Raw genomic sequence first — 57,671 nt, forward strand, 5'->3', positions numbered from 1 at the left:
GCTCCCCCCGTTTGGGATCACAAAGATGACCCGTTTTTTTGAGCTGGCAATGGATAAAACAAATAAAAGTCAAAGAAAAGTTCAATGTACCTGACAATCAGCTAAAAAAAATTAGCAAAAGTTTTCACCCTCATCGAGGACTCAGTATTTGAAGCCCGGAATGGCCCTATCATGCCTTTTACCTAGTTTATAATTGCGAAACGTGTACCGCACCGATACCTCGTGCGCCCCACCGGAATTTCTCCACCCAAGTCTCGATACGGTAAAATCATAGCTGTATCCTACCTGCAAATCATTGGGTAGGGAAAACCCCATCAGCGCAATCAAGGCTTCATTATTTGGAAGGGCATGCTTGGTGGGTAGACCTCTGTACCACAACCCGACGATCACCGGTGCATAAAACAATTCCGCCCCTAAATCCAATTGATCAAATTCTCCCTGTCTTTTGTAATTAAAGGCCAGAGAAAGGGTCCTTTCCTGTAAAATATTGTTAATAACATCTCCAATTGCCGGGCTAAATAAATCAAACGTAACCCCGCCATGAACCGAATACCGGATCGGTAACCTATTCTCCTCCATTTGAAGAAATGAGGTGTAGGGCTGAGTCAAATGGTGCGCGGCAATACCCAACCAAAACTTATCATCGTAATAGTACAGGCCCGCATTGATATCCTCATGCGATCTTTGGCTGACATCCGTGACCCAATTAACCCCCTCTCCGACGACTATTCCCCGGTCTATATCCAATTGAGTTCCCAGTATAATACCTTCTACGTTGACATTCCGATTTACAAAGCTGGCCTGTACACCCGCGTGTAAATAGCGTTCTTCCCCCAACCGGACCCGATACGAATAGGTAAGCCCCAAGTCGATGTTTTGCATCTGTGCGAAGGTATCCCGGGTTCCATTTACAATCACCCCTACACCACTATTCCTGTGGGCAATGAAATGGTCGAAGTAAGCAGAAAATGTATTGAAGCTATGATCCAAACCCGGCCATTGGTTTCGGTAATTCATCCCCACCCGGGTCCATTCCGTACTTCCGGTAAAGGCCGGATTTAAATAGATAGGAGCAGCGTAAAATTGAGAAAATTGCATGTCCTGTGCCCCAAGCTGTTGACCAGACAGGGTTACAACGAAATAAACCGTTAGCTGAAGTAGTTTCTTCATCTGATTAACAAGAATTTTCCAGACCGGGAAACTATTTCTCCCCTGGTGGTTTCAAAATCGGCCCGGTAGGCATAGGTTCCCGGAGGCAGGGGGCTGCCGTCTAAGGTACCATCCCAACCGTCTCCATTCATGTCTGTAGTTTGAAACAAAAATTCCCCCCAACTACTAAATATTTTGAGGTCCATCGAAGCGATTCCCTTCATTTTAGGCATGAAATGCTGATCCTCAGAACGCGTGGGAGTAAATCCGGTAGGAAACATAACCCGGTACGTTCTTCTGATGATTATCGGCATCTGATAAGTGGACTCACACTCATTACCGGTCATGACCGTAAGCGTCACTATAAATTCCCCCTTCTCTCCGAATACATGGGAAGGCGATCGTTGATTGCTTTCCGTGCCGTCCCCAAAATCCCAGGACCAGCTCTGTGGAAGCCCGGCCGATTGATCCAAAAAACGAATCCGGTCATCGGCAAGGATTCCATCCGCTGATTCCTCCTTAAGCCCAGTAGCATTGAGGACGTAATCAAAGTAAGCCTCCAATGGTTCATCAGGTACGCTAACCCTGAACGTAACCGGGTCCGACCAGCAGTCGATTTCCCTGGGTTTTACCCTTAAATAATAAAGCCCCTCCTCTGCAATACCTGTAATGCCTTGGTTTTCGAAAGTTGCTCCTCCCTCTGCTTCCACCTGATAGTCATAGAGCTCCCCATCGAAGTCTACGATGTAATCCCTTACATCGGAAAATTCATCTGGCTGACAGGCAAAAATCGATTCCGCTATTTCGAGATCCGGAAACTCAGGGTAATTTATTTGACTGTTATCCGTCAACAATCGGCAGCCCTGGAAGGACTGTACCTTAGCAAAATAATCTCCAGACTCGGTTACCACTAATTCGGGTTCGGTCTCTGCTTCCATGAGGTTACCATCTTTATACCATTCATAAGAAAGAATGGGATCCAGAGAATACACGCTCAAAACCAATTCTTCTTCCGGGCAAGCTTCTACAGATTCAAGGGGGAGGTCATTAATCATAAGGGTAATGGGTTCGGGGGCTTCGTATACCTGCAGGTTTATGGCAGATCCGGATGATGTCTTCCCATAATTATCCGTGACCGTAAAATAGGCCCTGACCTCTGATCCGCTAAATCCTTCATTGGGTGTGAAAGAAAACTGCCCTCCTTGCCCCAGGTATTTAAAGGTTCCCTCCTGAAGCTCCAGAATTCCGCCGGATCCTTCACAATCTCCTTCCAAACAAGGATCTGCAGTTTGTCCGGGAATGGCTTCCTGAGACTCAAAAAACCGCAAACAGGATATCCGCGAATTTTCATTCGGCAAACTGACTTTTTCTGGCGACAATTCGAGAAAATTTTCTTGCCCCAGGCACACCGTTAAATCCTCTACCGGCTCGGTGGCTGGAAAGGCAAGTTCATCATCATCCGCCACTTCTATCAGAAGATTTCGTATTTCATGAATATTTGTCTGCCCACCGGTAGCGGCTGCAAACCCAATTTTGAGTGTTTCGGGGGCGGGATACGGATAGCTCACATTCTCCAACAACGATATTTGCCTGGGATTTCCCTCAACGGTAGTAAAGATCATTTCCACATCCAATTGGTACCCTATTCCCAAATCATCAGGTATTAATTTTACCAGCACTTTCCGGTAACCGGGAGTGTTGGGGTCCGCTATCCTGCCCGTGCCTATACCTCCCGAACTGATTGGAAAACGTTGATCGGCGGGCAAACCAAAAACGCCCCCTTCATTGGTTTTGACACCTGCGATAAATTCGTAGCCGTTCATCCCCTGACCAGGGCCGCGAACAACGATGCTATTTGGGTGCAACACGGACGGTTGGCCTGGGAAACTTCCCCTTTTCCCTTCCGATGTATTACCGAAGTTTCCAAAACTATCAAACCCGATTCCCATGTAAGCCCGGGTCAGACCATTTCCTCCCAACCGGGGAGCGTAGCCCAGAGAGCCGCCAAACCCACCCGGAGAAAATCCATTGCTGGCTCCATCAAACAAAAAAACCGTCAGACCGTCTGCCCCATCTCCTCCATAACTAAAATATTCAAAGGAAGCCTTCACCCCAAAACTGGAGGAAAAAGGAATATCGATGTACACGTATCCATTTTGATCCATTACCGCTTCTGTTAGACGCAAAGTACCATCAAAAAGCTTGGCATCTCCCCCCAGGACGGTGTATTGTCGTTGTATTTGCCCCTGAAACGATTCGCAATAGGGAAATCCCTGCTGCCCATGCAGCCTAAAGGAGGCATGAAGCAAACAAATCAGGATTAGGAGAGCGACTGGTTTGGGCATAATAAATCGAAAGAAAATAAAGAAGATCCTTTTATTTCAACCAAAATTATCCTTTGCAGTCAGATAAGCATTTCGGCTACCAAAAGGTTTTACACCCGATACCCCCAATGACCCTATCCACTCAACAAGAAAACCCGGGTACTTCTAGATCCGGTATTAAGATAGGTAAATAAAAATCAAATCAAAAAAGGCTTCTTTTTTATGGTAAAAAGAAGCCTTTTTTTGCGTATAAGATTTGGGAAGAATTATTTCAAAATGGTTTTTTTTCTGTCGGGTCCTACCGAAACCATTTTTATGGGTACTTCTAATAAGCCCTCCAGGTACTCCACGTAATCCTTCAAAGGTTTGGGGAAATCATCGTATTTCTGAACGCTGTCCAGGCTGCAATTCCAGCCCTTTAGTTCCTGAAAAACCGGCCGCAATTCCTGGCTGGTACCGCTCAATGCCAGCTGATCGGTGACAGCGCCGTCGGGGAGCTCGTATCCGGTACACACCTTAATTACCTCAAAGTTATTTAACACGTCCGCTTTCATCATAAAGAGCTGCGTCACGCCATTGATCATGATGGAATATTTCAGTGCTGGAATATCAAGCCATCCGCATCGCCTGGCCCTGCCGGTGGTGGAACCAAATTCATTGCCTTCCCTTCTCATTTTCTCTCCGTCAGCATCAAAAAGCTCCGTTGGGAATGGTCCGCTACCGACGCGGGTGCAATAGGCTTTAAAAATTCCAAAAACCTCTCCAATGGAAGAAGGGGGGACACCAAGCCCGGTGCAGGCTCCTGCCGTCATGGTACTGCTACTGGTAACGAAGGGGTAACTCCCAAAATCAATATCCAACAGGGCTCCCTGTGCTCCTTCCGCCAATACGCGTTTTCCTGATTTTATGGCCGCATTTACTTCAAATTCCGTTTCAACCAATTGAAGGGACTTGAAAAAGGCCACTGCTTCGAAAAAATCCTCCTCAAGTGCAGGAAGGTTTTTCAGACTATATTGATAGTAATCTAAAATAGACTGGTGCCGCTTCACCAGTTCTTTATATTTTTCCTCAAAATCAGGAGCGAGCATGTCTCCTACCCGTAGCGCCATTCTGCCAATTTTATCCTGATAGGTTGGGCCGATTCCTTTTAAAGTAGACCCAATTTTTTTATCCCCTTTTGATTTTTCGTACGCTGCATCCAGTAATTTATGCGTCGGAAGAATAATGGTTGCTTTCTTGGAAATCGCCAGGTTCTGCCTAAAATTAATGTTAAATTTTTTCAGGGCTTCTATTTCCTTTCGAAGTACCACCGGATCCAATACAACCCCATTTCCTATAATATTCTTAATGTTAGATCTGAAAATACCACTAGGGATTTGGTGCAATACGTGTTTAATACCGTCAAACTCCAAGGTATGACCAGCATTTGGGCCTCCCTGAAATCTAGCGACCATTTCATAATCCGGTGCCAGGTAGTCCACTACTTTTCCCTTGCCTTCGTCACCCCATTGGAGACCTAAAAGAACGTCCATTTTCATTGTATGTATCAAATAATATAAAGTCGTTATTCAAAATTTGCCGTGAAGATTGCCAGTATTGTAAAATTTTACAACTTACAACTCGGTTTTATTCAAAATAAAAATTAACCCGGGACTTACCTGGATTGATTTAAGGCGTCTTCCAGCGTGTCAAAAACGGTAAAAATGTTGTTTAATTTTGTGATGATTAGTAACTTTTTCACATGTTCGGAAGGAGATGTCAGGTAAACCTCTCCGTCAGCATTTCTCATCTTGGTGAGAATCGTGATTAACACACCGATTCCGCTAGAACTGATATACCTGACCTGGCTCAGATCAACAATACACTTTTTAATATTCTCTTGTAGCCCATCGGAAACCATCCCCACCAGTTGGGGTCCTGACTCATCGCCAATCAAATCCCCTTTGATCTTCAATATCAGGATTCCGCCCTGCACATTTGATTCAAATGCTGCTTTCATCGATTACATGTTATTATTTTGCGTTTTTTCTGATTTTGCTTCTTGCTTGTATTCGCAATTATCATCCGTGCAATTACCGTACAACAATAAAGAATGATGAATAATATTAAAGTTCAAGACTTCGCCCACCGTGTTTTGGATATTCTGTATGCGGGGATCGCAAAACTCTTTTACCTGATGGCATTCGGTGCAGATAAGGTGATCGTGCTGTTTGTATCCATAGGACTTTTCGTACTGGGCCAGATTTTGTCCAAACTGATGTTTGGTAACCAGATCACATTCCACCAATAAATCCAGGGTATTGTAAACGGTAGCACGACTCACCCGGTAATTTTTATTTTTCATGCTGATATACAGTCCTTCCACATCAAAATGTCCGCCCCGGCTATAGATCTCCTCCAATATGGCATACCTCTCGGGTGTTTTCCTAAGCTTCTTGTTTTCCAAGTAGGCAGTAAATATTTTCTTTACCTTCTCGTAAAGACTTTCAGTTGAAGCCATACGTTACTTTTTTTTTACAAATATACAGTTCTTAATTTAAAAAGGAGGTTTTCCTAAGGCTAATCGAATCGCGCCACTTTCAGAACGCCAGATACCCTGGAAAGGTTGTCGATGAGTTTTTCGAGGTGGTGAGTGCTGTGGACATACAATTTAATACTTCCTTCAAAAATCCCACTGTCAGAATCTACCGTGATGGAGCGCATGTTTACTTTCAGTTCATTGGAGATTACTTTGGTAAGGTCGCTGATCAATCCTACCCTATCTGTTCCCACGATCTTGAGCCCCGCTAAAAAGGCAATTTGCTGTTGACTGGTCCAGCGGGCCTTAATTACCCGGTTGCCATGATTGGATAAAAGCTCCAATGCATTAGGGCAGGCCGTTCTGTGGATCTTAATTCCTTCATTGACGGTTACAAAACCGAAAACATCATCCCCTGGAATGGGATTGCAGCATTTGGCCAGGATATAATCCACCACATCCATGTCTTCCCCAATCAGTAGCTGATCGTGATCGGGTCCTTTCAGATTTTTGATCTCTTTCGTAAAGGATTTCTCATCCGTAACGTGAAGCAAGGGATTTTTCCTGGACTTTTTCTTCTGTTTAAAGTCCCTGAAACTTTTTATGGAGGTAGGGTCAATGATTCCACGGCCAACTTTATAATAAAATTCCGAGGTGGTCTTGGTTTCAAAAAAAGCTCGTAGTTGCTCTACGATTTCAGAAGAAAAATCAATCTTCATCTGCTTTAGCTTTCTCTGAACGATTTCTTTTCCGTCCAACATGTAACCCTTTTTCTCCTCTTTGAGGGCATCTTTGATTTTTGCCTTTGCCCTGGAGGTCACCACGGATTTCAGCCAATCTTCGGTGGGTTTTTGCTTATTAGAGGTAAGTATTTCTACCTGATCTCCATTTTTTAACTTATGCCCAATAGACACCAGTCTCTGATTCACTTTTGCTCCAATACATTTGGCTCCCACTTCCGAGTGAATCTCAAACGCAAAATCAAGTGCTGTGGCCCCAAAGGGCATTACCTTCAAGTCGCCTTTAGGCGTAAAAACGAATACCTCATCCTGGAATAAATTCCCCCTGAAATCATCCATGAATTCGATGGCCGAACCATCGTTATTTTCCAGCAATGTCCGCACCTGGGTGATCCATTCATCCAGACTTCCCGCTGCTTTCTCGGGAGCATTTTCCTTTTCTTTGTATTTCCAATGGGCGGCATACCCTCGTTCGGCAATATCATCCATGCGCTGAGTGCGTATCTGCACCTCTACCCACTGCCCGGTCTGGCTCATCACCGTCGTGTGCAAGGACTCGTATCCGTTGGCCCTGGGGGTACTTATCCAGTCCCTCAGCCGGTCCGGGTTGGGTCGGTAGAAATCCGTAACAATCGAGTATGCCTGCCAACAATCCGCTTTTTCATTGTCGTAAGGAGTATCGATAATGATGCGGATCGCAAACAAATCAAACACCTCCTCAAAAGGAATGTTCTGGGATTTCATTTTATTGTAGATGGAGTACACCGATTTAGGCCTCCCTTTGATGATAAAATGAAAACCCTGATCGAGTAGCTCTTTCTCAATGGGCGCAATAAAGGTTTTAATGAATTTGTTCCTGGATACCCTGCTGTCGTTTATTCGCTTTATTATAAATTCATAGGCATCTCTGTCCACGAATTTTAAATGTAAATCCTCTAATTCAGATTTGATCGAATACAGCCCCAACCGGTGAGCTAAGGGGGCGTAGAGAAACTTTGTCTCCGAAGCGATTTTTAGCTGCTTGTGCCTGGGCATGGATTCCAGGGTCCGCATGTTATTCAGTCTATCAGCCAGTTTTATAAGAATCACCCGCACATCATCGGAGAGGGTAATCAGCATTTTTCGGAAATTTTCGGCCTGCTGGGAGGTGCCATAATCGAAGACTCCTGCTATCTTAGTCAAACCATCGATGATTTGAACGACCTTAACGCCAAATTCACGCTCAATATCTTCGAGCTCGAGGTCGGTATCCTCTACCACATCGTGAAGCAGGGCGGAGACGATACTGGTCGTTCCCAAACCAATTTCTTCCACGCAGATCAAAGCTACTTCCAGCGGATGGTAGATATACGGCTCTCCGGATTTTCGCCTCATCTCTTTGTGCGCCTCACTCGCCACATTGAACGCTTTTTTGATCAATTTGGCATCGCCGGATTTTAACAAGGGCTTGGCGACTTTCAGCAGCTTACGATACCGTTTGAGTATTTCCTTCCTTTCTTCGTCTACATCAACTTTGATCATACGATACAAGTTATAAAATTAATCCCTTCGAAGAAATCAAATCTTAAAGTAATATTTTTATTTTTTTTAGACTAAGATATTGAAACTTTAAAATTGATGATTACCTTTGCATCCACATTAAAAAAACACCGGTATACCATCAAAAAATTATCTGCCGGAAGATAAGACCGGGGTTATAAGCAAGCCGGTTTTACAATTTAAGGTGAAATAAGTAAGATACTTATTATTTACTCATTGCGGATGTGGCGAAATTGGTAGACGCACTAGACTTAGGATCTAGCGCCGCGAGGCATGGGGGTTCGAGTCCCTCCATCCGCACAACCTTTAAAATCCCTCGATCTTGATTTTTTGGTGAATCAGGATGGAGGGTTTTTGTTATTGGTAAACACTAAATACAGATCCCTTGGAAATTACATTAGACAAACATGCGGCCAACGAAGCCTCCGTCAAAATAAAATTGGAGGAAGCTGACTATCAACCAAAAGTTGATGCCAAAATAAAAGATTACGCCAAAAAGGCGACCATCAAGGGCTTTCGCCCGGGGAAAGCCCCTTTTGGGATGGTTAAAAACCTCTACGGTACTTCTGTTTTGTTGGAGGAAATCAATGGCATTTTGTCCAAGTCTTTGAATGATTACCTGAAAGAACAAGAATTTGAGGTGTTGGGAGACCCCCTCCCTCTTGAAGAAGATTCCCAATCGATCGATTGGAAAAAGCAAAAAGAATTTGAATTCGAATATAAAATTGGCTTTGTTGACAAAATCAACGTAAACTTTGACCAGAAGTTTGAAGCCAAAAATTATACGGTTGAGCTTTCCGATAAAGAGGTTGACGAGGCATTGGACAATATCAAAAAACAATATGGGAAAATGACCAACCCGGAAGAGAGCGCGGAAAATGATTTCCTATATGGCGACCTGAAAGCAGATGAGGGAAGTTACGAAGAGACCCTTTCGCTCCCTCTGAAGGATATGGACGGTCGCTCTGTCAAGAAATTCCTGGGTGTTAAAAAAGGAGACAGTATTGCTTTCGATCCCTCCAAAGCAATCAAGGGGGATTTGGCGGAAGTCCTGAACATCCCTAAAGAAGATGCCGAAAAACTACAGGGAGACTTCACCTTTACAGTCCAGAATATCAACCGCACAGAAGAAGCCACCTTGGATCAGGAGCTTTTTGACAAGGTATTTGGACCTGATCAGGTAAGTAGTGAAGCCGAGTTTTTGGAAAAGATTAAATCCATCCTTACAGAAAATTACCAAAAAGAGGTGAGCGTTTTTAATGAGGAGCAACTCAAGGAAAGCCTGATCAAAAACCATCCCCTTGACCTTCCCGAAGCATTCTTAAAAGAATGGTTGGTTCGCGCTAATGAGGGAAAATTCAGCAGAGAAGAGGTGGAAAAGGAATTTCCGGCTTATGCCAAGCAACTGACCTGGTCCTTGCTGTCCAACCAGATTGCCAAAGAAAATGAAATCAAGGCGGAGCACGAGGATGTACTCGAAAAAACAAGAGCTATGATTCGGGAACAACTTGCCTCTTCTGGAATGGGCTCTCAGATGGAAGAAAACATGGACATGTTTTTGGAAAACTACCTGCAGGGCAATGAAGGCAAAAATTACATGCAAATGATGACGGCGGTTCAAAATGAAAAGGTCCTGGGTTTTGTCCGGGATCAGGTCAAGCCGAAGGAAGAAAAGATCGGCGTAGAAAAGTTTAAAGAGCTACTCGAAAACTAATTGTAAAAATTATTTGTTCATAAAAAGTCCTTTTGTAAGGGCTTTTTTTATTTTTGTATCCGTGCAATAAAAAATGAGACGATGAATAAAGAAGAATTCAGAAAATTTGCAGTTAAAGATCAAGGCATAAGCGGAAACACGTTTGACCAATATACGCAGTCTGTCGAAAATATGACGCGAGCGGTTATCGAAGAAAGACCCACCAATTTCCGGGAAATTGATGTGTTTTCCAGACTGATCATGGACCGGATCATCTTTTTGGGAACGGGCGTAGATGATCATATTGCGAATATCATCACCGCACAGCTCTTATTTTTGGAGTCAGTCGACTCCAAAAAGGATATATTGCTGTACATCAACAGTCCCGGAGGCTCTGTATATGCCGGCTTAGGCATCTATGACACCATGCATTATATTAATCCGGAAGTTGGCACCATTTGCACCGGCTTGGCCGCTTCTATGGGAGCTGTCTTGTTAGCGGGTGGAGCTGCTGGCAAGCGGGCAGCCTTGCCGCATTCAAGAATCATGATCCACCAGCCATCCGGTGGGATGCAAGGACAGTCGAAGGATATGGAAATTACCGTCAAGCAAATCCTTGAGCTAAGGACTGAATTGTATGAAATCCTTGCCAAACACAGCGGTAAAACCATTGAGGACATTGAGAGGGACTCAGACAGGGATTACTGGTTGAGGGCTTCTGCTGCCAAAGAATATGGTTTGATTGACGAAGTATTGACGCGAAAAGAAAAAGAATAACTGAATGGCTCAAGTAACGTGTTCCTTTTGCGGTAGAAATAAAAAAGACGTGGACCTAATGGTCTCCGGTATCTCTGCGCATATTTGTAATTATTGCATCGAACAAGCTTTCCAGATTTTGGGAGAAGAGGACAAAACCAAGAAACAGTCCAAAAAACCAAAATTCAAGCTAAAAAAGCCAAAAGAACTAACTGCCTATCTGGGTGAGTACGTGATAGGACAGCAAGAGGCTAAAAAAGTGCTAACGGTGGCCGTTTACAATCATTACAAACGACTGGGACAAAAAGAGGAAAAAGAGGATGATGTGAAGATCGAAAAATCCAACATCATCATGGTGGGAGATACCGGTACCGGAAAAACCTACCTGGCAAAAACACTCGCAAAAACACTGGAAGTGCCGTTCTGTATCGCCGATGCCACCGTGCTTACCGAAGCAGGCTATGTAGGAGAAGATGTGGAAAGCATCCTTACCCGCCTGCTTCAAGCTGCCGACTACAATGTGGAAGCAGCGGAAAGAGGCATTGTCTACATCGATGAACTGGATAAAATTGCGCGGAAATCGGACAATCCGTCCATTACGCGTGATGTAAGTGGTGAAGGTGTTCAGCAGGCGATGCTAAAATTACTGGAAGGCACAGTGGTCAACGTGCCCCCACAGGGCGGTAGAAAGCATCCGGACCAAAAAATGATCTCAGTTAACACCGAAAACATTCTATTCATTTGTGGGGGTGCATTTGATGGAATCGGAAGGCACATTGCCGGAAGGTTAAATACCCAACCCATGGGATTTAGCAAGAAATCTACGGGAACTGAAGTTATTGACAGGACGAATCTGCTGCAGTACGTAACTGCCCAGGACCTCAAAGCCTATGGGTTAATCCCCGAACTGATCGGCAGACTCCCCGTCATTACCCATCTGGATCCCTTGGATAAAGCCACCCTCAAAAGGATTTTAACGGAACCTAAAAATGCATTGACCAAACAGTATGTGAAATTGCTGGCCATGGAAAATGTCACCCTTACCTTCGAGGAATCGGGAATCGATTTTATTGTGGAAAAAGCGGTGGAATTTAATTTGGGAGCCCGGGGGCTTCGTTCCATTTGCGAGGCCATCATTACCGATGCCATGTACGAATTGCCTTCCGAAGAAGGAGAGCAAACCCTGGTCATCGATCTTGAATACGCCAGTTCCCAATTTGAAAAATCAAAATTTAAGAAGCTTCAGGTAGCCTGATACCTGGAAAATTCTTCCATAATTTATTCAAGCCTCTCGTCTACACGGGGGGCTTTTTTTTTTCGAATAACAAGAATCGACTTTCTATATATAAACCTGATCCGCGGGGACATGATGCTAGCATCGGACCAGCCGAGGCAGAACCTGCCGGGCCGGGTAAAATAGCGTTCATGATTCTAAACCTTTAGCTGCAAGGAAGCTCAAAAGATAAACCCTCTTTTGGCAAATGCAAGTTGCGACGATCCTTAAAATCTGTCTCCGGTTGGCTAGGTTTGAGCAGCAGAAACGGTGGGAATCTAAAACTTAGAAAGGCTGCCAACCCTTCCAGCCGCAAAGGCCGGACAAAAGGGTTGGCAGTGACGAAATAGACAGATTTTCGGATTAATCAGGTTATAACTACTCTTTATTGCAACTAATCTTAGTTATTTTTTCACGCCCCGGTCAGGGATCGATAAATTAATTCGGCCGTTTCTCTGGAGGCTTGTTGGGTCCCAATCCTTTCCAATAAGGACTCGTAGCCCTCCAATTGAGCCTCTCTTTTAGGTCCACCGGTAAGCAAAACCTCCAATTCCCTCTTTACGGTTCCTGGCGAATAATCTGTTTGAATCAGCTCTTTGACCACTTCCTTTTCGGCAATTAAATTAACCAGGGAAATAAATGGCACCCGGATTAATCGTTTTGCAATGGCGTAGGAGATGCCGCTGGTCTTGTAGACCACCACTTGAGGTGCCTTAAACAAAGCCGTTTCCAAGGTCGCCGTTCCGGAAGTAACCACCGCTGCCCGTGCATGATACAGGATATCGTAGGTTTGATCAAAAATCACCTTTATTCCGGCGGAAATTGCTTCATTGTACACTTCGGCGGGCAGATTTTTTACCCCAGCCACCACCCAATCCACTTCTTTGAGTTCAGATTTTAAGGTAATCATGGTTTGCAGCATTTGCCTGATTTCCTGCTTCCTGCTTCCAGGAAGCAGTGCTACGAGCTTTTCAGCCTGCATTTGGTGCTTCTGCAAAAAATCAGGGTCGGGCTGGAATTTCTTTTTTTCGTCCAACAGCGGGTTGCCCACGTAGGCCACCTGCCAGTCAAATTTTTTGAAAAACTCCGGTTCAAATGGTAAAATGCAGTAAAGGTGATCGACGTACTTTTTTAGCTTCAACGCCCGGTTTTGGTTCCAGGCCCAGACCTTAGGAGCAATGTAATAATGAACAGGTATCCCTTTTTGGCTGGCAAAAGCCGCCATCTTCATATTAAATCCGCCAAAATCAACCAGTATCAAGGCGTCTGGCCGGTGTTCCAGCAGGTCTGCCTTTATTTTATTCAGATACTTCACTACCCTCCGGAAATGAAGCACCACTTCCAGAAAGCCCATTAGAGCCATTTCACGGTAATGGGCCGTCAGCAGGCAGCCCGCTGCCTGCATGTAATCCCCACCCATGCCTCTGAATTCGGCATCGGAATCTTCTTTCTTCAACTCGTATAGCAAGTTGGAGGCATGCAGGTCTCCTGACCGTTCTCCGGCGATGATGTAGTATTTCACCCGACTGGAGTTTGTTGATTTCGATAGGGACTATTCGCCATAGTATTCCACAAAATTACGAGGCGTTTCGTAAAGGGTAAGCTTGTACAGTCCCCCTTCTTTGACCAGCTCATCCACCAGGGGCTGGAGTATTTTCCAAAATTCCATGACCAGGTTTTCGCAACTTGCCATTTTACCCGTCATAAACGGTACGTCCACATTGAGGTTCTTGTGGTCGACCTTATCGATGACCTCCCGGCGGATCAGCGTGCTCAACTGTTTTAAATCCACCACAAAGCCGGTTTCTTCGTCCGGTCTTCCTTTGATGGTGACAATCAGATCAAAATTATGACCGTGCCAGTTTTCATTGGCGCAGGGCCCAAAAACGGCTTTATTTTTCTCTTCGGACCATTTCGGATTCCATAATTTATGGGCTGCGTTAAAATGTTCCTTCCGACAAACGTGTACCATTGCTTCTATTCAATTGAAGCCACAAAGTTACATAAAAATGAAGCAAAAGCAGCCGCCCGCCCGGGGAAACTACCGAAGCACCTCCATTCCGATGGAACGGCCATGCTACTCTTTAGTCACCTTGAAGGTATGAACCTCCTTTGCTGCCTGTACCTGAATCAGGTACAAGCCTGGCGAATGGTTAAAATCCAAGATAAATTCCGTACCGGGTGCCGTCTTGGGAAAATCATTTCGCTGCATTTCCCTTCCGATGGCATCGTAAATCCTTACGGACACTTCCCCACGGTAATCGTTATTGATAAACAGGGAAAGGCGGTCCTCAACCGGATTGGGACCTATGGAATAGCCGGCTCTGCCAGCAAAAGTCTCCTCATCCGCGCTGGAAACCACGACGATATCGGAGATACGATTGCATTGATCATCGATCACTGCGACCTGATAGGCTCCTCCATCCAACACCTGAATGGACCTTCCGGTAGCTCCTTGAATTAGTTCGCCGTCATTGTACCATTGGTAAGAAGAAGCGGGCAAGACTGAGGTGAGCTGGGATCCGTTGGCTACAATTTCCGGTTTTCTCAGGGAATTGGAATTAATGGTAACCTGTTGGTTAAAATCTGCTGTACCCCCTGGCCCGGATATTTCCAGGTTCACGTTATAGATCCTGGCATTGGCAAAAACAAAGGAAGGTTGGCTATCCGTGGAGCTGCCCACGTTGCCGAAATCCCAGCGATAATTGGTAATGGTTCCTTCCGATAAGTTGATAAACTCGGTAAGACCACCGGCACAGTTAAACTGAACTTCAAAATTGGCAAACAGCACGTTATCACAGTCGATATTACTCCAATTGACAGCATTAATGACAGAGGATTGGGGATCAAGATTAATAACGGATGATCCCGTCAAATCCACATTCTCCACGCTGAGCCCTTCAAAGCAGTATTTTCTATAGGGTTCATGGACAAAGGTCGCTTTTCCAGAAGATCGAATCACCGTTTGATCGTTAATTCCACCCGAATGGGCTACTGATTCGCGAACCAGGAACGACTGACCCTCAGTAAGGACTAATTCAGCTCCCCCTTCCAGTTCTAGCCTATCTACTTCCGTATTATTCTGACTGATCAGGGTTTCTCCACCAAGTTCCAACCTTCGGATGATTCCGGAAGCCACTATTTCCAATTGCCCCCCCAGGTTTTTTAAACTAGCTACGGTATTGGCCGCCAAATCTTCATAAACACCAGCTTCTCCCGTAAATACGATCGCCATATCCGATTCCAGCGCAGCGTTATTTGAAATGCGAAGGCTTTCAGCGAATTCAAGGACCCTCAGGTTACCCGTTAGTGTGGCATTTCCGGACATATCAAACTGATTGGCAGCAAGCGAATCCATCGCAAATTCAACCGCTGCTTCCGCTATTTGTAAGCGGTTCACTTTGGGCACGGAAAGCACTCTCCATCTGCCTTCGTCAAATACCATGTCAATATCGGCGAAATTTAATCGGCCAAAATCCAATATGTTTTCGTTTTGATCTGCTCCCTCAAAGAGAATTCTTCCATCCCGAACTTCCGTAAGGTTATTACTGGAGCGGAATCCATTTCTGATTAACAGTTCATTTTGATTCAAATCCAAAACCCAGGAATTTTCGCCAAAAATATTGAGGCTGAACACATCGGTATTTTGGGTTAAGGAAATGGTTTCCTGAGAAATCGTTCGGTCTATAACCACCCGTGTGCCTTCATCAGGAATTCGGTTGGCTGCCAGCCCATCGCTGGCTAAGGACCAATTTTGGGGATTATCCCAATTGCCGTCCTCCCCTATCCAATACAGCGTGCTTGTCTGTCCATCAGAAACCCCTGCTGAAAATACCAGACTGAAAGGTTGTTGCCCGTTGGTCAAGGTACCCTTATGACTTACCCGCAGGGTGTACCGCTGGGGGGAAGGGTTGTTGATTAGAATTTGCTCTACATTATCTCTGAAATTGTCGTTTTGGTTATTGGCTATGGCCGTAGAACCGTCCAGTGGATTCAGAGACCAGGGGAAATAGGTGGTGCCATTTTCATCAATGATACGCAGATCGAGGTCATTTACAAGCATTAAATCCGTCGGGTTGAGCCTGGGTGATGGCGGCGTACCGGCCGGATCTGTCCAGGCGATCGTCGCTTTGATGGGTTCGATACCGTTGGATATAAACTCAAATTCATACACGTCATCTTGCCGAAGGTCCTGTTCACGGATTATTCTGGAACTGCCATCCTCATCAATGATCATCCTGGCAGCTTGCTCCGCATCCAATAACCCCCACCCGAACATATAGTCAGGCCCGGGGTTCATTCCCGCTTCTTTCGCCGTTTGAATGGCTAGTGCTTTTACCGTGGCTGAGTGCATGTACCTGCCTGCATTCCGATCGTTGTAGAGCTCCTGCAACAGTAGCAGGGAACCGGATACATTGGGAGTAGCCATGGAAGTACCGCTAAGATTGGCGTAACTGTCTGCTCCATTGGACTCCAAAATGGCAGCGCTAAACACATTCACACCCTTTCCTACCAGATCAGGCTTTATTCTTCCATCGTCCACCGGACCCCAACTAGAAAAAGAACTCATGATTACATCGGAAGGCTCGGCATAATCATCCAACATATTGACGGCTCCAATGGTCAGGCTGTTTTTTGACACCCCTTCCGGGCCAATGGAATCATCCGGGCCGTCCGCATCGCGGGACCCGTCACCCACATCCGAACGGTCATTGCCTGCGGCCCACACAATGGTATAATAGGGCTTGCTATAGGCAAGTTGATCTATTTGTCTGGATTTATTGGTATAGAACCCAAAGCGGTAATCCTCGTTGGGGCTTACACTTTCATTTCCCGCCCAGGACCAGTTGTTGTTGCTATCTCTGAACCATCCCATTAAAAATCCATAGGAATGATTCGATACCAGATGTCCCTCAGGATTGAGGTCGGGATCGTAACTGTTCTGACTCATTTTGGAAATATCCGCATCCCAGTTAAACGCCCAGCCGGTGGCCTGATTGGCCATTCCACGGGCATTGCTATTATTTCCAGATGCCAGTATGGTACCCGTTACATGGGTAGCGTGGTTACTTATCTCTTCGGTGGATCCATCAATTTGAGTAACCCGATTTCCAAATTCATTGTGGGTTACTTTGGGACGGGTTTGGTCGTAGATACCGATGACCATGCCAGCCCCTGCCAGATCCAGATTTAAACTTCCTCCCTGCTGTAATGCCCTCGTACCAGTAGTCTCGGCCGCCCCTACATTATAGGTTGTATAATAAATAGGGTGGTTTTCATCATCCAGATACTGAAAAACAGCCATCCGTTCATCGGCGAGCCTCATCCGAACCGGTATGCCTAATTGCGCAGCAATGCTTGCTTTTTCAGCCGGCTGTAGTTGGTAGCGTTGCAGGTTGTTCTGCAGGTGTTGGAACAGTTCCGTCCTGACTTTTCGCAGTCCACTGTCAGAGTCACCCGAAATTTGAGCATAACCCATTCCTCCGGTTAGCAAAAAGGCAATCAATATGAGTAATTTTTTCATCTGAATTTTTCCCTAAGTCTCTGATAATTTACCAGGCTTTTTCCTTTTCTTCTTTTTTGGCTAAGGCTGGGTTAATCCACCCGGGTCAAGGTGGTCACTCCGCTTTCCTCCGATTCTTCCGTTCTCCAGCTAATCCGTATGGTACCATCCTCATTGACGCTTCCCGTACCGTTGAAGGTATCTTCCCCAAAAACAAGGTCGGGTTGGTCGGTGATGGTAATTTCCCCGCATAGCTCAGTGAATACCGCTGGATTGTCCTCGGCACCAAATACCTGCGAATAAACTCCTCCCGTAATATCGGATATCCGGTACGTAAAGGGTTCCAGCTCGGTGATCGTAACTTCGTAATTTACGGTACCACCGGTACCTACGGTTACTGTATTGTAAATGCCCGCCAAATCGGAAGGGCAAGAAAGGCGGATCTCAATGGTTAATTGAAAGTAATTGGTGCTTATTTTGGTTTCGCCGGCATCCAGAATAGTCAAGGTTAAATCAGGCATTTCGTCAGTAGCCAGATTGCCAGTCAAAATTTCCAACGGTACGTCTACGAAGCTACTATTGGCCGGAATGACCACCTCCCTATCTTCCAGGCGGTAATGCACTCCTTCTACGGCAGTTGATGTGGGGTCTACTCCCAATAAAACGGGGACTGGCTGATCCACCTGAATTCCTACCAGGTTTACCCGAACAAACTCCTGGTCTACCTGATTGTCGTCTACCTTGGTCATGATTTTCTGAATGGTATTATTAGGCCTGGAAGCCTCATCAAATTCCACCTCCATGCCTTCCCAAACGATATTAAACCCGGATTCATCCATACAAGATGAGATCCAGAAAGCCATGCCCAGAAATAGGAAAAATCCAACTGTTTTTAGTTTAGTAGCCATATATCAATATCCTGGGTTTTGCTCAAGGTCTTCATTTAATTGAATTTGTTCAAGTGGAATATTTGCCAGTACACGGTAATCGGTATAGGGAACCTCTAGAAAGTCTCCGTGCTTGCTGATATCCCTTCCATTACGTTTCAGATCGAAAAACCGGTGCCCTTCCAGCGCAAATTCCACCCTTCTTTCCTGCAATATACGGTTAAGTAGCGCTTCGCCTGACAGCAGATTATCCACTGGACCCAGCCCACGTTTGGATCGCAGCGCATTGACATCTTCTCTTGCTCCCCGTGGATTGTTTTGATACCTGGCCTCCGCCCGGATCAGGTAAAGCTCTGCTGCCCGAATGACGGGGAGGTTTTCCAGAAAATCTCCCTTGTATCCCGTCCATTTTCTACTGGCATATACCGGCCCTTCGATACCTTCTCGGGTGGTTTCCCTCCAGCAATCTCTTCGCACATCCTCCTCTTCGTAAGCCGCCATGAGCTCGTTAGAGGCTCCAATGATAAATTGTGCGGCCGGTTCGTTGTCTGAAACCAGGGAATTCAGACTATTATTTACGCCATCCACACTGCTCCAGTCCACTTGTCGGAGTTCGAGTTCAAATAGGGATTCCGGATGCGGTGCACGGGAGAAGCCCTGTACGTATTGACCGGGTTCGGATAACCCATCCCCATTGGTGCGCAATCCAAGCAAGTTCATGGCTGAAGTGGCTGCCCCCTCTGCATCTTCCATGCGTCCCCAGTAGAGGTAAAGCCGCGCCAGTAAGGTTAGTGCTGCACCGGTATTGGCATAATAAACTCCTTCTGATCCAATGGATACCGCTCCCACCAATGGAATGGCTGCCAATAGGTCACTCTCAATTTGCGCATAAACCTCCTCCACAGTGGATCTGGTTCTGAAATTCGCATCAGAAGCTACTAAGGTCGGCGTTAACCGTAATATTGGTCCTAAATTAAATCCATCCACTTCTCTTCCCGGTTCGTACCCATACACCCTGCACAGGTCAAAATAAAACAAGGCCCTCATAAAATAGGCATCACCTTTAATGAAGGATTTTTGATCCTCTTCCCCGGCTACACTTTCGTCATCTATGGTTTCGATGATCAGGTTGGCATCGTTTATTCCACCGTAGACCACTCCATTCCAAATAGCAATGTGGTCCCTATCCCCGTTCGTTTCTTCCCCCTGATACCTACCAGTATTCGCTACCAATCGTAAATTGTCTGCTAAAATCTCCGGAGCAATCATCATGGTTTGACCATAATAACTGAAGCTATTCGCCCTGCTGTACATCGAGTTCGCAACCGATTGATACCCTGCTACGTCATTAAAGGCCACCTCTGGTGTCAGACTTTGCCTGGGTGTTGTGTTCAGGTCGGTACAAGCCATCATGGGAAACAGGGCCAAAATGGAATAATAGAAACTATTTTTGATCTCTTTTATCATCACTATTAAAAGGTAAGGTTGATGCCTGCGGTAATCTGCCTGGCGGTAGGATACGTTCCGTAGGTATCCCCAAGGGAGTTTACCTCCGGATCCAGTCCGTTATATTTGGTCAGAGTCCAAAGATTAAGTCCCTGAACAAACACATTCATTTCTTCAATTCGTGCTTTGGACAACAGGCTTTGGGGCAAATTATAGTTAAGCGTTACCTGCTTGAGCCGTATATAGCTGCCATCGGAAAGCTGCTTAGTAGAAAATTGCTGGTAACCTGAATGACCGGGGATGCGCCCCCCTTCATAAGGCCGGGGTACATTGGTGATTTGTCCGGGTGTTCTCCAAAAATACAATTGGTCCACGGTCTGGTTATCCTGTCCGATAGAACCCGCCTGCGCCAGGTTGTACAGGTCCTGATTAAATGCCAGGTTTCCGTATTGGTATTGGAAGAAGATTTCCAAGGTTACCGGTCCGTAAGCCAGGGTATTAGACAGCCCGCCGTAGGTCCAGGGGAGTGCACTTCCGATGTATTTCTGGTCGTCATTGGCAACCAGGTAGGTATATTCTCCATTCTCATCGAAATACATGGGCGATCCATTGGCCGGATTCACACCTGCGTAATCGTAGCCGTAGAAAAAATCAATTGGTTTTCCTACGATCAATTCATTCCCAATGCGGTCAAGCCCATCGTAAAGCTCGAGTAACTCGTTGGAATAAATGGTAGTATTAAATGCCGTTGACCAGCGGAACTTACCCCAGACCACATTGGTGGTTTGTAAATCAAAGTCTATACCCTGATTTCGAACCTTCCCGGCATTACGGGTGATGGATCCAAAACCCGAATCGATGGGAAACGGAGTTTCGAACAGCAATTTTCTGGAGTCCTTTCTCCAAACATCCACCGTAGCAATGATGCGGCCGTTAAAAAAGGTAGCGTCCACCCCAAAATTGGTAGATGCCGATTCCTCCCAGGTTAGCTGATCGTTGCCCAATTGCACAAAACGAAGGGCACCGCCTCCCAAATATTGCCCGGCTGACCCTACCAGCGTTCTGGATTCAAAATTGCCAATATTGGAATTTCCGGTAACGCCATAGGAGGCCCTGACTCGCAAATTATCCACCCAAAGGGCATTTTCCATAAACCTTTCCGAAGAGATTCTCCAGCCCGCAGAAACGGCTCCAAAATTCCCCCAACGGGTATTCGTCCCAAAACGGGACGAGCCATCCCGCCGAATGGTCAGGTCAAACGTATATTTATCGTCATAGTCATACTTCGCCTGTCCAAAAAAGCCCGATCGTACATACTCGGTATAAAAGCCGCCAACGTTAAACGGCTGCGCCGCATTTTGAAGGTACCTCAACACTGGGTTCGGAAAGCCCCGACCCGTTGCGGAAGTGTTTTCCTGGGTTTCCATTTTGTATTCGTAGCCCAAAATACCGGAAAGGGTATGCACCTCATCAAATTTCTTATTGACATTGAAATTGGCATTTCCATTAGAGTTGACAATTCTTCGGTCAACAAAGGTGGAGGAACCACCGTAACTGGCGAAGGCAGGAATGGTGGAGGGCCGGTTGTTTTCGTCCCTATTGTCGGAAAAATCAATCCCCCCGAAAGCGGTAAAGCCTAGCCAGGGAAGTATTTTATAATTAAACTGCAGGTTGGAAACGGACTGATAACTGGTTCCGGTTCTCAACTCCTGCCGCACTCCCTGGACGATATTGTAGCCAAAAAGGTGTTCGGAAGGGTATTCCGCAAAACTCCCGTCCTCATTGTAAATAGGAACGTTGGGTCTGGAAACATAGCCCGCTACAAAGGGACTGTTGACAAAATTTCCGCGGTCGATGGTACCGTTGGTAATCTGCCTGGATAAAGAAATATTGGCATTTATACTGAATTTCTCATTTATATTATGGGAAAGATTCATCCTTCCTGTCGTACGCGAATAGTCCGATTCGATCACCTGTCCCTGATGATAGGTGTGGGATCCGGAGATAAAAAACTGGGAGCGTTCATCCCCTCCTGACAAGGAAACATCGTAAACACTTAACCTGCCATCCCTGAAAAGCGCATTTACCCAATCGGAATTCTGAATATCCGTATCGCTGGGACTTCCAAAGATGTTTTCTGCATCTGCGGGGTTGAGCCCGGCATTTAAGTAGGCCTGTCTTTTGATAGAAGCCAGTTGATTGGCATTCATCACATCGTAAAACCCAAGTGGTTGAACAAGCCCTTCCTGGGCAGAAACCCGAACTTTCGTTTTACCCCTTTCTCCTCTTTTTGTAGTTATTAACACCACCCCGTTGGCCGCTTGGGCGCCATAGATAGAAGCTGCCGCCGCATCCTTGAATACTTCAATGGATTCGATATCGTTGGGATTGATGGAGGCAAGGGCATTTTGAGGTCCCTGGCCTGAAAGCCCACCGGAGGCCACCTGCACCCCATCGACAATGTACAGGGGTTGCGTGCCTGCATTGATGGAGCCAACTCCCCGAATTTGAACATTCAACGTTCCTCCGGGCTGGCCTGAACCGGCCGTTACCTGCACACCCGCTACCCTGCCCTGCATGGCCCTGTCGAATGACTGCATCGGCAAATCCTGGAATATTTCTCCTTTGACGGAGGCAATGGAACCAGTCACTTCTCGCCGCGTCTGGTCTCCATAGGCCGTTACCACTACCTCATCCAGGGAAGTCACTTCAGGGACCATGACCACGTCTACCCGATCCCTGTTTCCAACGGCAACCGTCCGGGGCTGCATTCCCACAAAACGGAATACCAGTTCATTTTCCCCATCAAACATTTCAATCTGGTAAGTGCCGTCGATGTCGGTAACGGTACCCGTGTCCGTGCCTCTTACCATCACCGTCACTCCAGGAATCGGTAATTGTTCCTCCGCATCCGTCACCGTTCCGCGAACGGTTCGACGTTGCGCTTGTGCCAGAGAAGCCAGAAAAAGGAATAATAATAGGAGTGGTAAAGCTTTCTTCATGATATCAATTGAAGTGAACAATCAATTTTATACAAATTACACGGATATTCCAATCAATGAGGGCAAAGTAAACGGATGATCAGCTTGTTTTATGAAAATATAAACGCTGAAAGCACCGTTCGGTTTATGAAATCATGCTTTTTATCTACCAACTTATTGGATTATCACTTCAATTCTTCGGTTTAGGGCCCGGTTTTCCTCCGTATCATTGGGCCTGATGGGCTCTGAAGCCCCTTTTCCTATTGTGCCCAGTCGTGACTCCACAATACCGGAAGCCAGCAGAAATTCCTTCACCGTTTCAGCCCTTTTGGTACTGAGGGTTCGATTATAGGATTCCGAACCTACATTATCCGTGTGTCCTGCGATGGTAATGGCAAGAGAAGGATGGGCCTTCAAGAATTTGACCAGCCGATTTAGCGAGCTTACCGAGGCTGGCTTTAAATCCGTATCATCAAAGTCAAAAAATACGTTTTCAAACACAAAATGGCTTCCTGAGGCAATGGGCTCCAGAAATACCTTCAGGTTTTTCTTATTTTTCAAACTGTCCCTTTCCACATTGTAAATCTTGGGCATAAAGCCTTGCTTTTCCACATATAGTCCTGAAAAGGCACTATCCGGGTAAATCATGGTAAAGGTACCTTCCTCTCCCTCGGCACGGAAACGATACAAGGTGCTGTCATTATCAAGATTGACCAGGGAGAGCATGGCTTCAACCGGCTCTCCGGTCTGTTCATTGACCACCTTTCCTTCCGTCACAATCAGCTTTTCTCCCAGGTCAATGCTTTCCGGGAAGTCAAAGCGGTACAAAAAAGAGCTATCGACCCTGCCTTGATGAAAGCTGTTTTCGGTATAGTAGGCATAGTCTTTTTGAGCGGCAATGAAAAGGGCCAACTGATCCTTCTGATCATTTATGGGATAGCCCAGATTTTCCGGACTGCCGAAACCTTCCCTTCCGAGCTTACTCATATAAATATCTTTTCCTCCAAAGCCCACATGCCCGTCGGATGCAAAAAAAAGAACGGTGTTATTAAAAAAAACAAACGGTGAAACCTCATCTCCAGGGGTATTTACCTCCTTCCCCAGGTTAGCGGCCGCAGCCCATTGCCCCTCTTCCGATCTCCTGGAATACCAAATATCATTTCCTCCTTCTCCTTCGGGCCTGTTGGAAGCAAAGAACAAGGTACTCCCATCCGCTGACAGGGAGGGTTGGGAATCCCAAAATCGGGAATTGACACTTCTCCCCATGTTCCGGGGCTTTTGCCAGGAGCCATTGATTCGTTCGGTCAGGTACAAATCACAACTCCCAAAAGAGTCCGGCGTATCGCAGGAAGTAAAAATCAATAGATTACCATCGGCGGAGATGGTACAGGTCCCTTCATTGTAGCGGGTATTTATAGCCACCGATATGGGTTCCGGAACGGTCCATTGCCCATTTTCGAAATTGGAATAATAGATGTCCTCATGGTCCCGAACCGATGTGCCGTCCCGTTTGGTGAAAAAAATCCGCCTGCCATCAGCCGTTAAAACCGGGAAATACTGCAACTGGAATCGATTTAGAGGCGATGGTAGCTTTTCTTTCCGGAGCTTCAGGGGGTTTTGGATCCCTTCTTCAATGATTTCAAGTTGCTGTTTTTTTTGCTGGTACTGATCCGACTCCAGAAATTCCCTTGTGAAAAATGCATGACTGTCTTTAATTACTTGCAAGGCCCCTTCAAACCGGCCCATTTCCAGTAAAATCTGCCCCTCAATCCAGCCTAACTGACCCCGGTAAAAATCACTATCCTTGATCAAAAGCCTATTTTGTCCCAATTTAACTACTTCCAATGCTTCCTCAGGCCTTCCACTGCTTAGGAGTGTTTGGGCATGGCGGATATAAGCCTCGTAAAAATCCTTGCTCCTTTGGTATGCTTCCTGAAATTTTTCCCGGGCTTCGGGAAATTGCTTTCGGCTTAGAAAGACTTCTCCTTCTTCGAAATATTTTATCGCCCGTTTGTCAATAATGGAATACTCCTGACCCGAAACCTGAAGGCAGGTAGCCAGCAAAAATAGGGAGAATAGGAGTACCTGCCGCATCATATAAACTAAGGGATTTCCATGAATTTGTGCGTTTGAAGCGAAATCCGCCAGGAGGGGTTTTCTTTGACAAAATCAACGATCTGCGGCATCATCTGTGTCGCTTTCGACCATTCCGGCTGTAAAAGTAAATTGCAGGAAGCAGTCACCTTGGCGGATTCCTTGCGAGCAAAATCGAAATCACTTTTATTGAATACAACCACTTTCAATTCATCAGCTTTCGCATACATTTCCGGCACCGGTGCTTTAAATTTTTTGGGTGAAAGACAGATCCAATCCAATGTACCGGAAAAAGGGTGAGCCCCGGAGGTTTCCAGATTGATTTTAAATCCCTGATCTTTTAATCTGCTTGTCAGTGGCCCCAGCTCGTACATCAGCGGCTCCCCGCCGGTGATCACGGCCAATCTGCCCGGATAGGCTGCTGCCTGGGCTACAATCTGGTCTATTTCCACCAGGGGCCAGCTACCCGCTTCCCAGGAATCTTTTACATCACACCACACGCATCCGACATCACAGCCCCCCAGGCGTATAAAATACGCAGGCTGACCGGAATACACTCCTTCTCCCTGTATGGTGTAAAATGCTTCCATTAATGGCAATACGAATCCTTCCCTGACCCTGCTGTCTGCTTCTATTTTCATAATTTTTGATTGAGCGGGTAATTGAACCGCTGGTGATTACTAAAAAACGTCTTTTTTACTGGTATATTTTACCCTGTGCAGCAAGAAGTGTGTTGTATAACAACGAGGCAATGGTCATGGGACCTACCCCTCCCGGCACGGGTGTAATGGCCGCTGCTTTGGAAACGACTTCGTCGTACTTCACGTCTCCCACCAGCCTAAATCCACTTTTCTTACTGTCATCCGGAATCCTGTGAATCCCCACATCAATGACGACAGCCCCTTCTTTTACCATATCTCCGGTCACAAATCCCGCTTTGCCAATGGCTACGATCAGAATATCCGCCGACTGAACAATCTCGCGAAGGTTTTGGGTGCGGCTGTGGGTTAGGGTCACGGTACAGTTGCCCGGATAATCATTCCTTGCCATCAGGATACTCATGGGGGATCCCACAATATGGCTCCTTCCGATGACCACGCAATGTTTACCGGATGTCTCAATTTCATACCGCTTCAAAAGTTGAACAATGCCATTGGGAGTGGCCGAAATATAAGCGGGCCAACCCAGGGTCATTCTACCCACATTGGCAGGGGTAAAGCCATCCACGTCTTTTTCCGGCCGGATTTTGGCGGTTACCTTTTCAACGGAAATCTGTTTTGGCAGGGGTAACTGTACAATCAGCCCGTCAATCTCGGGGTTTGCGTTAATTTTCTCCACTTCCTCCAGCAATTGTTCTTCGGAAACGGTTTCCTCCATTCGGACCAGCGTAGATTCAAAGCCCACCTGTTCACAAGCCTTTACCTTGGCCGCTACATAGGTTTGGCTGGCTCCGTCATTGCCTACCAAAATAGCCGCCAGATGTGGAGAACGCTTCCCTTCCCCTTTCATTAGGGCAACTTCCGCAGCAATTTCCTCCTTTATGGTACTTGAAATTTTCTTTCCGTCAATTTTTATAAATCCTTCTTTTTGTTCCATTTGCGCTCACTTTATTCCATACCCGTCGGGTATTTCAATTTCATTTGGTTTGCTTGCGGGTGGCATTGCAGGGGGAAAAAGACCAACCCTTTCCCGAAGAGGTACCTTTCTAATCCAATTTGAGTACCGCCATAAAGGCTTCCTGAGGCACTTCCACATTGCCTACCTGCCGCATCCGCTTTTTGCCCTTTTTCTGTTTGTCCAACAATTTTCTTTTCCTGGAGATATCGCCTCCGTAGCATTTTGCCAATACGTTTTTTCGCAACGCTTTAACCGTCTCACGGGCAATTACTTTCGTTCCGATGGCGGCCTGAATGGCGATTTCAAACATTTGCCGGGGCACCAGCTCTTTCAGTTTTTCGCAAAGTCGTTTTCCCCACTCGTAAGCCTTGTCCCGGTGTACAATGGCAGACAATGCATCCACCGGCTCTCCATTCAGCATCACGTCCAGACGAACCATGTGCGATTGCCGAAAACCGATCAGTTCATAATCCAGGGAGGCATATCCTCTGGAAATGGTTTTGAGTTTGTCAAAAAAGTCAAAGACAATTTCCACCAGAGGCATATCGAAGGTAAGTTCCACCCGGTCGGAGGTTAGGTAAACCTGGTTTTTGATCTGCCCGCGCTTGTCCATGCAAAGCTGGATCACGGGGCCCACGTAATCTGCGGCCGTGATGATGGCTACCTTTACAAAGGGCTCCTCTATATGTTTGAACAAATTGGGCTCGGGCATGTCAGAAGGGGCATTAACGATCCGGAATTCATCGTTATTCATCATGGCCCGAAACTGCACCGAAGGCACGGTGGTAATCACCGTCATGTCAAACTCTCTTTCCAGGCGCTCCTGGATGATTTCCATATGAAGCATTCCCAGAAAGCCACAGCGAAACCCAAAGCCCAGTGCCGCTGACGTTTCCGGCTCCCATACCAGGGAAGCATCGTTCAACTGCAATTTTTCCATGGAGGCCCGCAGTTCTTCAAAATCGGTGGTTTCTACCGGGTAGATCCCCGCAAATACCATGGGCTTAACGTTTTCAAATCCCTGTACGGTATTGCTACAGGGTCGTTTTACATGGGTAATGGTATCCCCCACTTTTACTTCTTTGGCTATTTTAATTCCAGAGACCAGGTAGCCTACATTTCCAGCTCTAAGCTCTTGCTGCGGTTTTTGCTGGATTCCCAAAATGCCAATTTCATCCGCTTCGTACTCCTTGCCCGTATTGACAAATTTGATCCGGTCGCCCTTATTAATGGTGCCGTTAAATATGCGAAACAATACCTCCACACCACGGAACGGATTGTATACCGAGTCAAAAATCATGGCCTGCAGGGGACCTTCTTCATCTCCTTTTGGAGCGGGGACTTTTTCTACTACCGCATTGAGAATATCTTCGATGCCAATCCCTTCTTTTCCCGAAGCCAGGATAATGTCTTCCCGGCTGCAGCCAATCATTTCCATGACTTCTTCTGCCACCACTTCGGGTTGGGCACCAGGAAGGTCGATTTTATTGAGGACCGGTATGATTTCCAGGTCGTGGCCAATGGCCAGGTAGAGGTTGGAAATGGTCTGGGCTTCTATGCCCTGAGAGGCATCCACGATCAGCAGTGCCCCTTCACAAGCGGCAATGGAGCGGGATACCTCGTAGGAGAAATCCACGTGTCCCGGGGTATCGATCAGATTGAGGGTATATTCCTCTCCCTGATAGGGATATTTCATCTGGATGGCATGGGACTTAATGGTAATGCCCCGCTCCCGTTCCAGGTCCATACTGTCCAGAAGCTGATCTTGCATCTCCCGGTCGGTCACCGTATTGGTGAATTGCAGGAGCCGGTCGGCAAGGGTACTTTTGCCATGGTCGATATGGGCAATGATACAGAAATTTCTTATTTTTTGCATGTTCATACTGGGTGCAAAATTAGTAAATCCCCGGCGTTTTTATAGGTTTTGCTGATTTTAATTAGAAGTAGGCCTTTCTATGGGTTCACCGCCGATTTACAATGATTATCACAGATTTTTCCCGGTGTTTTAACCTACCAATTATTGACCCATTTTCTGTGACTTATCTGTGCTATTTGTGGCGCTATTATTTTTTTCACCACAGAATTACGCGGATTCTGACAGATTTTTTCTGGTATTTATAAGCTGGGAGGATTAACTCATTTTCTGTAATTTATCTGTGGTAATCTGTGTAATCTGTGGTGCAACTTTTTTTACCACGACTTTAGACTGATTTTCAGAGATTTTTAATAGATACCAAAATTGACCTGTTTTCAATAATTAATCTGGTAGTATCCTATTTACCGGCAGGGAATCACCTAGTACAACATGCCAAATAACCAAAGGGGGATTCTCCGATTACTCCCCCCGGCTATATCTAGTGCCAGGTAAGACTGGGGGACTCCCTTAAGCTGTTCGGTGGTTTTGGAGGCTCCGCCCACCTCAAATACATAGGTATCATCGACCATAAAGTCGCCATACCTGGGAGCCGTCACCGAATGAACTGCTGTAAGTTGATTGAGAAAAAATGTTTCGCGTACGTTACCTATATTTGCCATTGTCGGAGAAAACAGGTAAATAAAGTTGGGGTTTTGCAAATAGATCTTTTCCGGCTTCTGAAGGTAACTTACCCCTTTGGTAAAAAATCATCAAGACTTAAATATATACCTTTCCCTTGGATGGCAGAGAGGTACTGCAAAAGAAGGGTGGTTTTGCCAGAACCCCTGTAGCCAAGAACAATGATCAGTTTTTGCTCCCAATCAATTCGTCCATAGAGGTACCTTCTTTTTTTTCCTTTGACAAAATCGGCCTTACGCAGAGATTTTCGAATCAGACTTTCCGTACATTGATTTTTACAAAAAGCAAAATTATAAAATAGTTTTTATAAAAAGCATTATGAAATAATACTTCCTGAAAAAAGTATTTTGGGAAGAGGTAAGGTTACGGCCATACCAGGAAAAGTGCACCTTTAGCCATTGCAAATGGCTACTTGTCAAGCCATAATGTTTACAATAGGAGAAATTCTAGGATATGCCAAGTGAAAGTTTGTAGATTCTAAAACAGATGATCAGAATTATTCGCTAATTTGGAAATATGGATAAACTAATCCTTTTCTATAAAATAAATTCCCACTCTAAAAATTTTAAAAGGGAAGTTCAGGATTTTGCGGGAAACCTGAAAGGAATCCTAAACTTGTAAAAACCATTTTAATCAATCTGCGTACATTTTTTGTACATTGTGAAAAAATGATTACCGAAGATCAAAAAAATATCATTATTGAGGTTTTGCAACCTTATACCCCTAAAATGATCGGCATTTTTGGTTCCTTCGCCCGAAATGAGAATAAGGAAAATAGTGATTTGGATATTCTGGTAGAATTCCAGAATACAGTAAATCTGCTGGATATTATCGGTGCTGAAATGCAATTATCTGAATTATTGAACCTTAAGGTGGATCTTATCACCACAAAAGCCATTTCCCCACGATTGGTCCCTCGAATTGAAAGCGATTTACAAAAAATCTTTCCTGATGAAGGATAATGTAGTCTACCTTTACCACATAAACGATTGTATTGTTAAAATACAAAAATACACAGACAATATTTCCCTGGATGAATTTTTGAGCCAATCAGTCATCCAGGATGCGGTTATTCGAAACTTTGAAATAATTGGAGAAGCAACAAAAAATCTTTCCTCTGGACTAAGAAGAAAATATCCTGATATCGAATGGAAAAAAATTGCTGGAATGAGAGATAAATTAATCCATGATTACCTTGGTGTGGATCTATGGGCCATTTGGGCTGTTGTGGTCGATGTCATTCCTGAATTTAAAATTAAAATCCAGGATATCATTAACGAGGAGAGTTAAAGCTATAAGGGCTAATGTCCCCTGCGACAGGCCCGTCAGAAAATAACTCATCAAAAACATTTGTATCGATAAATATTTAGATTAACGGTCATACTTGCGCATTTTCTCAATGGCCCGCTTATGAACCCGCACTTTGCTATCGGCTTTCAATAAACCCTTTAGTTCTGCTATTTCATCCGAAATCACGAAGTCATCCTGCTCCATAGATGCCCCCATTTGTATCAGGTCACGAACATATTGGGACAAATTTTTTTAGACCTTTTGGCCATTTTTTACAGAAGGTTTCTATCTAATGATAAGGTAACTTTTTCTGTTGGACTGGACATAAGCTTTAATGGTATAGTCTTACACAAATATACCACTTTTTTAATTTCTGGAAACGTGCACGTTTAGCCAATCCAAATGGTCTCTAGCTGGGTGTAGATTGCGTCTACATCCCTTATATTATTTAATTTACGCCAGCGAGGCATTTGCAATGCCGGCTTCATGGCCAGAGCTTTAGGAAAATCATTCCCGGAAAGGTGTACGTTTAGCCATTTCAAATGGCTTTTTGGCGGGTCTAAATTGTTTGTAATCCCGAAGATAGCAGGGTGAAGTGGCATACTTCACCCAGTGGCGTTTTTTTCTGTGGTAATCTGAGTAATCTGTGGTACACTTTTTCACCGAAACTGGGGAAATGTGCCGTCCTGGATTCAGTACCCGCTAAAATTTAACAAGTCGGATGACAAACTCGTCTCCCTTCAGGTGGTCTTTTACCCATTCGGGTAAATCCTCCATCGTCTCTTCGCCAATGTATTCCGGATCAAGATAGGACAAGGCATAGCCATCATCAAAGCCCACAAATTGACCCAAAAACCCATAGTAATCGGTTTTGGCTCCTAAGTAAAGCTCGTTTTCAAGTGTATCCATCAAAAAAATCCGATAGCCTCCCTGATCGTATAGGCTTCCCAGATACCCCTTGTCAAAACCAACCAGGAAATTTCGCATGTATCTAAAGTTCTTGATTTCCTCGAAATTTTCTTCGAGGTTTTGCTTGAGTTGATCCGGAACATTCAGCAAGCCAAAGTCGAATTTTAACACCTGCCTTAAATCTCCTTTCTGATCAAAGACATGGACTCGATTATCTATAGGCTTATTGTAGTAAATCTCAGACCCGTAGCTTCCAAATTGATAATCCATCCAAATAGATTCATTTAAGCCTTCATCAAAGTCAAGCATTGCGAATTTGTCTTTCAGTTGGTTATCCGTCCTGAGAATTTTCTTGCCTTTAAAATCACCAAAATTCCAGGAGGAAAGGCCAAATAGAAGTGAACCTTCACCAGTAACTTTAACCACATCCGCCTCAAAGGACAACTCTTTCGTTCCCTCAAGATCATGATCTGCATCATAAACAAACAGCCGGTCTTTGTCCCTGAACCCATCCAGCAGGTATACCTGACCAATATTCGTCAGATCAAAATCCGAAAGATTCATAAATTCCCCGGGGCCTGTTCCCTGCCTTCCGATATTTTGTATGAATTGGCCGCTTTCATCAAACATACTTAGGATTTTTTTTGATTTATCCAGGATATAAACCTTACCGTTTCGGTATTTGATCTTATCAATAAACGTAAAATAATCTTTATCGAAATTGCGCTTGATGGGAATGTATCTAACCTCCCGGATAAATTCTTCTGGGAAATAATCCGTTTGCTTGATATCGAACGAGGAAAAAGAAATGATTCTTTCATTTGCCCCAAATACCTTCTCCTTTTTATCAGAACAAGCTGATAAAAAAACACATAGGCCAAATAAAAACAAGAGATGCCTGACTTCTAAAATCACTATCCTAATAACTTTCATCTTTCCTCATTTTAAGATAATCATACACATTCCTAAAACGCTTTTCCCTGATCTCTTTGATCAAATTCTCGTGCCTCTCTACCCCCTCATCAAAATCTTTGGCCTCAGGAAAAACACGTTGAGGAGTATCCCGCTTACTGTCCCATTCTTTCCATCTTTTTCCGGAATTGTTCCGGAATTGCTTTTCCAAAGATATATTGGTTGACAAGGATCTGGATATTTCGCTGTACAAGGTAGAAGGAACATGTCCGTCTTTCCGCCAAAAGTCGCTGTCATAACCGGCCTGAGAATTCATTCCAACAAAATCAAATGATCTGACAACCTGTTCCATATCCTCCTTCAGTGGATCTTTTGTATGAGGACCAAATCTTAGTTTCTCGTAACGTTCAATTCCGTGACCCACGGGATCTTCCCTTGGGCTATACCAATTTTCCCCCAAATAATAACAGGTAAATTCCAATTCCGAAGGGTAAAAAACGTCCTTCCCTGTAAAGCGCATACGGATTTTACCGGCAACATCCTTTCTCCTGCCTTCACGCTTGATCTCGAAATTGACATCATGGTATTGGGAAAATTCAAAATTTACTTCTGTGATCCTCAGGTTGGTTTTATCTATTACCAAATTCCCCTCCCCTATAAGGAATATATTTTTGGCATCCTCTTGCCTGTACCTCTCCTTGGTTTTGAAGTGAACAACGTAATCTTCATCCGTTTCTTCGTCGTAGCTGTAAGCAAACTCGTAGTACTTATGGTTTTTCAAAAACATCGGCCCGCAGACTTCCAGCCCCCGGTAAACCGGACGGGACATAAATGGCATCACTACCCATCTAATGCCACCCGATTCGTCATAGGACTCGTAAGGAATGGGTTCGCCGTCATAGCCGAACCGATCACTCATGCGCTGCTCCAATGGCAACAGGTAAAAGTAAGCGTCCGGTTTCCCACCGGGAGCAAAACTCCATTTGGACCAGTTACGGTTGCCGGAAAGCAAAGCCAACCCATCCATCTGGTAAAACTCCAGGAAACGCTTCCGATCTTTGATGAAGCTATGGGCATTGATATGGTAAAGAAGCGGAGAAGTAGGATACCTAGAGCTAAAATCCCTGCCTGCAAGCGTCATCAGCTTTTCCACGGTATAGGAAGTGACCTCTACTTCCTCCAAATCAATCACATTCGGGCTAAGTGACACCGAAAATTCAGGCTGATCAGGCACGATAAAGGAAGTATCCCTACTAAAATAGCTTCGCACAGTAACAGGTATGCCGATTTTCAGGGTTACGCTACCATTGATATCCGTTACGGAAATCGGCTTTCCGGCTTCGTTAAGGACCGTATAAAAAGCAGCAGGCTGACTTTCCTTCCCGTCATTCATCGACAATCGCATTACAGAGGAGTCTGCACTTACCCTCATGGGATCACTTTGTGCCTTAATCCTTCCGGAGAACATGACCATCAATACCATCGAATAAATAACCACCTTCATTTGACTCACCATTTAAATTTCACCAAAACAGGTATCTCTTCACTTGAAAGACCATCTTCACTTTTGATCTCTCCATAAAACCTGTCATTCCTGAAACCAACTACACTGAACCCCTTTGGTACATCAATGTCACCAATTAATCCATTTCCTTGATAAATCTGAAGCCCGTCCATTTTTTCACTAATACCCTTCCTGTAACCCCTGAACAATAAGTCTAACTCAGAGAAGTGTTTAAGAAAAGTAAAAAACCCATAGTTAGGTCTTAATTCCTTGTAGTATTGAACATAATCCTCCGTTCCCTCCACTTGCTCATAGTCGGTCTTCATACTCCTTCCGGCATTCCCAAAAGCATATTGCGGTTCATCAGCTTCCCTGAAATAATAAATTAGGGTATCTGCTTCAAAACCCAGAAAAAAACCATTTTCTTTCCAGCCAGCTACTTTAACCGATGATAAATAGGGCAAAAACCGCCAGGACCCATAAATGGGCGACATCCTTCCATGTATTCCTGACAGTTTGCCAGAATCAATATCCAAGGTGGCTAATATGCGTGCAGACTCGTAAAATTCACGGTGTGAAAAAGCATTGAACAGCGGATGGGAGGTGGTGATAGTAAAGATTACCTCCTCGTCCTCCAGAAAAGCTATTTGCAAACCGGGATAATCCACCTCATAGATTTCCTTGAATTCCGGACGGGGGTTGTTCATCACTTCATTTGGATTATTCTGGCTTTCGTCATCGAAACGCAACAAACCTTTCTTCATGACTTCTCCAGAACCAATATCCAACATGTAATATTCGTAGGAAGGCCCCAGGGCAATTAACCGCCCTTCATTTTCGGCAAAGCCGACTATTCTTCCGGATAATTCGCCAGGCCCATCCCCACGTCCAAACCTACTGTCCACCTCATTAAAATTGTCATCAAACAAATACAAGGTGCTGTACAGTTCATCCACGAAAACCAGGGTGTCTTTGTAAATTAAAAAACGTCCAACTCCTGAAGTGTTATCCAGGTTGATACTGACCGTATCCATAGTAAGGTTACTTAACTTTAAATCGATGCCCCCCCTCGATGGGACATTCCAGTATCCTGTTTCTTTGTTTCCGGACTCACAACCTCCAACTAAGATTATTAGGAGCAAAAAAGCAGGAACAAAAAAAATCTTTCTCATATTTTAAACGACCTTTTCCTGATTTTTTTAAGTTTAATTTAACTAGCTGTTTTACAGCAGCCAAGGTGCGAAAAAAAAATTAGTTGCAAATACATTTTTTAAAAAATGTAAAAAAAATTGAAAATATTCTTTTTTTAAGCATGTATTGTGTTTTTAGGAAGTCGTGTGAATTTGTGCTTAATCCGTGGGCCTTTTTCACCACGGATTAAGGCAGATTTTCACGGATTTTTTAGGTGTCATGATTGATCCATATTTTCTTTAATTTATCTTTGTTGGCCTGCATAATCTGTGGTGCATCTTTTTTTTTACCACGGATTCGCACAGATTCTCACAGATTTTTTCTGGTGGTTCTTAGCTGAGAGGATTAACCAATTTTTATAATTTATTTGTGCTATCCGTATAACACCTTCTTTTTTAGTCAATTGAGTACAACTATCCCCTTCGTATGCATTGGCAAACGAAAATCGAAGCATTTTAAATACCGGAGATCCATCGAAAACACGTAGAGAATTTTATTCTAAAATATGTTCAGGTCTAGCCATTGCAAATGGCTTTTTGGCGGGTCTAAATTGTTTGTTTGTAATCCCGAAGATAGCAGGGTAAAGTGGCATACATCACCCGGATGTGTATACTATCTAGTATTTATGGGTTTCAACACATGGACAGGAAAAAATCCTAGAATAAAAAGTGCCGGCGAGACGGTATGTGTAAAGTGAACTTGACGGGAGAATTATAAGTCAGGCATTACATCAAGATAAGGACTCCGAAGTTCTTTTAGTTTGAGATAGAAAAAACTAAAATTTATTTTAACTTTTCCTTATCCTTGAGGATTGCCACCACCTTCTCCTCTGACAATTTGACAATTTTGGCTATTTTTGCTGTTTCAAATCCCTCATCAAAAAGGCTAACAATAACCTCGTTCTTTTCTTCAAGTTTCCCCTTCTGAATTCCTTTTTCAATAAGCATCGTATAAGTTGTCATAATTTTCTCTTTTAAAGGTTCGGGAATTGATTTTATAGTTTCGCCCAATTGAGCTTCTGTAATTCCGGATACATTCAATGTATATACAACGATCATCTCTAAAAAGTTCATTTTAGTATCTTCTATCGGCAATAAACGGAAGATTCTTTCGAAATCTTCCTTCAATTTTGTCGGATTGATGCGCCACTGCTGGGCAAGTATTGCCGCCCTCATCAAATTATTTCGCATTTCCATAAGCTGGTCCTTACTGATCGTTTTCAGGTCTATGAAGATCGGGTTAAGTGTTGGCATATAGTTTCTTATCTCCTCCGGGTAGTTTTTAAATAGGTCTGAGAGATTTCCGAATTTCCAGTTTTTCTTGCCTTGATAGTAAATTATCGGAATGATGGGTTTTGGTTCTTTTTTTTCTGTAAGACATTTTGTCCAGTGTGCAAACATATAATACCCTACTTGAAAAAGCACGTTGCGGTCTGGTGATGATTTGTGTTCAAAGAGTAGAACAACATCCGTTTTGACCGAATTATCGGATTTAAGGGATACTTCAAATACGAGATCCGAAAAGTGCTCTTTTAAGGTTTCATTGATATAGGTTTCTTTTAGGACAGTAAGGGATTCAAAATTAATATGTTTTACCAATTTCTCTGGCAAGAAACACTCTAAGAATGCCACAACCCTTTCAGCGTCGGAAAATGACTCCCTGACGAAGGTGTCGTGTATGTTGTGGTAGCGTTTTGCCATGATACAAGATATAAAAAAAAGTGTATTTTATATGGAAAAATATTCTGTCTATCAAAATCGTGAAATACCACGACCTGGTGCTTGCATGCCATGCAAATGCTATCTCGTTCTGATTGAAGGTTGACTATCTCAAGTTCATTAGGGAGAATCATCCTCTCCGGTTGGATAGTACACGCCAAAACAGCTAAATATATAACAGTATGTATCCCTACGAAGAATTTTCTCATGGAAGGTCAGGCATGGTTACGTGTTGGATAATAGGATAATCGTAGTACGGGGACTGAAGACTTAACTCTAAGGTCCATACCAAGCAAATTCTCACTAACCGTTTCCATAGGTGTCCATTTCTGAATGAAAATCGAATTCCTCTCAATTGATTCAAAATCACCCAGTCCGAACGTAGGATAGGAATGCCCACCTTCGCCAGTAGGAGTGGAGCAACTCGTTGCGATACAAAATGCCAAAACACCAGCTAAAGTAAAGTAGATTTTTTTAGGTACCAAAATTGACCTATTTTCCTTTATTAATCTGTGCTAATCTGCGTAATCGGTGGTGCGCCTTTTACGCTCGTACCAGGTTATCCCCGTTTAGCTCCGTAATTGCTGGTACCAGTATCTTGCAGGTTGGATTTGTTTACAAAATCGCAGATATTTGGGATATATTGAACACTGCTCGGTGAAAATGACCCATTTTGGGCCGGGCATCTGGCTCCGCATCCATCCGGAGATGGACCTAGAAATCACCGGCAACAAGAAGAAATACCAGAATTTAATGAATAGAAATGCTTTTCTGTGTGTGGCAGCCGCCCTGTTCTTTTGTGGCAGCCTCCTTTCGGGGTCGATTCCCAAAGATCCGCCCAAAAGGGGAAGGGTAACGGTCTCTCCCAACCGCACGCTCAATTGGGAGGATTTTAAACAGGTGGAAGTCATCCGTGGCAAAAGCAGCATCAACGCCATTTGCCTCAGCACCTGCGAGGTGGAGATCCTGAAGGTGCATACCTATCCCGACCACGTACAACTGGAAATCAATGCCAAAATCCACCTTCAGAAGGAGCTATCTCAGGTGAGTCAAGATTTTCTGAGCCGATCGGACGAGGCCACCAAAAAACAAGTGCTGCACCACGAAAACGGTCATTTCGCCATCGCCCAGATCATCGGGTACCGAATTGTCCGGGATGTAAACGGCCATGCATTTGATCCAAACCAGTACAAAACCCAACTGAACGGCATCATCCGGGAAAACTTCAAAAACTGGAGAAGATTGGACTCCCAATACGATGCCCAAACGACCAAGCCCAGAGATGCGGAGGCACAAAAACGCTGGGATGCATTTTTTACCTCGGAACTGCTGGACCTACGGCAGCAAATCTACCCCTAAGCCATGAAATCGAGCATGACGGGAACGTCACCCAGTGGGATGATTATAAAGCATGCGAGATTCTCCCGATTCAGGATCGGGACAGGCTATGTGGCGACTCAAAAACCATTATAAACACATGAAATCCATCGCCGAAAAAAAGAAAAACGAGCACCTGATCGAATACATCCTGTACTGCTACCGCATGGAAGACCTAATCCGTGCCTATCAGTTTAACATGGAAGACCTGGAGCAGTATGTATTGACGCACAAGAACGTAAGCCAGCAAGACCGGACCGAAAGCAAAGCCTGGCTGGCCGATCTGGCCGATGACATGAAACGGGCCGGATTAGAGGAAAGGGGTCACCTACCCGAAGTGCAAGCCCTGGTCGACCGGCTGGCAGAATACCACTGGAAATTACTCAAAACGGATCCGGACTACCTGGCCCTCCACCGCAAAGCTCGGCCACACCTACTCAGGCTGCTTTCCGACCTAACCGATGAAAATCCCGGTCACGAAATTCAGATTTATATCCACACCCTCTACGGGTTGTTGCTGAGCAAATTAAACGGTAAAAAAGCCCCCGAATCCGTTGAAGAAGCCGCTGCCCGGTTTGGGGAAGTGCTTTCCTACCTGGACGCGCGGTTTCGCACTTCCGAACAGGCCTGAAACCAGAGTTTAAGGCCCGCCATCCCAGTACTCGTACACACTGTGATAGCAGTCGTTTGCCTGCACGTGATCCAGGAAAGCCTGGTAAAAAGGATGACTGCCGATGGTGGCGCTATCTCCCAATACGATGAGTTTCCGCTTCGCCCGGGTGAGTGCCACGTTCATCCTTCGGGTATCGCTTAAAAAACCGATTTCTCCCTGTGGATTGGAGCGGGTAAGACTGATCAGGATGATGTCTTTTTCCTGTCCCTGAAAGCCATCTACGGTATTAATAGAAATGTTTTCCATCTTTTGTTTTAAAAAAAGCCATTCCTCGCTTTCATCCAAGTACTCCCGAATCAAACGGACCTGCGCCCGGTACGGGGCAATAAGGCCGACCTGCCAGGACTGTTTATCCTCCTTCATCCAACCAATTTTCCGGATCAGGGACTGAAGCAACCGGAGTGCCATCAGGGCTTCTTCTTTATTGGCAATACTTACTGTTTCCCGATCCTGGTGTTCCAAAAAACCGCTACCGGCCGTATCAATAAACTCCATTACCGGTTCGGATGCACTCAGGTAATGGAAGGAAGTATTGGGAGCTGACGACAATGCTCCCCCATAGAACAGCTTGTTGGAAAATGCCATGATTTTCTCCGGCATGCGGTATTGGATGGATAGCATCCTGGATGCACCTGGCTGCCTGGAAATGGCTTTTTCAAAAAGCGTCTGCTGCAATCCTTCCGCCGCTTTCCGGGACTTAATGGTGGGGGGTAATTGGCAATGATCTCCTGCCATGACCACTTTATCGGCCTGTAATAAGGGTATCCAGGAAGCGGGTTCCAAGGCCTGCGCGGCCTCGTCCAAAAATACCACTGGAAACCGCCTTCCCTTTAACAGGGAGCCGGCAGAACCCACCAGCGTGCAAGCGATCACCTGAGAGGAATCCAGCACGGACTGCACCATGTAATCGTAAAGCTGTCTGGCTTCGTCAAAACAGCGGCGCGCCTCCCGCTGTTGGAGACTTCTTTTTTCCCTTTCGGCTGGGCCAAAGCTTCTCTTAAACTTTTGGGCATTTCGTTTAAATTCTTCACCAGATTTTTTTAGTTTTTTATAATCTTTGAAGGAAGGGTGGGCCAGCACTTTTGCATCCAGGGTTTGCTGAATGAGGTTTTCCTCCACGCGGGAAGGATGTCCTAACCGGAGCACATCCAGCCCTAAATCCGATAGTTTTTCTACAAGTAGGTCCACGGCGGTATTGCTGGGGGCGCAAACCATCACCTGGGAAGTGGACGAAACCGCAGCTACTACGGCCCTAACCAGACTGGTAGTCTTTCCTGTACCCGGAGGTCCATGCACGATGGCCATATCTTGGGCGCGGAATATCAGGTCCAGTGCCTCATTTTGACTGCTGTTCAGGCTTTCATCTATTTTCGCGGGAATATCCGAAAAGGAAGGTCTCACCTGGCCTAATAAAATATCCCGCAGCTGCGCAAGTCGGTTATTTTCTGCCTGCATTACCTTCTTAATGACCTTCTCCATGACTTTGTACGAGGTTTCATCAAACAGCAACTCAACCCCGAGTTTTCCATCGTTAATCCAATCGGGTAAATGCCCGGTGTGAAGACTAAGCGTCATCCGATTTTGCTTCACATAATGGATCACTCCGTTCAGGTATTCCGAACGAAGATCATTTTCACCTGAATTGGAAAAAAAGCTGATGGATTTACCCGACTGAAAGCCATGCCCCTCGGAAATTTCTGAGGTGGAAATTTCTATTACCAACTGATCAGAAAACGCCCACTTGACCTTGACTAAACTTACTGGATACCAACACATTCCAGTAGAAACCTTCTCTTTGATAGACTTTCTATACGTAAGGTTTCGGAATTGATCCCGGTCTTCCTGCCACTCCTGCAGTAAAAGTTTAGTAGTATATGCTAATTCTTCCTTTATATTTGTCATTTGAATTTTTCCAGGTGAGAGCCCAAGATTAAGGAAAACATTTCTATTTACCAGAAATTAACAGTTGAAGACGCGGTGAATTTTCTTGCTCATGCATATTTATCTTTTGAACGGCCGAAAGTCCTGGTGGGCAATTTTATCGGAGATTTTGTCAGAGGGGAATTAGAAAAGCAATTTGAAAAAGAAATTGTTTTCGGAATTCTCCTGCACCGGGAAATCGATGCCTACACCGACAGCCATCCCCTTGTAAAACAGGCCCAGGAGTTATTGAAGCCAGCATTTCATCGATACTCATTGGTGATAACGGATATGTATTACGATCACTTTCTTTCAAGAAACTGGAATGATTATCATGACCAAGGTATTGCTTCCTATACCCAATGGGTGTATGAAGTAATTGCCTCCCACAAACCCATCCTTCCAAAAAAATTCCTATATCCTTTCAAATACATGCAAAAAGAAAACTGGTTGGAAGGCTATGGCAAAATGGATGGGTTGCAACGTTCTTTTACCGGACTTTCCTATCGGACTTCTTTTGATTCCGGGATGGAGAAGGCCCCTGAGTTTCTCGAACGGCACTACGATTTTTTTGAAGATAACTTCAAACACTTTTTTCAGGATTTGATTCTATTTTCAAAAGAAAAGTTAGACCAAATAGAACTAAACTATGGTGACCTGTAAGCCCAAAAGAAATACCTATCTAAGCCTAAGCCTGATTGTGCTTGCATTGATTGCAGGACTGGCCTATTTGCTCAACGATTTTTACAGGAGCCGGGAGTTCCCCCTTCTGTTTTATTTGGCGGGCACTTCCATTATCACAGTGGTGATACTCCTATTGCTAGTGAAAATGATGGCAAGCTATAAATTTCTGGCTGCAGGAAAGGACCGGGTTTCCTTGTGGATGCCGCTCAAGGGATGGCGAAAAACCTACTCCCTGGAAGAAATCCTCGCCTGGCAGGAAGAAGAAGTAAAAGCCAATCAGCGCGTTTTTAAGCAATTGATTTTGGTGTTTTCGGACAAATACTCCTTTACGGTCAGCAACCACGAGCACCATGGATACGAGGATCTCAAAAAATATTTAGCCCGGAAAGTAGCTAAAAAACGGGTCAAAAATTAAATATCCTTTCTATTCGACCTAGGGTTTCCAGTCAAAGGCATCTATTTCTTCCAAACATGCCTTAAGTAGCTGAATACTGGCGGCCACATCGGCTTTATTTGCCATTTCTATCACCTGATGCAAATGGCGTGTCGGTATGGAAATCGCTCCTGCGATGGCCCCCTGTTTGCCCATGCGCTGTACTCCTGCGGTATCCGTTCCTCCTGCCGTAAGGATTTCCGTCTGATAGGTAATGTTGTTTTTGGAAGCCGTTTCTTTCATAAAATTCACCATTCGGTAATCACAAATAGCGGATGAATCCATGATTTTAATGGCAGTACCCTTTCCCAATTCCGTGATTTTCTCATGGGCGGCCGCACCGGGAAGGTCAAAAGCAATGGTAGTATCCAGGGCAATCCCAAAATCAGGATCGATTTGGTGTGCGGACACCTGCGCTCCGCGTATTCCTACTTCTTCCTGAACGGTAAAGGTAGCGTACACATCAAAAGCCGGAGATTTCAATTCCCGTAAAGTTTCCAGCAAAATAAAAACGGCGATGCGATTGTCTATGGATTTGCAATTCACACAATTCCCCATTTCCACCAATTCCCGCTCCCGGGTAATCGGGTCGCCTACCTGCACCCATTGCGCTACTTCCGATTTGTCCATGCCCAGATCGATGAAATAGTCGGTCAGTTTGGGAAGCTTGGTTTTTTCTTCCTGGGTCATCACATGGATGGGTTTACTTCCCATCACACCGATCAGGTCTTTTTTTCCATGAATGATTACCCGCTGAGCGGTCAGGGTTTTGGGATCAAACCCTCCCAGTGGATGGAATCTCAAAAAGCCATTTTCATCAATATGGGTGACGATAAAGCCGATTTCATCCATATGAGCAGCGACCATCACCCGTTTATTTTCGGGATTCCTTTTTCCCCTTTTAATCGCAATTACATTCCCCAGGTTATCGACAGAAATCTCATCCACCAAATCCCGGACTTCCCCGACTACAAAATCCCTGATTTTCTTCTCAAATCCAGGTGCTCCTGGCAACTCACAAATTTGCTTTAATAAATTTACATTGATCATTGAAGCTAATTTTTCAGTTAATAGGCTCGAATAACTTTTCCTTCCATGTAATTCACGAAAGCCTTATTGACCACGCGCATACCTCCTTCTGTTGGAAAATCACCTGTAAAATACCAATCGCCTCTGTGAGCCGGGCAGGAAAGGTGCAGGTTTTGTACGGTTTGGTAGATCACGTGTACCTCTGCCTCAATGGTTTCTGAGGTAATAATCTGGGCAATTTTATCGGAAATCTCCTGATCCGTAAAAGGATCGTATATTTCTTTTACAAAATTCACTTGCTCATCCGGATCCGTGGTACATTTATCGTACACCCGGTCCAAGGTACTGTCCATGCCGCGTTCCTTTAAAAGGGCCACGGCCGCCCGGAAAGCAATGAAGTCTTTCATTCGGGACATGTCAATTCCATAGCAATCCGGAAACCGAATTTGGGGAGCGGAGGACACGATGATGATTCGTTTGGGCTTTAACTTATCCAGTGTGGTGAGGATACTTTTTTCGATGGTGGTACCCCGTACGATGCTGTCATCAATCACCACAATGGTGTCCACCCCAGAGCGGATGACTTCGTAGGTGGTATCGTACACATTGGAGACCATGATATCCCTGTCAGAATCGTTGGTAATAAACGTTCTTAATTTGACGTCTTTGCTCACCAGTTTTTCCACCCTTGGCCTGAAATTCAACAGGTCCTCCAGGTCTTCCAGATGCGGTTTTCCTTCAATAAGGATCTCGCGTCGTTTGGCACTCAGGTAGTCCTCCAGTCCCTCGATCATGCCATAGTAGGCCGTTTCTGCAGTGTTGGGAATATACGAAAACACCGTGTTTTTCAAGTCAAAATCGATGGCTTTGAGAATTTGGGGCACCAGTGCCCTTCCCAGGTTTTTTCGTTCGCGATAAATATCCGGATCGGTGCCTCTGGAAAAATAAATCCGCTCGAAACTGCAACTCTTTTTCTCACGGGGGGGGATTATTTCATGCTCCGCATAAGAGCCGTCCTTGTTGAAAATAAGGGCATTTCCCGGCTGTATTTCCTTTATTTGCTTGTAATCAATATTAAAAGCGGTCTTTATTGGTGGTTTTTCCGAAGCCACCACGATGATCTCATCGTCGGCATAATAGTAAGCCGGGCGAATGCCGCTTGGATCCCGTACGACGAATCCCGCTCCATTTCCTATCAGCCCGGCCATGGCATAGCCCCCGTCAAAATCCCGGCAACTTCTTCTTAGAATCCTGGCCACATCCAGTTCCTGCTCAATCACTTCCGTGATCTCCCGGTTGGAAAACTGCCCTTTGTATTTATCAAAAATTCGCTGGTTTTCTTCGTCCAAAAAGTGGCCGATTTTCTCCATCACCGTGACCGTGTCCGTTTTTTCTTTGGGGTGCTGACCTAACTTCACCAGGTTGTCAAACAACTCCTCCACATTGGTCATGTTAAAATTCCCGGCCATTACCAGGTTTCGGCTTCGCCAGTTATTTTGCTTCAGAAAGGGATGACAGGTTTCAATACTGTTTTGCCCATGGGTCCCGTAGCGTAGGTGGCCCAACCAAACCTCTCCTGAAAAAGCGGTATGCTCCTTTATCCAGTTAGCATCCATCAGATCCGCCTCAGTACCGGCTTTTTTGGCCTTTTTGTATTTCTTATTGATTTTTTGAAAAATCTTGGTAACTGCCTCAGACTCTACTGAGCGGTAGCGGCTAATATATCGGGTACCCGGGCGGGTATTTATTTTAATATTTGCCAAACCCGCTCCGTCCTGTCCGCGATTGATCTGCTTCTGCATCAATACATAAAGCCTGTTTGCAGCATAAAAAGGCGTGTCGTATTTATCGATATAATACTGCAACGGTTTCCTCAGCCGGATCAGCGCAATCCCACATTCGTGTTTGATCTCGTCACTCATAGTCTAATGGCAGGGTGAATGAAGTCACAAAGTTAATCCTTTTTTTAGGAATAAAATCCTGAATCCCACCAAACTTAACTAATAAAATTAAAAAAGCCAGCTGGGTCGATATTGGTTAAAAATGCTGTACTTTGGCAATTTTTATTCCCATAAAGGATATTTCTGCAATCGGATTTGTTTGCCAAAGAATAATTTGGTGGTTTCCTCAAATGACACCGTGTAATCGGAAACCAAAAACCGATCTTCTTTAGCCGTAGCTTTTTTTGCCAGGAGCTGATGGTATCCCAAAAAAGCGGCGACCGACTGCGCTACCGTTTCTGAAGCATCGATAAGATCTACCGCTCCTTTATAAAAATCCATAATTTGCTTTTTGATCAATGGATAGTGCGTGCAGCCGAGCACCAATGCCTGAATATCCGACAGGGCAGGTTGGGAGAGGTAAGAAGCGACGATTTCATTGCTTATATTTTCCAGGTGAAATCCTTCTTCGATCATGGGTGCCAGTAAGGGGGTTGCCAGGGATTTGAGTTGTATTCCCGCGTTAAGGGCATTGATTTTTTGCAGGTATACTCCGGACCCAACGGTTTGCTTTGTCCCAATCAGCCCTACTTTCTGGCTGGGATGGTTTTCTCTGAGGTAATTTACGACCGGGTCGATGACATTGAACACATGGGCTTTGGATGCCACATAGGCCTTTACCAAGTCATAGGCCGCTGCTGATGCCGAATTACAAGCGATCAGTATTAACTTGCAATTTTGCTGTATCAATACGTCCGCAATTTTTATGGAATAGGCCTGAATAGCAGCGGTGCTTTTATCTCCGTAGGGCAAATGCGCCGTATCTCCAAAATAAATAATTTGCTCATCGGGCAACCATTTTTTAACCTCTCTGGCCACCGTCAATCCGCCAATGCCACTGTCAAAAATCCCGATCGGGGCCTGTGCTTTTATTGCCATAAACTCACCCTATAAATCAAAATTAAACCCAAATCTAAAACCAATACACCCAGTACCGCTCCCTTTCTGACTAAAAAAATAGGCTTTCAGAAAATAAATCCCCGGGTTCACGCACCCGGGGATCTGCAAGCGAAGAGGTTAAACTATTATTAAACTTCCACAAATATACAAAAAAATGTTTAGCCACAATAGTCGTCGAATATCACCACTATGGGTATTTTCTACCCAATTTCCCCTGCTTTTTGTTAAACATCAGTTGAAATTCGAAATGGCACAATTCCTGTATTCATCAGTAAAAGAATAAAACCAACTATGAATAGGAAATTAACCAGATGGGTTAAATGGATGGCTTTTGCGGGATTAATCCTTAGTGGATTACTTTCCATAAAGGCCCAACTAAATGAGAATATTAAACGAAAAGGAGGCAACCAATACGTCATAAATGACGTAAACGATTCGATAAAGACAGACACGTCAAGCATTACAGTAGCTGACCTTCCCGCCTCTATTAGGGATGTGATTAGAAATGACAGTCTTATAAATAATTTGCAGATTACAGCGGTCAAAAAAATTTCTAAGAAAGATAATAATTACTACGATGTTTGTTTCCTGGATAGTGATAATTTCAATATTCTGGTGATGTACAATAAAGATGGCGCCATAATCAACCAACTGCACGCATACGAATAACAGCTAAGCCAACGTTTACCAAAAAGCACTGATTGCAAAATCGGTGCTTTTATTTTATATTTAACGATATCTGTATGGAACTTTATGGCAAAAATACTTCTGATAGAAGACGATCTGACCTATTCAAAAATCATTAAAAACTTTTTGGAAAAAAATGGGTATGAGATTACCAGCAGTACTAAAGTGACGGAAGGGCTGCAGTCATTGGAAAGAACCCATCCTGATCTGGTCATTACGGACTATAGATTGCCGGATGGAACCGGGATGGAGGTTTTGGATCAGGTCACACACTATTTCCCAACGATCCCCGTCATTCTAATTACCAATTATTCGGACATTCGAACTGCCGTAAAATCTATGAAAATGGGGGCGTTCGAATACATTACCAAACCCATTAATCCAGATGAACTACTACTTACGGTTAAGCAGGCTTTAAAAAAGGATCCTCGGAAACTAACCGTCACGCCAGAGAAAAAATCATCCCCTCCGCGATCGGAGTCAGTAGATCTTTCCTATCAAATCGGCCAAAGTGCACAGGCACTACAGATTGAAAAGCACATAGAATTGGTCGCCCCTACCGATTTAAGCATCATTGTTTTAGGAGAGAGTGGAACGGGAAAAGAATATATTTCCAAAAGGATTCACCAAAAATCAAAACGAGCCCATGGGCCTTTCGTAGCGGTAGACTGTGGTGCTTTATCCAAGGAACTGGCTGGAAGTGAATTGTTTGGACACGTTAAGGGGGCCTTTACCGGGGCCATCGATCATAAAACAGGTCATTTTGAAAGTGCCAATGGAGGGACCATTTTTCTGGATGAGATAGGAAACCTTAGCTACGAAATTCAAATTAAGCTTCTGCGTGCCTTCCAGGAGAGGCAAATAAGAAAAATAGGCGGAAATAAAGATATTTCCATCGATGTCCGAATCATTGCCGCCACAAACGAAGATTTACAGGAATTAGCTAAATCAGGGCAGTTTCGGGAGGATCTATTTCACCGACTAAACGAATTCAGCCTAAGAGCTCAACCCTTGCGAGAAAGAAAAGAAGACCTTCATTTTTTTGCCATGCTTTTTCTGGAAAAAAGCAATGACAGTCTTGAAAAAAACGTAACCGGATTTAGCCCGGAGGTAGAGAACATATTCATGGAATACCACTGGCCAGGAAATCTCCGGGAACTTAAAAACATCATTCGAAGAGCCGTCTTATTAACCGGCGAAGGATTGGTCCAGCCGGAAGTGATTCCATCGGAGTTATTAGAGAGCGAGGCCATTTCTGTCATGGACATTCATTCCGCCAGAGATTTGAAGTCATCTTTCGAAGAGCAGGAAAAATCATTAATCCTAAAAACCCTGGAGGAAACCAAATTCAACAAATCCAAAGCCGCAAAAGTGCTAAATATGGACCGGAAAACCTTGTATAACAAACTTGAAAAATACGGACTGGACTAGTCGGCCAGTGCATACCCAAATCGCTCCGCCAGGTCTTCGAGTAGTGGACTTATTTTTTCTGTCAGGTCCCATACTAATTCCCGAATCCCATCTGTTTCTCCCATTTTTAGCTTCGACTCAATCGTTTTTGCTATCCTCCTTTCTTTAAACTTTAGCTGACCAAGCCGACTAGAAAGTTGATGGGCAATCGCCTGAATTTTCTGATAGTCTTTCTCATCCGATGCCTTGTTAATCCGAATGAGGTCTAATCCCGTTTGCGTGTAAAAACCTTCCAAAATATCTTTAAACAACTCCTCGTCTCCCATGCAAAACTTTTTAATTTCAGAAAGATCGTAACCACTGGTAGTTCCATTTAACCCTGCTGCAGGAGTTTTAGGGGAATTAACCGAGGGTAATGAGGCTTTTCGGGCAGCAGGTCTGAGGCTGGCCGTAATTTTACCGATCAACTCTGCCTCTGTAAATGGTTTGAGAATGATTTGATCAAACCCTTCCTTAAGTAAGTCTTCTTTTTCTTTGGCAAATACATTTGCAGTTATGGCTAATATCGGTATTTGCCGGTATTTTTCACGACGTTTAAGGCTGGCCAAAACCTGATAACCATCTATTTCAGGCATTTGTATATCTACCAATGCCAGGTCAAAATCTTCTTCTTTGAAATTCTTCTCGAATTCGATCCCTCCCAGAAAAGAAGTCACCTCGGCCCCTAATCCCTTTAACAACAATCCCGCTAATTGGAGCCCCAATGGATCGTCGTCTACCAGGAGTACCCGAAGTCCTTCCATTCGCTCCATCTGGATCGTCGGAACCACTGTGTCTTCTTTTTTATCCAATAGTGTGGTGGGTAGAAAAACGATAAAATGACTTCCCACATCCGGTTCACTGATAACCTTTATCTTTCCTTCTTGCAAATCTACCAGTTTTTTGGCGATGGCCAGCCCCAGACCGGTACCCCCGTATTTTCTCGAAATACTTCCGTCTCCCTGGTTAAATTCTCTGAACAGGTTTTGTTGAAACTCAGGGGACATTCCCAGGCCGGTATCCTTCACCTCCACTACCAGATTTCCTTTTTTATCACAAGAAACCCGCACCTGCACCTTCCCTTTCTCAGTGAATTTTACGGCATTTGATAAGAGGTTAGTCATGACCTGGTTGAGTCGTAGCTCATCACCCAGAAAAAACTTTCCTTTTGGTAGTAAAACGGAAAAATCGAGCGAAAGGCCCTTATCAAGGGCTTTTTGACGGAAAAAGGAATGCAGATTTTTAAAAAAAGGTAAGGGATCAATGATTCCTTTTTCAATTTTTATCTTACCAGCTTCAAGTTTGGAAAAATCCAAAATATCATTGACGATCCCTAAAAGGGTGCCCGAGGCAAAATGAATCATTTTAGCATATTCCTGCTGCTCTTGATTCAACGAGGTTTTTGACAGTGCCTCATGATACCCCTGAATAACATGCAATGGATTTCGTATTTCATGACTCATCCTGGCCAGAAAATCTTGCTTGGTTCTAGCCAGATTATCCGACCTCTTTTTGGCTTCCGTCAACTTTTCCTGATAGGTCTCCGATTTCTTAATTTCACGGACAATGCTAAAAATAAAACCGGAAGAGCCAATCACGCCTACCACAATAAGGACCCCTAAAAGAAAGGAAAAGTTGTAAGTAAGCGCATAGGCAGATTCATTCTCTGCCTTGGATTTTAGGAGCGCCTCATTTTGCAATGAAGTTACGATAGCCTGAATATTGATGATGAGTGCCCGGTTTTTTTCATTGAGCTCCTGTTCCAACTCTCTTAATCTGGATCTCAGGAATTGTTCTTCATTGTTGATATCGAGCACCATTTGGCGCACCGTGTAAATAATGGAATCGGAGCCGAAAAGAGGTTGAGCGTTTTCGGGATTTACCCTGTTCAAATTCAATCGCAGCATGGCCAATATCTTTTCCATGTCTTGTCTGCCACCCGCTGCCAATGACTCACTAGAGGTCCCTTCTCTTTCTGTGCTATCTGATTTCTTTTCCCCCGCAGGCGTATTCAACCTCGAACCTGGATTAATACCAATCCTGATTTTTCCAAGGCTCTGCAGTCTGCTCAACTCTTCTTTTCTTTTTATCTTTCTTTCAATGTTATTCAGGGCTTCTTTACTGAAATTCCTGTTGTATAGGTTGTTTTTCACATCCTCCAGGCCTTTGTAAACCACCATGAGCTCGTTCACGCTGTAATCGATACGCTTTACCTGATTCATCTCGGCAGAGTCCGCCACCATGGCTTCCAAATTTGTGATTTCCTGCTGAATTTGACGGTAGTAATTAACATTATCACTGGAATCTTCCTCAGAAATAACACTTCTCGATTTATCCAATTGATAAATATCTGCTAATAATTTATTTAAGTTGCGTAGTTTCTGATTGGGCTCGGAAAGCGATTCTACTGATTCAAGTAACTGGTCAACGCTATAAATGGTAATCACCCCGGCTCCCACTATCAGGCAAGAAACCAGAAAAAAACCGGAAATAACTTTAATTCTTGTGTTAAATCTCATAGACATGGCTATTTAAACGAAGTACTGCTGACCTTTGTCGTACAGAAGGGCTTAAATGTAACCATAAAATGCGGATTTTTGTATTTAACAGCTTGAAAATGAAGTGGGTTTTGTACGCGCGCTCCATTTTTACGCTTACGGTTTCATTAGGGGGAAATCAGGTTTTCCGATGGCACTTCCTCTGTGGCGGATTGCTGCGTAATGGACTCAAATACATGGTAAATGGCATAATACGTTACCGGCACCGTCACCACCAATCCTATGCCAAAAAGAAATGCCCCGGCAATATTGCCAATTGCCAGTATCAATCCAAAAACGAAAAAATTCATCCATTGCTTGTGAATTATTTTCCTGCTGTATTCAAGCGAATTCCAGAAATCCAATCCGGCAAAAATACTGATCAGTACCCCAAACATGTAGGCCACCATCAGGTAAACTCCAGGTACCAATAGCGCAAATAGGCCCAACACCGTTAAAAACTGACCAACAATCCAAACCAATATGACAGGAATATAATACCCAAAGCCTTTAAAAAAATCCGGGTAACTCACTGTTTCATTCAAACTAACCTTATTGGCTACCAGGTAAAACCCAGCAAAAAGAGGTCCTGCCAAAAATAACGAGAAAACGAACAAAAAATCCCTGGCATAAACCATGAAAAAAAATTGGATGGATAAAATTAGCAGGGTGAATAAAATGGAATACACTTTTACTTTCTTAAAAGTTTCCCAGCCCTGAATGAAAGCCTCCTTTATGTCAAATGTATAGGGCTTCGCAATAATTGATTCCAGGTGGTTTTTGTCCATTTTTTTATGCTAATTTGGTTTTTTATGTAATGCGTAATGCTATCGGGTAATTGCTTCCAGTATGTCATGCTTTGTGATGATATGGACCCGGTGGGCTTCGTCCCTCACCAACACAGCCTTTTCTTTTTCTACCATGGACGAAAGCACGTCCAGGGTGCTGTCCAAGGCCACAAAATGCATGGAGTCTTCCATCACTTTTTCTACCGAGGCATCCTTGATCTCCGGATTTTCAATAATTTTAAGCAGCAACTTATTATCGGTCAGGCTTCCTATTACCTGCCCGTCCTCCATCACCGGAATCTGAGAAACGCTTTTTTCATTCATAAGGGCAATCGCATCCCTGATTTTATCTTCTTTGCGGACTACTACCAGCTGATAGGCCTCGTTTCTGCCCGCCACGATATCTCTGGCAGTGCCATAGGCTTTATCCTCCAAAAATCCATGATTCCTCATCCAATCATCATTGTATACTTTCCCTAAATACCGCGTGCCGTGATCGGGGAGTAACACGACCATCACATCTCCTTTTTTCAGATTTTCCCGAGCATATTCCAATGCACCATGAACAGCAGAACCGCAGGACCAGCCCACAAAAAGCCCCTCTTCCCTGGAAAGCCTGCGGGTCATGACGGCCGCATCCTTATCCGTGACTTTGATAAAATGATCGATAACCGAAAAATCAACGTTTTTGGGCAAGATATCTTCACCTATCCCTTCCGTCATATATGGGTAAACTTCATTTTCGTCAAACTCTCCCGTCTCTTTGTATTTCTTAAATACCGAACCATAGGTATCAATTCCGATGGAAACCATTTCCTTATTTTGCTCCTTCAGGAATTTGGAAGAACCTGACATGGAACCACCCGTCCCTACGCCAGCAGCGAAATGGGTGATCTTACCTTCCGTATCCTTCCAGATTTCCGGACCGGTGGTTTCGTAGTGGGCCTTCCAGTTGGAAAGATTATCGTACTGGTTGGGGTAAAAGGAGTTGGGAATGTCCTCATTTAGCTTCCTGGCGACGGCATAATAGGATCTTGGGTCATCCGGAGCCACATTGGTCGGGCAAACAATCACCTCTGCACCTACAGCTCTCAAAATATCAATTTTTTCCTTGGATTGTTTATCAGCCATGGTGAATATGCATTTGTAGCCTTTGGCGATGCCTGCCAGGGCCAATCCCATCCCGGTATTTCCGCTGGTTCCTTCAATAATGGTCCCCCCGGGCTTCAGAATGCCCTCTTTCTCAGCATCCTCCACCATTTTTATTGCCATCCGGTCTTTCATTGAGTTCCCGGGATTGAAATATTCCACCTTCACCAATATCTCCCCTGCTATTCCCTTGTTAATCTTATTCAAACGGATCAAGGGGGTATTCCCAATAGTATCTATGATCGAATTATAAATCATGCACTTGTATTTTTTTAAAGCAATTTAATAAAAAAGAGCCAGCCTTATAGACTCAATGGTAATAAATAGGGATCGTATTTGATGAAACCGGCTACTTCAGTCCGGCCAAAAGATACAAAACCGCCATTCTTATCGCTACACCGTTTTCTACCTGCTGTAGGATAATGGAATGGTCCGAATCGGCTACATCGGAATTCAGCTCCACTCCTCTATTGATTGGGCCGGGATGCATAATGACGATTTCTTTATCAAGGCGATTCAGGAGTTTCTTGTTCACTCCATAGTATAGTGAATATTCTCTTAACGAAGGAAAATATTTTATTTGTTGTCTTTCTAACTGAATTCTTAACACATTGGCTACGTCACACCACTGAAGTGCTTTAAACACTTCCTGCTCCACCTGAACGCCAAGATCCCGGATGTATTTCGGTAGCAGGGTAGCAGGTCCGCAAACCATCACCTCTGCTCCTAGTTTTTGCAGGCAGAAAATATTGGACAAAGCCACTCTGGAATGAAGAATATCTCCGATAATGGCGACTTTTTTTCCTGCCACCTCGCCTAATTTCTCCCGAATAGAAAAGGCATCCAACAAAGCCTGGGTGGGGTGCTCATGGGTGCCGTCCCCGGCATTTACGATATTTGCCCGGATATGCCTGGACAGGAAATGGGGTGCCCCGGGACTGGAATGCCGCATGACCACCATGTCCACTTTCATAGCCAGAATATTATTTACCGTATCGATAAGTGTTTCTCCCTTTTTCACCGAACTACTCCCGGAAGCAAAATTGACCACATCGGCAGAAAGCCTTTTTTCGGCTAGTTCGAATGACAGTTTGGTACGGGTAGAATTTTCAAAAAAAACATTGGCGATGGTGATGTCCCGAAGCGAGGGTACTTTTTTAATAGGCCGGTTCAGCACCTCTTTAAAACTATCTGCTGTTTCAAAAATCAACTGAATATCCTCCTGGTTGAGATTTTTTATCCCTAGTAAATGTCTGGTGCTGAGCTGCTGCATAGGGCTATTTTTGTTCCTTTTCAGTGATCCAAATGGCATCTTCAGGATATCCTTGAGACTGCCACTCCACACTCACATACTGACTTTCAAGTGTATTGACCTGACGGCCAAAATAATCGGGCTTGATGGGGAAATCACGGGTATATTTCCGATCAATCAAAACCATTAACTCTACCTTCTGGGGGCGCCCAAAGGCAATCATGGCATCCATGGCCGCCCGGACGGATCTTCCTTTGTAGAGTACATCGTCTACCAAAATCACTTTCATATTTTCTATTAAAAAATCGATCTTAGTCTCGTTTGCTTTAAGTGGAAGATCCCTTCTTCTGAAATCGTCCCGGTGAAAAGTGGCATCCAGGTAGCCATATCTCAGCGAAACCTGTTGGATTTCCTGCATGCGCTGGATGATTCTGTCCAGCACCAATGCCCCCCTGGGCTGGAGCCCCAGAAGCACCGTATTTTCAAAGTCATCATGGTTTTCTATCAATTGATGACAAAACCTACTGATGGTAATGGATAGCTGGGTTTGGTCAAGAACAAGTCTTTTTTGCATGATTGAAATTTGGAGCAAATATAGGAATTATTTGCATGAGCCGCCCCGGCTTAAATGAAATCCTCTACTTTAATTTTGGTAAAAAAGTTGACTTCCCTGCTTTCAGCTCTCCCATCTTCTCCCTGATAACGGATCCGTTGCTTCCCACTCAGCAAGTAGTAATCATCATACCACCACAGCAATTGCAGGCTATTTTCTTTGGTATCGGCAATGCGTTCATTTTCATCGATTAATTCCAATTCAAAGGACTCGTTTTCGATGACTACCTCGCCATCCTTTATCTGACTTAACATCAACATCTCCTCGTCCAAATACATGTAAAACAGGCTTCGTCCATCAAAACTGATTTCTCCATATTTCACCGGTCTGGTTTTGCTGTCGCTATCCAGATCCAGGCTGTTGTCCCAAACGATATTCCCCTCCTCATCAAATAAAATAAACTGAGCCGCAAGGTATTTGTACTGATTACTTACCTGACTACTCCTGAATCGGGGATCCATCCAAAGGGGATTGTATAATCCCCCGTAGCCGCCCATCATGGGATTCAAACGGTAAAAATTACTGGCATACATGCCATCTCTGGGGATGTAACGGGAAGAAGAGGAAATAAAATGGTCGTTGTAAACCAGGTAGTACCCGTCCGAGCTATTGATTTCCCGGGTGACTACCACGTTTCGTATGGGTATCTGTTTCCCACGATCCAGGTTTCTTTCTACCCTCCTGAGTTTGCGCTCCCTGGTTTTCTCCGGTAAGTAGTTGAAAAAGTTTTCAAAATCAGAAACGGTGTAAAATTTGTTTTCATATTCTCCAAATTCATTGATTTTCGTAAAATACAGTCCCTGATAGGCTTCCTTTTTCCGCAATCCGTAGGGTCCTATAAGTGCTTGTTTGTATTGATGAGAGGAAGTAAGTAATCCCTCCACAATTTCCATTGAGGGATCTCCCAACTCGTCGATGGTAACTTCCCGTAGTTTGTTGCCATTGATGTCAAACGTAACAATAGAGACGATCTTTTTCTTGTAAAAATCCCGACTGCTAATAACCACGTCAAACACATTTAACTCCGGGGCTTTTCTCATCTGTAAAATTTTCGCATCCTTTTCAAATAGCCCCGGTACGGTAATCACCTCTTCACTCAATATATCGAAAATTTGAATAACCGGGCGGTAGTCATATTTCCCCATGAAAACCGCCTGTTTGTTAAAGACCAGAAAATCCTGCAATTCCATCTCCAGGATACTATTCAGCTCTAACTCCTGCATCGTTTGGTTTTCCAAATTAATCTCAAAAATGGCTTTTTCAGAACCGTATTGGGAGCCTTTATTAAACAATACGTACAGAAAATCCCCGTCCAGGTCAAATCCTACCAGTTCATAATATCCCTCAAGCTTTATCTGCCTGGGCGAATCTGCCCTTAACTGAAAATCGCCCACCACATACTGGAAAATATTTTTACCTCCATAAGTGGTTTCTGATTTCATTCGAAACGCCACCATTCCATTTTCCCTTGGCAACACAAAAAAATCGTCTTCCGACCATCGGGTATCTACTTCCAAACGTTGGGTAAATTGTACCTGAGCCAACGTATAAGGACTCCAAGACAGGAAAACAAGGAAAATAACGAGAAAACGATTATTCATATAAGTAGGTTTATGCTACATTTCTGCACGTTGGTGATTATTGATTTTCTAAGGATTCAATAACCTATTTATCCTGTTAAACACAAACCCATTCTTCTGAATTCACTATTATTGGTATTTTCCACTTTTCGGGTCAAACCGTTTCGTTAAACCTGTGAAAAGCCAATAAGGTTAGAATAGAAACGGGTTTATTGTGATTCTATCCATAAATAGTTGAAATCTCCTCCCTGGTGTTTTAAAATCCCTCTTAAGTTAAGACTATTGATTTTATTTTAAAACAAATATTGTGGACATTTGTAGAGATGCCATCAGAACTAACCAAGCTTTGAATAACAAAGAAATCGTCAAAACGTTGCAGCTTACCATGCAGTTAATGGAACTGCATGAGGAGAACGCCTTCAAAATCAGGGGGTACCAATCTGCCATCACGGGAATTGAACGGGAAGGGGTATCCCTGGAAAAACTGAATCCAGCCCAGTTGCAGGAATTACCGGGAATTGGGAAAAGCATAGCCGAAGCGATCGTCCAAATCCGGGAAAGCGGAACGCATCCCTTTCTTGACGGGCTACTGGAAAAGACCCCACAGGGAATTCTCGAACTTCTTAAAATAAAGGGCTTAGGGCCAAAAAAGATCAAAACCCTTTGGCAGGAATTGGAAATCACTTCTACCCATGAACTGATGGAGGCTTGCCAATCGGGCCAGGTGGCTAAAATCAAGGGATTTGGAGCAAAAACCCAAGAAAGCATCATTCAGAAACTGGAATTTAATGCAGCCAATAAGGGGAAGTGGCTGTATGCAGACATTGATGCAGAAGGAGCCTTGGTTATGGCTGCATTGAAAAAGGTGCTGGAAAATGAACCAGTAGCCGCAGTGGGGGCCTACGGTAAAATGGCTGAAATCGTGGAGGAACTGACCTTTTTAATTGGAACCGACCGACCAAAAGATACCCTTAAAAAGATTGGTAAAATAGAGGAGCTGCACCGGGATGACCGTCTGTGCAGCCCGTTTCGCTGGCAGGGCGAATGGAAAGAAATGGGACTGAAGGCAATCCTGCTTTTGACCGAAAAAGATAAATTTATCCGAAAAAAACTCCTCCTGACTTCCAGTCCCGCGCACTTGCTGCACCCGGTGGAAGGGAACAGTACCCTGGGAGAACATTTTTACCAAAAAACCTTTTCCTCAGAAGAGGAAGCCTACGCCAGTGCAGGATTGCCACACATTCCGGCAGACTTGCGAGAAGGAAACGGAGAATTGGAATGGGCTCAAGATCATTCCCTGGACGAATTAGTAACGCTAGAGGACTTAAAAGGTCCCCTCCACAACCATTCGACCTACAGTGATGGAAAGAATAAACTGGAAGATTTGGCAGTGTACTGCAAATCAGCCGGATACGAGTACCTGGGGATCGCAGATCACAGCCGCTCTGCCTTTTATGCCAATGGGCTGGACGAGGACCGGATCCGAATTCAGCATGAAGAAATAGACCGCCTGAACGCCAATCTCGCTCCCTTTCGAATTTTTAAAGGCATCGAAAGTGACATCCTCCCAGATGGCAGCCTGGATTACTCCGCAGACGTACTGTCCAGCTTTGATTACATCGTAGCTTCCATCCATTCCGGTTTAAGTATGGACTCCAAAAAGGCCACCGAGCGATTGATTAGGGCTATTCAAAATCCTCACACCACCATTCTGGGCCACCCTACCGGAAGATTGCTTCTTCGAAGAGAAGGCTACCCAATTGATCATCGGGCAGTCATCGATGCTTGTGCACACTACCAGGTAGTCATCGAGATCAACGCCAATCCCTGGCGCCTTGACCTGGATTGGCGTTGGGTCAGGTATGCGATGGAGCAGGGAGTGACGCTGAGTATTAATCCGGATGCGCATGAAAATGAGGGAATCAACGACATGAAATACGGGGTAATCGTAGGAAGAAAGGGCGGTTTAACCAAAGACATGACCCTTAATACCCAATCAGTG

General features: G+C 44.5%; 44 protein-coding genes and 1 tRNA gene (1 of these 45 running past the window's edge). 13 read left to right on the top strand and 32 right to left on the bottom strand.

Annotation, left to right across the window (positions count from 1 at the left end):
• Positions 1 to 141: 141 nt before the first annotated feature.
• The 6 genes from GJQ68_RS18760 to GJQ68_RS18785 form a co-directional block, all read right to left on the bottom strand.
• Positions 142 to 1,170 (bottom strand): PorP/SprF family type IX secretion system membrane protein, encoded by a 1,029-nt coding sequence (locus GJQ68_RS18760; RefSeq protein ID WP_162418815.1) that lies wholly within the window; start codon positions 1,168 to 1,170, stop codon positions 142 to 144.
• A complete protein-coding gene (locus GJQ68_RS18765; protein ID WP_162418816.1) occupies positions 1,167 to 3,494 on the bottom strand; it encodes a PKD domain-containing protein in 2,328 nt (775 codons plus the stop codon). Before GJQ68_RS18765 ends, GJQ68_RS18760 begins: the two co-directional genes overlap by 4 nt.
• Before the next feature lie 245 nt (positions 3,495 to 3,739).
• Positions 3,740 to 5,011, bottom strand: coding sequence for an adenylosuccinate synthase (locus GJQ68_RS18770; protein WP_162418817.1), 1,272 nt, complete (start codon positions 5,009 to 5,011; stop codon positions 3,740 to 3,742).
• Positions 5,012 to 5,127: 116 nt separating this feature from the next.
• Positions 5,128 to 5,472 (bottom strand): STAS domain-containing protein, encoded by a 345-nt coding sequence (locus tag GJQ68_RS18775; RefSeq protein ID WP_162418818.1) that lies wholly within the window; start codon positions 5,470 to 5,472, stop codon positions 5,128 to 5,130.
• A 3-nt stretch (positions 5,473 to 5,475) separates the two neighbouring features.
• The gene (locus GJQ68_RS18780) at positions 5,476 to 5,973 is read right to left on the bottom strand and encodes a Fur family transcriptional regulator (RefSeq protein ID WP_162418819.1); all 498 of its coding nucleotides are present in this window, start codon (positions 5,971 to 5,973) and stop codon (positions 5,476 to 5,478) included.
• Between the two features lie 59 nt (positions 5,974 to 6,032).
• Positions 6,033 to 8,252, bottom strand: a complete 2,220-nt coding sequence (locus GJQ68_RS18785) for a RelA/SpoT family protein (protein WP_162418820.1) — start codon at positions 8,250 to 8,252, stop codon at positions 6,033 to 6,035.
• Positions 8,253 to 8,488: 236 nt separating this feature from the next.
• Between GJQ68_RS18785 and GJQ68_RS18790 the strand changes: the two genes are divergently transcribed.
• The 4 genes from GJQ68_RS18790 (at position 8,489) to clpX (ending at position 11,974) form a co-directional block, all read left to right on the top strand.
• Positions 8,489 to 8,570 (top strand) — tRNA-Leu (locus GJQ68_RS18790).
• 85 nt (positions 8,571 to 8,655) lie between these two features.
• Positions 8,656 to 9,984, top strand: coding sequence for a trigger factor (gene tig, locus GJQ68_RS18795; RefSeq protein WP_162418821.1), 1,329 nt, complete (start codon positions 8,656 to 8,658; stop codon positions 9,982 to 9,984).
• A gap of 81 nt (positions 9,985 to 10,065) precedes the next feature.
• The gene (locus GJQ68_RS18800) at positions 10,066 to 10,740 is read left to right on the top strand and encodes a ClpP family protease (RefSeq protein WP_162418822.1); all 675 of its coding nucleotides are present in this window, start codon (positions 10,066 to 10,068) and stop codon (positions 10,738 to 10,740) included.
• 4 nt (positions 10,741 to 10,744) lie between these two features.
• On the top strand, positions 10,745 to 11,974 hold the full coding sequence (gene clpX, locus GJQ68_RS18805) for an ATP-dependent Clp protease ATP-binding subunit ClpX (RefSeq protein WP_162418823.1): 1,230 nt from the start codon (positions 10,745 to 10,747) through the stop codon (positions 11,972 to 11,974).
• Positions 11,975 to 12,404: 430 nt separating this feature from the next.
• Here clpX and lpxB read toward each other — a convergent pair whose 3' ends face one another.
• From lpxB to GJQ68_RS23255, 11 genes are all read right to left on the bottom strand, one after another.
• Positions 12,405 to 13,514 carry a lipid-A-disaccharide synthase gene (gene lpxB, locus GJQ68_RS18810; protein WP_162418824.1) on the bottom strand — a complete coding sequence of 370 codons (1,110 nt, stop codon included), beginning with the start codon at positions 13,512 to 13,514 and terminating at the stop codon, positions 12,405 to 12,407.
• A 30-nt stretch (positions 13,515 to 13,544) separates the two neighbouring features.
• Positions 13,545 to 13,964, bottom strand: a complete 420-nt coding sequence (locus GJQ68_RS18815; RefSeq protein WP_162418825.1) for a 6-pyruvoyl trahydropterin synthase family protein — start codon at positions 13,962 to 13,964, stop codon at positions 13,545 to 13,547.
• Positions 13,965 to 14,069: 105 nt separating this feature from the next.
• Entirely contained in the window at positions 14,070 to 17,516 is a 3,447-nt protein-coding gene (locus tag GJQ68_RS18820; RefSeq protein ID WP_162418826.1) for a S8 family serine peptidase, read from the bottom strand.
• A 71-nt stretch (positions 17,517 to 17,587) separates the two neighbouring features.
• Positions 17,588 to 18,403, bottom strand: a complete 816-nt coding sequence (locus tag GJQ68_RS18825) for a DUF4843 domain-containing protein (RefSeq protein ID WP_162418827.1) — start codon at positions 18,401 to 18,403, stop codon at positions 17,588 to 17,590.
• A 3-nt stretch (positions 18,404 to 18,406) separates the two neighbouring features.
• The gene (locus GJQ68_RS18830) at positions 18,407 to 19,849 is read right to left on the bottom strand and encodes a RagB/SusD family nutrient uptake outer membrane protein (RefSeq protein WP_162418828.1); all 1,443 of its coding nucleotides are present in this window, start codon (positions 19,847 to 19,849) and stop codon (positions 18,407 to 18,409) included.
• Between the two features lie 5 nt (positions 19,850 to 19,854).
• Entirely contained in the window at positions 19,855 to 22,830 is a 2,976-nt protein-coding gene (locus GJQ68_RS18835) for a SusC/RagA family TonB-linked outer membrane protein (RefSeq protein WP_162418829.1), read from the bottom strand.
• A 153-nt stretch (positions 22,831 to 22,983) separates the two neighbouring features.
• Complete coding sequence (locus GJQ68_RS18840; RefSeq protein WP_162418830.1) at positions 22,984 to 24,906, bottom strand: OmpA family protein; 1,923 nt, start codon at positions 24,904 to 24,906, stop codon at positions 22,984 to 22,986.
• A gap of 5 nt (positions 24,907 to 24,911) precedes the next feature.
• Positions 24,912 to 25,538, bottom strand: a complete 627-nt coding sequence (locus tag GJQ68_RS18845) for a 7-carboxy-7-deazaguanine synthase QueE (protein ID WP_394351328.1) — start codon at positions 25,536 to 25,538, stop codon at positions 24,912 to 24,914.
• Positions 25,539 to 25,599: 61 nt separating this feature from the next.
• A complete protein-coding gene (locus GJQ68_RS18850; RefSeq protein ID WP_162418832.1) occupies positions 25,600 to 26,499 on the bottom strand; it encodes a bifunctional 5,10-methylenetetrahydrofolate dehydrogenase/5,10-methenyltetrahydrofolate cyclohydrolase in 900 nt (299 codons plus the stop codon).
• A gap of 109 nt (positions 26,500 to 26,608) precedes the next feature.
• Entirely contained in the window at positions 26,609 to 28,402 is a 1,794-nt protein-coding gene (gene lepA, locus GJQ68_RS18855; RefSeq protein ID WP_162418833.1) for a translation elongation factor 4, read from the bottom strand.
• Positions 28,403 to 28,815: 413 nt separating this feature from the next.
• On the bottom strand, positions 28,816 to 29,055 hold the full coding sequence (locus GJQ68_RS23255) for an AAA family ATPase (RefSeq protein WP_235941803.1): 240 nt from the start codon (positions 29,053 to 29,055) through the stop codon (positions 28,816 to 28,818).
• 687 nt (positions 29,056 to 29,742) lie between these two features.
• Here GJQ68_RS23255 and GJQ68_RS18865 point away from each other — a divergent pair.
• Positions 29,743 to 30,036: a nucleotidyltransferase family protein gene (locus GJQ68_RS18865; RefSeq protein ID WP_162418834.1), complete on the top strand. Its 294-nt coding sequence runs from the start codon at positions 29,743 to 29,745 to the stop codon at positions 30,034 to 30,036.
• Complete coding sequence (locus tag GJQ68_RS18870; RefSeq protein ID WP_162418835.1) at positions 30,026 to 30,364, top strand: HepT-like ribonuclease domain-containing protein; 339 nt, start codon at positions 30,026 to 30,028, stop codon at positions 30,362 to 30,364. The genes GJQ68_RS18865 and GJQ68_RS18870 overlap by 11 nt, the downstream gene beginning before the upstream one ends.
• 81 nt (positions 30,365 to 30,445) lie before the next feature.
• On the opposite strand, the gene GJQ68_RS23570 is transcribed toward GJQ68_RS18870, so the two are convergent.
• The 5 genes from GJQ68_RS23570 to GJQ68_RS18890 form a co-directional block, all read right to left on the bottom strand.
• The gene (locus GJQ68_RS23570; RefSeq protein ID WP_262888125.1) at positions 30,446 to 30,568 is read right to left on the bottom strand and encodes a hypothetical protein; all 123 of its coding nucleotides are present in this window, start codon (positions 30,566 to 30,568) and stop codon (positions 30,446 to 30,448) included.
• Positions 30,569 to 31,066: 498 nt separating this feature from the next.
• Positions 31,067 to 32,206 (bottom strand): 6-bladed beta-propeller, encoded by a 1,140-nt coding sequence (locus GJQ68_RS18875; RefSeq protein WP_162418836.1) that lies wholly within the window; start codon positions 32,204 to 32,206, stop codon positions 31,067 to 31,069.
• Positions 32,193 to 33,689, bottom strand: coding sequence for a hypothetical protein (locus GJQ68_RS18880; protein WP_162418837.1), 1,497 nt, complete (start codon positions 33,687 to 33,689; stop codon positions 32,193 to 32,195). The genes GJQ68_RS18875 and GJQ68_RS18880 overlap by 14 nt, the downstream gene beginning before the upstream one ends.
• Before the next feature lie 5 nt (positions 33,690 to 33,694).
• Positions 33,695 to 34,861 (bottom strand): hypothetical protein, encoded by a 1,167-nt coding sequence (locus tag GJQ68_RS18885; RefSeq protein WP_162418838.1) that lies wholly within the window; start codon positions 34,859 to 34,861, stop codon positions 33,695 to 33,697.
• An 801-nt stretch (positions 34,862 to 35,662) separates the two neighbouring features.
• On the bottom strand, positions 35,663 to 36,580 hold the full coding sequence (locus GJQ68_RS18890; RefSeq protein ID WP_162418839.1) for an Rpn family recombination-promoting nuclease/putative transposase: 918 nt from the start codon (positions 36,578 to 36,580) through the stop codon (positions 35,663 to 35,665).
• A 651-nt stretch (positions 36,581 to 37,231) separates the two neighbouring features.
• On the opposite strand from GJQ68_RS18890, the gene GJQ68_RS18895 reads away from it, so the two are divergent.
• Both GJQ68_RS18895 and GJQ68_RS18900 read left to right on the top strand, forming a co-directional pair.
• Positions 37,232 to 37,957, top strand: coding sequence for a DUF922 domain-containing protein (locus tag GJQ68_RS18895; protein ID WP_235941804.1), 726 nt, complete (start codon positions 37,232 to 37,234; stop codon positions 37,955 to 37,957).
• A 118-nt stretch (positions 37,958 to 38,075) separates the two neighbouring features.
• On the top strand, positions 38,076 to 38,606 hold the full coding sequence (locus tag GJQ68_RS18900) for a DUF4924 family protein (protein ID WP_162418840.1): 531 nt from the start codon (positions 38,076 to 38,078) through the stop codon (positions 38,604 to 38,606).
• A 9-nt stretch (positions 38,607 to 38,615) separates the two neighbouring features.
• Here the strand turns inward: GJQ68_RS18900 and GJQ68_RS18905 are convergent, their stop codons facing one another.
• Positions 38,616 to 40,550, bottom strand: coding sequence for an AAA domain-containing protein (locus GJQ68_RS18905; RefSeq protein WP_162418841.1), 1,935 nt, complete (start codon positions 40,548 to 40,550; stop codon positions 38,616 to 38,618).
• A gap of 75 nt (positions 40,551 to 40,625) precedes the next feature.
• Between GJQ68_RS18905 and GJQ68_RS18910 the strand changes: the two genes are divergently transcribed.
• Together GJQ68_RS18910 and GJQ68_RS18915 are read left to right on the top strand one after the other, a co-directional pair.
• Complete coding sequence (locus GJQ68_RS18910) at positions 40,626 to 41,231, top strand: acyl carrier protein phosphodiesterase (RefSeq protein WP_162418842.1); 606 nt, start codon at positions 40,626 to 40,628, stop codon at positions 41,229 to 41,231.
• Entirely contained in the window at positions 41,218 to 41,667 is a 450-nt protein-coding gene (locus tag GJQ68_RS18915) for a hypothetical protein (protein WP_162418843.1), read from the top strand. Before GJQ68_RS18910 ends, GJQ68_RS18915 begins: the two co-directional genes overlap by 14 nt.
• Before the next feature lie 18 nt (positions 41,668 to 41,685).
• Here the strand turns inward: GJQ68_RS18915 and GJQ68_RS18920 are convergent, their stop codons facing one another.
• The 3 genes from GJQ68_RS18920 to murI form a co-directional block, all read right to left on the bottom strand.
• Complete coding sequence (locus tag GJQ68_RS18920) at positions 41,686 to 42,735, bottom strand: M42 family metallopeptidase (RefSeq protein ID WP_162418844.1); 1,050 nt, start codon at positions 42,733 to 42,735, stop codon at positions 41,686 to 41,688.
• A gap of 17 nt (positions 42,736 to 42,752) precedes the next feature.
• Positions 42,753 to 44,636 (bottom strand): amidophosphoribosyltransferase, encoded by a 1,884-nt coding sequence (locus tag GJQ68_RS18925; RefSeq protein WP_162418845.1) that lies wholly within the window; start codon positions 44,634 to 44,636, stop codon positions 42,753 to 42,755.
• Between the two features lie 141 nt (positions 44,637 to 44,777).
• Positions 44,778 to 45,593, bottom strand: a complete 816-nt coding sequence (gene murI, locus GJQ68_RS18930; protein ID WP_162418846.1) for a glutamate racemase — start codon at positions 45,591 to 45,593, stop codon at positions 44,778 to 44,780.
• Between the two features lie 312 nt (positions 45,594 to 45,905).
• On the opposite strand from murI, the gene GJQ68_RS18935 reads away from it, so the two are divergent.
• Positions 45,906 to 46,283 carry a hypothetical protein gene (locus GJQ68_RS18935; protein WP_162418847.1) on the top strand — a complete coding sequence of 126 codons (378 nt, stop codon included), beginning with the start codon at positions 45,906 to 45,908 and terminating at the stop codon, positions 46,281 to 46,283.
• 84 nt (positions 46,284 to 46,367) lie between these two features.
• The gene (locus tag GJQ68_RS18940; RefSeq protein ID WP_162418848.1) at positions 46,368 to 47,732 is read left to right on the top strand and encodes a sigma-54-dependent transcriptional regulator; all 1,365 of its coding nucleotides are present in this window, start codon (positions 46,368 to 46,370) and stop codon (positions 47,730 to 47,732) included.
• Here GJQ68_RS18940 and GJQ68_RS18945 read toward each other — a convergent pair.
• The 6 genes from GJQ68_RS18945 to GJQ68_RS18970 form a co-directional block, all read right to left on the bottom strand.
• Entirely contained in the window at positions 47,729 to 50,269 is a 2,541-nt protein-coding gene (locus GJQ68_RS18945) for an ATP-binding protein (protein WP_162418849.1), read from the bottom strand. The genes GJQ68_RS18940 and GJQ68_RS18945 overlap by 4 nt on opposite strands.
• Before the next feature lie 146 nt (positions 50,270 to 50,415).
• On the bottom strand, positions 50,416 to 51,075 hold the full coding sequence (locus GJQ68_RS18950; RefSeq protein ID WP_162418850.1) for a DUF2189 domain-containing protein: 660 nt from the start codon (positions 51,073 to 51,075) through the stop codon (positions 50,416 to 50,418).
• 39 nt (positions 51,076 to 51,114) lie between these two features.
• Positions 51,115 to 52,482 (bottom strand): cystathionine beta-synthase, encoded by a 1,368-nt coding sequence (locus GJQ68_RS18955; protein ID WP_162418851.1) that lies wholly within the window; start codon positions 52,480 to 52,482, stop codon positions 51,115 to 51,117.
• A 91-nt stretch (positions 52,483 to 52,573) separates the two neighbouring features.
• A complete protein-coding gene (locus tag GJQ68_RS18960) occupies positions 52,574 to 53,497 on the bottom strand; it encodes an aspartate carbamoyltransferase catalytic subunit (RefSeq protein WP_162418852.1) in 924 nt (307 codons plus the stop codon).
• Between the two features lie 4 nt (positions 53,498 to 53,501).
• Positions 53,502 to 54,050 carry a bifunctional pyr operon transcriptional regulator/uracil phosphoribosyltransferase PyrR gene (gene pyrR, locus GJQ68_RS18965; RefSeq protein WP_162418853.1) on the bottom strand — a complete coding sequence of 183 codons (549 nt, stop codon included), beginning with the start codon at positions 54,048 to 54,050 and terminating at the stop codon, positions 53,502 to 53,504.
• Between the two features lie 50 nt (positions 54,051 to 54,100).
• Positions 54,101 to 55,690, bottom strand: coding sequence for a transcriptional regulator (locus GJQ68_RS18970; RefSeq protein WP_162418854.1), 1,590 nt, complete (start codon positions 55,688 to 55,690; stop codon positions 54,101 to 54,103).
• 286 nt (positions 55,691 to 55,976) lie between these two features.
• On the opposite strand from GJQ68_RS18970, the gene GJQ68_RS18975 reads away from it, so the two are divergent.
• Positions 55,977 to 57,671, top strand: partial view of a helix-hairpin-helix domain-containing protein gene (locus GJQ68_RS18975; RefSeq protein ID WP_262888126.1) — the 5' portion only. Its footprint extends 48 nt past the window's final position; only the first 1,695 of its 1,743 coding nucleotides appear in the window; its start codon is at positions 55,977 to 55,979; its stop codon lies off the right edge, out of view.

It is taken from the genome of Cyclobacterium roseum, assembly GCF_010119225.1.
Lineage (GTDB): Bacteria > Bacteroidota > Bacteroidia > Cytophagales > Cyclobacteriaceae > Cyclobacterium > Cyclobacterium roseum.

Excerpts from the sequence above, each read along its gene's own strand:
- GJQ68_RS18760 (WP_162418815.1), bottom strand. The coding sequence starts at position 1,170 with ATGAAGAAACTACTTCAGCTAACGGTTTATTTCGTTGTAACCCTGTCT.
- GJQ68_RS18765 (WP_162418816.1), bottom strand. The coding sequence starts at position 3,494 with ATGCCCAAACCAGTCGCTCTCCTAATCCTGATTTGTTTGCTTCATGCC.
- GJQ68_RS18770 (WP_162418817.1), bottom strand. The coding sequence starts at position 5,011 with ATGAAAATGGACGTTCTTTTAGGTCTCCAATGGGGTGACGAAGGCAAG.
- GJQ68_RS18775 (WP_162418818.1), bottom strand. The coding sequence starts at position 5,472 with ATGAAAGCAGCATTTGAATCAAATGTGCAGGGCGGAATCCTGATATTG.
- GJQ68_RS18780 (WP_162418819.1), bottom strand. The coding sequence starts at position 5,973 with ATGGCTTCAACTGAAAGTCTTTACGAGAAGGTAAAGAAAATATTTACT.
- GJQ68_RS18785 (WP_162418820.1), bottom strand. The coding sequence starts at position 8,252 with ATGATCAAAGTTGATGTAGACGAAGAAAGGAAGGAAATACTCAAACGG.
- GJQ68_RS18800 (WP_162418822.1), top strand. The coding sequence starts at position 10,066 with ATGAATAAAGAAGAATTCAGAAAATTTGCAGTTAAAGATCAAGGCATA.
- clpX (WP_162418823.1), top strand. The coding sequence starts at position 10,745 with ATGGCTCAAGTAACGTGTTCCTTTTGCGGTAGAAATAAAAAAGACGTG.
- GJQ68_RS18815 (WP_162418825.1), bottom strand. The coding sequence starts at position 13,964 with ATGGTACACGTTTGTCGGAAGGAACATTTTAACGCAGCCCATAAATTA.
- GJQ68_RS18820 (WP_162418826.1), bottom strand. The coding sequence starts at position 17,516 with ATGAAAAAATTACTCATATTGATTGCCTTTTTGCTAACCGGAGGAATG.
- GJQ68_RS18825 (WP_162418827.1), bottom strand. The coding sequence starts at position 18,403 with ATGGCTACTAAACTAAAAACAGTTGGATTTTTCCTATTTCTGGGCATG.
- GJQ68_RS18830 (WP_162418828.1), bottom strand. The coding sequence starts at position 19,849 with ATGATAAAAGAGATCAAAAATAGTTTCTATTATTCCATTTTGGCCCTG.
- GJQ68_RS18835 (WP_162418829.1), bottom strand. The coding sequence starts at position 22,830 with ATGAAGAAAGCTTTACCACTCCTATTATTATTCCTTTTTCTGGCTTCT.
- GJQ68_RS18840 (WP_162418830.1), bottom strand. The coding sequence starts at position 24,906 with ATGATGCGGCAGGTACTCCTATTCTCCCTATTTTTGCTGGCTACCTGC.
- GJQ68_RS18850 (WP_162418832.1), bottom strand. The coding sequence starts at position 26,499 with ATGGAACAAAAAGAAGGATTTATAAAAATTGACGGAAAGAAAATTTCA.
- lepA (WP_162418833.1), bottom strand. The coding sequence starts at position 28,402 with ATGAACATGCAAAAAATAAGAAATTTCTGTATCATTGCCCATATCGAC.
- GJQ68_RS23255 (WP_235941803.1), bottom strand. The coding sequence starts at position 29,055 with ATGGCAAATATAGGTAACGTACGCGAAACATTTTTTCTCAATCAACTT.
- GJQ68_RS18865 (WP_162418834.1), top strand. The coding sequence starts at position 29,743 with ATGATTACCGAAGATCAAAAAAATATCATTATTGAGGTTTTGCAACCT.
- GJQ68_RS18870 (WP_162418835.1), top strand. The coding sequence starts at position 30,026 with ATGAAGGATAATGTAGTCTACCTTTACCACATAAACGATTGTATTGTT.
- GJQ68_RS23570 (WP_262888125.1), bottom strand. The coding sequence starts at position 30,568 with ATGGAGCAGGATGACTTCGTGATTTCGGATGAAATAGCAGAACTAAAG.
- GJQ68_RS18875 (WP_162418836.1), bottom strand. The coding sequence starts at position 32,206 with ATGAAAGTTATTAGGATAGTGATTTTAGAAGTCAGGCATCTCTTGTTT.
- GJQ68_RS18880 (WP_162418837.1), bottom strand. The coding sequence starts at position 33,689 with ATGAAGGTGGTTATTTATTCGATGGTATTGATGGTCATGTTCTCCGGA.
- GJQ68_RS18885 (WP_162418838.1), bottom strand. The coding sequence starts at position 34,861 with ATGAGAAAGATTTTTTTTGTTCCTGCTTTTTTGCTCCTAATAATCTTA.
- GJQ68_RS18890 (WP_162418839.1), bottom strand. The coding sequence starts at position 36,580 with ATGGCAAAACGCTACCACAACATACACGACACCTTCGTCAGGGAGTCA.
- GJQ68_RS18900 (WP_162418840.1), top strand. The coding sequence starts at position 38,076 with ATGAAATCCATCGCCGAAAAAAAGAAAAACGAGCACCTGATCGAATAC.
- GJQ68_RS18905 (WP_162418841.1), bottom strand. The coding sequence starts at position 40,550 with ATGACAAATATAAAGGAAGAATTAGCATATACTACTAAACTTTTACTG.
- GJQ68_RS18915 (WP_162418843.1), top strand. The coding sequence starts at position 41,218 with ATGGTGACCTGTAAGCCCAAAAGAAATACCTATCTAAGCCTAAGCCTG.
- GJQ68_RS18920 (WP_162418844.1), bottom strand. The coding sequence starts at position 42,735 with ATGATCAATGTAAATTTATTAAAGCAAATTTGTGAGTTGCCAGGAGCA.
- GJQ68_RS18925 (WP_162418845.1), bottom strand. The coding sequence starts at position 44,636 with ATGAGTGACGAGATCAAACACGAATGTGGGATTGCGCTGATCCGGCTG.
- murI (WP_162418846.1), bottom strand. The coding sequence starts at position 45,593 with ATGGCAATAAAAGCACAGGCCCCGATCGGGATTTTTGACAGTGGCATT.
- GJQ68_RS18935 (WP_162418847.1), top strand. The coding sequence starts at position 45,906 with ATGAATAGGAAATTAACCAGATGGGTTAAATGGATGGCTTTTGCGGGA.
- GJQ68_RS18940 (WP_162418848.1), top strand. The coding sequence starts at position 46,368 with ATGGCAAAAATACTTCTGATAGAAGACGATCTGACCTATTCAAAAATC.
- GJQ68_RS18945 (WP_162418849.1), bottom strand. The coding sequence starts at position 50,269 with ATGAGATTTAACACAAGAATTAAAGTTATTTCCGGTTTTTTTCTGGTT.
- GJQ68_RS18950 (WP_162418850.1), bottom strand. The coding sequence starts at position 51,075 with ATGGACAAAAACCACCTGGAATCAATTATTGCGAAGCCCTATACATTT.
- GJQ68_RS18955 (WP_162418851.1), bottom strand. The coding sequence starts at position 52,482 with ATGATTTATAATTCGATCATAGATACTATTGGGAATACCCCCTTGATC.
- GJQ68_RS18960 (WP_162418852.1), bottom strand. The coding sequence starts at position 53,497 with ATGCAGCAGCTCAGCACCAGACATTTACTAGGGATAAAAAATCTCAAC.
- pyrR (WP_162418853.1), bottom strand. The coding sequence starts at position 54,050 with ATGCAAAAAAGACTTGTTCTTGACCAAACCCAGCTATCCATTACCATC.
- GJQ68_RS18970 (WP_162418854.1), bottom strand. The coding sequence starts at position 55,690 with ATGAATAATCGTTTTCTCGTTATTTTCCTTGTTTTCCTGTCTTGGAGT.